Genomic DNA, 45,275 nt, shown 5'->3' with positions numbered 1-45,275 from the left:
AGCAAAAGCCTGCTGAAGAAGCAAAATCTTTAAGCGAGTTTGAACAACGTGTTGTTGAATTAACAAACGCTGAGCGTGCAAAACAAGGCTTACCAGCACTAAAAATCGATACTGAATTAAGCAAAGTAGCACGTATTAAGTCTGAAGATATGCAAAAAAACAACTACTTTGATCATAACAGCCCTACATACGGGTCTCCGTTTGACATGATGAAGAAATTTGGTATTTCTTATACATCTGCAGGTGAAAACATCGCTCAAGGTCAACGTACACCTGAAGAAGTAGTACAAGCTTGGATGAACAGCGCTGGACACCGTGCAAACATCTTAAATAACGGCTTCACTCACATCGGTGTTGGTTATGTAGAAAGCGGCAACTACTGGACACAACAATTTATTACGAAGTAAATAGATTAAAAGAGTCTTCTCATAATGAGAAGACTCTTTTTTAAGTTTCATAGCTTTCTATTATGTATGAATAGAAAATATATAGCATAAACAACATAGATCCACAGCTTATTACACTAAGCAATACATAAAATCCCCACTCTAAGTTCAAAAACAATGAAAACAATATGCCACATGCCATCACTTGAAAAATCCGTCTACTCACTAAACAAATTTTTTGTAATTTAATTGGATCTTTTTCTTTTTCTTTGCCTTTTATTTTCTTAAATTCTTTACTCAGCATAAAAAGAAACATACTAATCCCAATCGTTAATCCTGTTTGAAAGGATATCAAATCCCCAAAATTAATAAAGAGGATAAGCGTATGAATAAACAACATAAATAACGTAATTTTCTTTATAAATCCGCCTATAATACCATGCTCTCTTTCATTAAACTTAAATATATTATGTGAAATAATATACAAAAATCCATATGAAAAAATAATAAAACAGGGAATAAATGCTACAACGACTTGTTTACTCATAAACTCGTTTGGCTGACCATTTACATTCCAATGTACTGCCATACGATTTGGTAAATAGGGATAGAGAAATAGAGTAAGTAAAAGACAAGCGAAAAATATTCCCAGTACATACTTATATTTAATCAAGTGATTCTCACCTCTCTTTTCTCTTAACGGCTTCGCTTCTTTTAGAGAAATCCCTGCAAAAATCTACTTTTTTCAAGTTAAAACTTATACTTTACGCATTTTCTTTTTGAAATTCTTTTATTTTATTATTTAACTTTGTAGGAAACGGCACATCAACTTCAATCGCTTCTTTCGTAATTGGATGCAAGAAATTTATCTTCATCGCATGCAATGCCTGACTGGACATATATTTTGTTTGTCCACCATATAATACATCCCCAACTAATGGATTACCATTATGACTCATATGAACACGAATTTGATGTGTTCTACCCGTTTCTAATTGTAACGTTACGAAAGTCGTGTTTTGCTTCTTAAAATACTTTTCTACTTTATAATATGTGATAGCTTGGTCACCTTTTGGAGAAATACGACGCCTTGTAGCATGATGGCGATCCCTTCCGATAGCAGCATCAATCTTTCCTTTTTTCTTCTTTACTTTCCCTTCAACGAGCGCTGCGTACGTTCTTTTAATTTTTCTTTCCATTAATAAGCGATCCATAATTGAACCAGCAATTCTATGCTTAGCAAACACGACACCACCTGTCGTATCTTTATCTAAACGATGAATATGACGCACCTTCGTCTCTAAACCTTGCATTTGAAAATGAAAAGCAACAAGATTTGCAAGCGTCCCGGTTCCACCTTTTTCAGCAGGGTGCGTGTCCATTTGCTCTGGTTTATTTACGATAAGTACGTGATCATCTTCGTATACTACATGTAATTCACCATATTCTGGATCTACACCGTACTCTTCCTCAGCAAACATATGGACTTGTAACTTATCGTTCTCTTTTAAAAGCTCATTCCATCTTCTTTGTTCCCCGTTAACCGTAACACCTTTTTCCATACGAAGCTGATGTAATAGCTTTTTCGGTATTTCCCATTCTACTTTTAATACCGATTCAATACTTATACCATTCCATTTAGCTGGAACGGTAATTTCACACCATTCACCCTTTTTCTTTGTTTCCATACTGTTTATCACCTTATTTCTATTGATTCTCTCATTGTAACGGAAAACACACTTTGATGCACCGTCAAAAATAGAGGACAGTCTTATAATAGACTGCCCCTCAAGCTCTAAGTCTTTTCATTTCTAACAATACTTCTTCAGCTTTTTGTTCATACGATAAATCTTTAAAGAAATCCGCCAACCTTTTATAATCATTGTAAGCATCTAATAAATCGTCCATCTTTTCTATTTTCATCACTTGTTGTTTTTGTTTCATTTTTACTGGATAGCGATAACCTGATACTTCTTGTATTTTGTAATACTCATCCTCTACTTGAACGACCTTTACAAGTTCTTCCTCTTCTGCATCCATCGTATACCCGTCAAATTCTCTAAGTAGTTCATAAATGATATGAGTCCATTCATCTTTTGGATAAAACCCTTTTTCTAACCGATAACCGACAATGCGATACATATGCCCATCGTTCTCGGCAAACTGTACTGTATCATTTAACTTAAACTTAAAATAACGAAACATTGCCTTCACCTACTTATTATGTAATGTTCTTATCACATACTATTTGCAAAATGTAGGCTTTGCTATTCATAAAAAATGCTCATCATATTGATGAGCATTTTTTATGATGCTTTTTCTCTTTTTTTTCGAAATGGTAACCACCAGTTCCAGTCTCCAAATAACTTCATTAAGCTTGGTACGAGCATAAGACGAATAATTGTTGCATCAAGAAATATTGCTAATGCAACGCCAAGACCCATCTGCTTTACTGGTAAAATATCAGTAAATGCGAATGCACCAGTTACAACAATCATTATTAAAGCAGCTGATGTAATAATTCTACTTGTTGAAACGAGCCCTTCTAACGTTGCTTGATCGTTATCTCCTGTTTCTTCATAGAGCTCATGAATACGTGAAATAAGAAATACTTCATAATCCATACTAAGCCCAAATACGAGGCCAAAAATGAAGATTGGTAAGACAAACAGAACCGGACTTGCTTCTAAACCGAAATGACCACCTTCAAATAACCAAACAACAATTCCAATGGTTGCACTTAAACTAAGTATATTCATAACAATTGCCTTAATTGGAATGAGTATAGATCGGAATGCAAATAATAATATAACAAAGGTCGATCCAAATATAACAGACATACCAATTACAACTTTATCTTTAATTTCATCTTCTAATTCTTGTTGAAACGTCGTCATTCCGCCTAGATAATACGTAACATCCGTTTCTTTATAGTTCTTTTTAAAGTCACGTACCCACTGTTTTGCAGTCTCTGTACGTGGTTTTGTTTTCAAAAAGATTTCTATCGTCGTCTTATTCCCTTGCGTGTATGCTTCAAATACAGGAGTTAGTTTCGCTGATTCTGGCGACTGCAACATTCCAACAACTTGATCTGCTTTCATTCCAGTTAACCCGTCGTATAAACTTCTTACTTCATGTACTTTCTTATCATCTTTTAACTTTTGAACGACTTCTTCTATCTTTTGTAGACTTTCTTTTTCTTTCATATCTTTTTTCGTCTCTACAACTAATGTAACATCAGCGTGTGTTTTGACAGTTTCATTAAATGCTTCTTCATACTTTTCATATGCAATCCTTGTATCACTCTTTTCAGGTAAAGCTTCAACACCAGGGAACTGCAAATTAGCTGTACGTAACGGTAATAAGCAAATAACAATAAATGTTGTAACAACAATAATCATTGCAATTGGATGTTTCATCACAAATTGTGCAAATTTACGCCATGCTTTTGCCGGCGTATGTGCTACTTGATTCTTTTTTAATATTCTTTTACCGATTAACGATAATAGTGCTGGAAGAAGTGTGAGTGAGAATAAAATACTCATAATGACAACAATCATTCCGCTAATCGCGACAGATTGAATATAATCTATCTTAAAGAAAAACAAACCGGATAACCCAACAAATACGCATAATCCTGAAAATACAATCGCACGTCCTGCCGTTTGATATGTAATTGCTATCGCTTCTTTTACCGTTCGTTTAGCAACTTCCTCTCGAAAACGGTTCACAAATAATAGCGCAAAATCAATAGATAATGCAAGTCCAATCATCGGTGCAACATTTAACACGAAAATAGATAGTTCTTTATCAACACCGATGAAATACAATATACCCATCGTACTAATAACACTAAGCGCCCCATTCAAAATCGGTAAAATTGATGCCAAAAGACTACCAAACGAAAATAGTAATACAAGAAACGCAATTGGTAATCCAATCATCTCTGCTACTTTTAAATCATTTTGCGTTCTTTCATTAATCTCTTTATTAATTTTCGGAAACCCTGTAGGTGTTACTTTTAATGCTATATTACTTTCTTTCTCAATCTCATCAGCAAATTGTAATGTCTTTTCCATTCGTTCCTTATTTGTTTTCCCGGAAAATAAAATTGTCGCATAGCCGATGTCATCTTGTAGCATTTCTTTATTTTGGATTGGGTGATGGAAAGATTCATAGTTCTCTTTCTCTTGAACATTCTTTACAATTTCATTTATTCGCTTTTTAAATTCCTCATGCGAAGCATCTTTATTTTTCTCAAAAACGAGCAGCAGCGTATCTTGAGACTTCTTAAAATCTTTATCTAAAATTTCTTTCGTTTTTTGATAGTCGCCTTCCGTTTGGAAACCGTCACCACCTAATACTCCCGGTAGCTTTGGAGCAAAAATCCCAAGTGCGATTGCGAGCAACAGTAACGCTACAATTACTGTATAACGAAACTGATACAAAAAGGCTCCTAACTTCCCCCACTTATCAACTTTATGTACATTTGTCTTCACACATTTTCACCTACTTTACATAATTCAATTGTCACTTATACTGTATCACATCTTGATATAAACAAAAAACGTCTGGAAAAACTATAATAATAGTTTTTCCAGACGTTTTTCTATCTCTCTTTATTAAGCCCTAATCTCTCAGTAAGTAAACGATGGTAGTAAATCGCGATAATTAACAAAATACCACCTACGCAGTAACCAGCTAAAATATCAGTTGGGTAATGTACATTTAAAATGACTCTACTTAATCCAATCGATAGAATTACTATACCCATCAAAATCGTTGTGACACATTTCCCAGCTACGCTTTTCAAATTAGCAGCAATGATATAAGTAAGAAATCCAAATGTCATAATCGATAACATTGCATGTCCACTAGGAAAACTATACCCAAGTGCATCTAGCGCTTCATTTAATGACGGACGTTCTCTCTTTACAATCTCTTTTATCCCTTTATTCACAAGATGTGTTATTAAAATTCCCATTGGATATACAATCATCGCAGCATAATAACGCTTCTTCCAAAAAACAAGCAAACTTATAACGAGCGTAGCGACTATCCCAATTGCTGATCCCAATTTTGTAAAGTACGAGAAAAATGTAAGAGAACTTTCCGTTTGTAGCCCTCTTACTAATCCACGGACATATGTATCCATCACTGTAACGCCACCTGCATGTACGCGCCAAGCAACAATACCAAATACAGCAAATAACAAACCGATACACATTACCTCATACTGATGTAACTTCTTCTTCAAACGATTTCCTCCTACTATGAAAAAATGCGATTTCTACTTTAGAAACCGCATTTCCTTGCTTATTTACCTTTTGTTTTTAGCTCTGTCCAGTAACGATCATAGTCTTTTAACTTATCGTCTACATCAACAAGCCATTCTGTACGATCTAACTCTTCTTTCGTTAAGAAAATCATGTGATTATCACGGTATTCTTTACTATGAAGAGGATGAGCTTTTTCATTTGGGTTACTGTAACCAATTGACTCGTAGTTTTTCACACTTACTTTTTCATCTAGTAAGTAGTTCATAAATTTCTCAGCAAGCTCTTTATGTTTTGCACCTTTTGGAATTGCTAACGTATCAGCCCAAATTGTGCCGCCTTCTTTTGGTACAACATATTCTACATCTTTATTATCTTTTGCGATAAATGCTGCATCTCCAGACCAAACTGTTCCGATCCAAGCATCTTCTGTAATGAATTTTTGTTTAATGTTATCTGTATCAAATGCTAATAAGTTTGGAAGCAGCTTCTTTAAATCATCTGCTGCTGTCTTTAATTGTGCATCGTCTTTCGTACTGTTTGAGAACCCGTGCTTCTTAAGACCCACTCCTAATACTTCACGAGAATCGTTCAGTAACGTTACATGTCCTTTATATTTCTCATTCCATAAGTCCGCCCAGCTTGTAGGTGCTTCTTTCACATACTTTTTATTGTATGCAATCCCTGTTACACCCCAAGTGTACACTAAAGAATATTTATTCTCTGGATCAAACGCAGGTGTTTTAAAATTAGAAACCATATTTTCGATATTCGGGATATTCTTTTTATCTAACGGAGCTAATAAGTCCATTTTCGCCATTGTTTTAACCATGTAATCCGACGGCTGAATTAAGTCATACTTTGCGCCACCAGCTTGTAATTTCGCAAGCATTTCTTCATTACTTGCGTACTTGTCATAGTTAATTTTCACATTATACTTCTTTTCAAAATCTTTTAGCACTTGCTCATCAAAATTGTCAGCCCAACTATAAATATTTAATTCTTCTTTCTTTTCACCACAACCAGCAAGCACACCAGCAACAAGGCTAAAGATAATTGCTGCGCCAGCTATTCTTTTCATTAATTTCATCGGTTTATTACCCCCTTGTACTTTCTATATCGTTCGTATTATAAAGGAAGGTGTCCTCCAGAGTTTTCTTCACCATCTGCACCTTTGTTCCGGAAGATTTCAGATAGAACCATTAATCCTACGATAGCAACAATTAAAATTGTAGAAAGAGCATTAATTTCTGGTGATACTCCGCGCTTAACCATACTGTAAATGTATAGTGGCAATGTTGTTGATCCTGGTCCTGATACGAAGAAACTAATTACAAAATCATCAATTGATAATGTGAATGTTAATAATGCTGCCGAAATAACTCCCGGTGCAATTGCTGGGAACGTTACATAACGAAACGTTTGCCAAGGCGTTGCTCCTAGATCATTTGCAGCTTCTTCTAAGTCACGTCCCATACTTGAAAGACGCGCAGCTAAAATAACAACAACAAACGAAATGCTAAATGTAATATGTGCAATAATAATCGTTGTTTGTCCAAGTTCCATTCCTAACTGACTGAAAAGAATTAGTAAAGATAATCCCATTAAAATATCAGGAATTAAAATTGGTAAATATACAAGGCCATTAATAGCCCCTTCGAAACGATATTTATAACGATGTAAAGCAATTGCAAAGAATACACCAAGTACCGTTGTCACAATCGTTGTTATAACTGCAATCGTAATACTATTTACAAATGCATCAATAACATCTTGTTTTTGAAATAAATCTGTATACCAATGGAATGTAAAACCTTCCCACTCCGCATTAATGCGAGAGTCGTTGAAAGAATAGACCATTAAAACCATCATTGGAAAATACAAGAATAACAAAATTAACCAAGAATAAGAAACTAAAAACTTCTTCATCTTTGCCTATTCCCCTCCGTTCTCATTATATTTATATACTTTCGTTGCACGATAATATAAGTAAATTAACAGAACAGAGAATAGAACAACGATAATCGATAACGCAGATCCAAACGGCCAGTCACGTGCACCTAAGAATTGATTTTGAATAACGTTTCCGATTAATGCTACTTTCGATCCGCCCATCACGTCTGATACAACAAACATTCCGATAGAAGAAACGAATACTAAAATAGAACCAGTCGCAATTCCTGACATCGTCATCGGCACTGTTATATTCCAAAATGCCTTTATTGGTGTTGCTCCTAAATCATAAGCCGCTTCTAGCTTACGCTTATCCAGCTGCTCAATTGCTGCATACACTGGTAAAATCATAAATGGTAATAAAGAATAGACCATTCCGAGTATTACAGAAGGAGTATTATATAATAAATTTAACGGTTCACTAATAATGCCAAGCTTTAATAACAACGTATTCACAAGACCTTGTGAACGTAAAATAACAATCCATGCGTATGAACGAACAAGAAAGTTAATCCAAAACGGGATCGTTGCCAATAATAAAAGAATAGAGCGGTATTTGCGGTCAACAATTGTAATTGTATACGCAAACGGATAACCAATTAATAAACATATTACTGTTGTAATAACTGCGATCTTAACAGTTTCCCATAACGTTCCTAAGTACAATGGATCAAATACACGGGATATATTCTCCAGCGTAAATTGCATTTCTACTGTCCCGTAAGCTCCGCGCTGCATGAAGGCGAATCCTAATACGAATACGAGCGGGATTAGGAAGAAAATTAACAGCCACGCGACTGTAGGTAGTGCGAGTAATTTCCCTTTTTTCAATTTAAGGTCACCTCGTCCTCTTGCTCCCAGCCTACATATACATTATCTCCAATGCTCCACTGCGCTGCCTCTTCAGCAGTTTGATATGCCATTAGTAATTCTGATGTTTTCTCATCACGTACATAAAGCTTCTCCATATTTCCGACAAACTCAATATCTTCAATATGTCCAAGATGGTATTCTTTTAAAATTGGTTCTTCAACCGAACGTACTTTTACATTTTCAGGGCGAATTGCTACATAGCCTTCCCCGTTCTTCACAATATTATTTTCACCGATGAATGTCGCAACGAACAATGTTTTTGGCTTATTATAAATTTCTTTCGGCGTTCCGATTTGTTCGATATGTCCTTTATTCATAACGACAATACGATCGCTCATGCTCATTGCTTCTTCTTGATCGTGCGTTACGTATATGAACGTAATTCCTAAATTACGTTGTAAGTTTTTCAATTCACGTTGCAAGTCTTTTCGTAACTTAAAGTCAAGCGCTCCAAGTGGCTCATCTAATAGTAATACACGCGGATTATTTACAATCGCTCTTGCAATTGCAACACGCTGCTGTTGTCCACCAGAAAGCTTCGCAGGTTTACGATTACGGAACTCAAGTAACTGCGTTAAACGCATTGCCTCTTCAGCACGCTCTTTCTGCTCTGCTGCTGATACTTTCTGCATTTTCATACCAAAACAAATATTCTTCTCTACTGTCATATGTGGGAATAGTGCGTAATGTTGGAACACTAGGTTCATATGACGCTTATATGGCGGCAAATCGTTAATTCTTTCATCATCTAATAAAAGATTCCCTTTAGTTGGAGTTTCAAATCCTGCGATCATACGAAGTAAAGTCGTTTTCCCGCAGCCACTCGGCCCTAAAATTGTTAAAAACTCTCCCTCTTTAATATCTAAAGAAAGAGGTGGGATAATCACTTGATTTCCAAAATGTTTTTCAACTGCTTCAACTTTAATAATCTTTTTCATTTTCCCGTCCTATCTACCTTAAATTTTAAATTTTTATATTCATGAATAAATATTTATGTTCTATAGACTATTTTTTGTTTCGATCCAAACAAAAATGGTTATTTAACAAGCGTTCGTTTCTATTCTTTATGTAGTATGTTTGATTCATTTTCGCATGATACATAACGTCGAACAGAAAAACCCCTTCCATTGCGAAGGGGCTATTATCATACGGCTACGCCTACTGATAAACACCATCATCATTTTAACAACTTTCGTATGAATTTTAAAGCACTTTTTGTAGAAGAGTAACGAATTTTCATGTCGAATGCTGTAGATTGGGCTAAAATGCTTTTATAATGTGAAAAAGTCCGAAAACTTTCTTTCCCATGATAACCCCCTAATCCACTACTTCCAACACCCCCAAAAGGTAAATATGGCGTGGCAAGATGATAGACAACATCATTAATACAGCCTCCACCATATGAAATATTACTCGTCACTTTCTTTTGTACTTCTTTATCTTCAGAAAATACATATAACGCTAACGGCTTCGGATGTTGCTGGATTGTGCCAATTACATCTTCTATGTTGTCGTACTCTATGATTGGTAAAATCGGACCAAAAATTTCATCTTCCATAACAGTATCTTTCCATGTAATATCCGCTAGTACTGTCGGTTCAATATGTAATGTATCTTTCTTATAGTTTCCACCAATTACGACTTGACCATCTTGTAAAAATCCACATAATCGTTCGAAATGGCGCTCACTTACAATACGCACATAATTTTCATTTTGCAAAGGTTCTTTACTATACTGCTCTATAATTTCATGTCGCAGTGCCTCAATTAGCTTTTCTTTCACGGAAGAATGCACATACATATAATCAGGCGCTACACACGTCTGCCCCGCATTTAAAAACTTACCCCAAACAATTCTTCTTGCTGTCATCTCTATCTTTGCATCTTTATGTACAATACAAGGACTTTTCCCGCCAAGTTCTAAAGTGAGCGGCGTCAACTGCTTCGCTGCTGCTTCCATTACAACTTTTCCAACGCCAACACTACCAGTAAAGAAAATATAATCAAACGGTTCCCTCAGCAAAGATGTACTCTCTTCAACGCCACCTTCTACTACCGCTACAAGCTCTTCTGGGAATAATTCATCTAACATTCTCTTAAGCACTTTTGAAACGCTTGGTGTTAACTCTGACGGCTTTAAAACGATTGTATTTCCAGCTGCCAGTGCTCCTACAAGTGGTGCAATTGCTAATTGAAAAGGATAGTTCCACGGTGCAATAATAAGCGTCACACCATACGGTTCTGGCACTACTTTTCCTTTTGATCCAAAATGAGTAAGTGCTGTTCGAACTCGTTTCGGTTTACTCCACGATGAAATATGTTTCAATTGAAAGGAAATTTCTTTTAATACATATCCAACTTCCGTTGTAAACGACTCGTGAACTGACTTATTTAAATCTAATTTCAATGCCTGAAATATTTCTTCTTCAAAATGCTGAATGCCTTCATAAAGCTTCTTCAAATTATTCTTTCGCATTTCGATGCTTCTCGTATGCCCTTTTAAAAAATATTCCTTTTGCCTACTTACAATAGAGGAAATACTCATTCACTCACCTTCTCCCACTATTTTTATCCAATTCTTTCATTATTTATATAGACTTCATATATAACAAATTTCTATTCTTAAGGTTACATTATATATGACTTTTTCAGCTATATAAAATTCATTGCTCACAAAAAAACTACCGAAAGAAAATCTCTCGGTAGTTTTACAGTATTAACGATATAAACGAACAGCACCTGCAGAATTATCATCAGCTTGTCCTACTACTTCAAACTTCAGACCAAGCTTCGGTAAAATACGTCCTGCATCTGGAATCTGTTGATTAATATACGTTTTAGAATCATCAAACTTCGGTACACCTGCTAAACCATCATACGTATACGTTCCACGCGTTGGAGATACGACTTTCCAAGCTGGCGTTTTATCAAATGAGAACGCCGCATCTGCGATTTGGAATCGTGTACTACTTTCCACTGTCGGTTTACCATTTAAAGTTCCTACAATTGCTTCTGGATGAGAATCAACTACACCTAGGAAACCGTGTCCTGGATGTACACCAACCCAGTTATCTGTATAAGCTGAATCTGCATACCATACGACCATACCAGCGTTATATACTGGACCACGTGCAAATTTTAACGCGTTATCTGAACCAGCATAGTTTCTCCACTCAACATAGTAGTTATGGCTTTTCTTCTCTGTTCCGTTAGAAACAGCAAAACCATCTAATTTGAATTGTGGCGTACCTTCTGCGTCATCAGAGAATACTACTTTATCATCTACTGTTAATGAAGCATTATCAAGTAAGAAACCATTTAATGCTAAACCACCATCAGTAATGTAATCAAATGTTAATTTTACTTTCTTACCTTTGAACTGGCTTAAATCATATGATTTGTCAATCCATTTTCCATTTGTCGAATCTGCATTTCCACTATTTGCTTTCTCACCAAGTCTTTCAATTAACGTTTGTTGACCATCTTCCGTTACAGCGTGTACTTCAAGGAAATCATACTCTGCTTCAATTTCATATAATGATTTGAAGTCAAATTTTGCAGTCGTTGCATTTGTTAAATCGAACAGTGGTGTTTCCATCTTCGTATGAAGATCATCACCTTTTGTGCTGTAGTAATACTGTTTTCCGAATGCCGGTTCAATTGTTTTTATATCTTTGTCTGGTAAGTTAACACGAATCATACCTGGACGGTTAGATTTCGTAACACTTTGGTCTAAATATGTTGCTAGGCCGATACCTTTATTTAATTTCTCGTAATCTACTTCTACGATATTTGCCCAGTTACCACCGATTGTTTTTTGGAAAAACTCTTTATTTTGTGGTGATAAGCTCGTTGGTGTTGTACCTGCAATTTTACCAGCCCAGCTTCCGCCACTCATGATAGACCAAGCTTGAATTGGCTCACCAGCACCGCTATATTGTGTATCATACTCATCTGGTAAACCTAAATCATGACCATATTCATGTGCGAATACACCAACTGCTCCATCTTCTGGTTCAATTGTGTAGTCGAACGCTGCCATCTTTCCACCCCAATATGGAACTTTCGCTTGTGTACCTTCAATTGCGAATGGTTTTGGTCCAACTGTCCAGCGATGTGACCAAATTGCATCATCACCTAATTTACCCCCACCTGCTTCTTGTCCAACACCTGCATGAATAATCATTAAGTGATCAATTAAACCATCCGGTTGATTTTTATTTCCATCACCATTTACATCATATTGATCAAATTGATCAAACTCTGATAGATCAAGACCGCTATCTACAGCTGCTTTTAATGCATCTTTTACTAAATCACGTGGGCCTTTTGGTCCTTTATTATCATGACCGCCGCTAGCAGCATCTGCACCGTAATCAGCAGCTTTACCAGGAACTGTTAACCATTTTGTAACTGTTCCGTCCACTGTGTAACTACCACCAGATTGCTCTTCGTAATATTGTTTAAACGTTTCAATTTTACTTCCATCATCTAATGTAAACGGCTCGTTGCCAAATAACATTTTTTCATAATGTTCTTTATTAAAATCGTTAGAATACATATATCCAGGCTCTTTGTCGATATTATTATGTTTAAAGTCAGCGTACTCTACAAGTAAAACGAGTACTTTATCTTTACGAACTTCACCGTTATAGTCTTTTTGTTTCGCTGGAGAAGTTGGTACTTTACCATTTAGACCGCCTTTAACTGGGCCTGTCGCTGCAGGTGTTCCTGTTGCAGGGTTATCTAATTTTTCTTTCGTGTCTGCTTTCGCATCTTTCACTTTCTTTAAAAAATCAGATGCTTCTTTCGTAAGTTGATCCCCATTCGGTACTTCTTTCCCAGGATTTTCACCCTTTTTGTTCTCTACATACTTTTCGACAGCTTTCTTTGTTTCTTTCTCTGAAGCTGACGAATCAATTACCCCACGTTTTTTTAGCGCATCTGCTAAACGTTCTTCCGGAATTAAGTGATCATCAACTGGGCTCGTAGCCGTTTTATTCGCAGGCGTTTCAGCATATGCAGATTGAGTGCCAGCCCCGAATGAAAGGCCTAATACAGCTGTTAAAGCGATTGATGACAAAACTTTGAACGGTTTCTTGTTCATCCCTTATTTCCTCCCCTAATAAATAATATGTATTACAAATTGAATTTTATTAAAAATTCAATATTTTTTCAATATTTAGTCATATTATGTAATATTTTTAATATATTTGTAAAAATTTCATAGTTAGCATACGAATATATCACAATTCAACAATGTTTTCTGAAAATATTGAAAGTTTTTATCGAACAATTTATAATTTCCATAGAGGGAGTTTAATGGGGATTTTATCTTTGTTTCATCTACACAATATTTGATAATTCACTATATAAAACACAAAATCCAATTGCATTATCATGTATTCTGTAGCAGCAATTATGACCGATAATTAGGGAGGAATTACATTTGTACAAAGATAAGACAGACGCACTGGATCAAGAATGGATTGATTTAATACTTGAAGCTCTAGATGCCGGTATCGCCATGCAAGACATCGAGCAATTTTTCCAACGTATGAAGCCATCCAGTCAGGCTCAATAGGTTTGTTCTTTTTAACGAAGTTTATGTTATAATAATGACATCATAAGACAACTACATATTGATAGAAAGGTGCGCAAATATGATTGGAGAACGTATAAAACGCCTTCGTTTACAAAAAGGGATTTCATTAACTGAACTTGCCGAAAAAGCTGGCGTTGCTAAATCTTACATTAGTTCTATAGAACGAAATTTACAAAAAAACCCTTCCATTCAGTTTCTTGAAAAGATCGCAGCAGTTCTACAAATTCCAGTTGATACTTTACTTCATGATGAAACAACAAAGGAAACTAACCTAGACTCCGAATGGACACAACTCGTTAAAGATGCAATGAACTCTGGTGTCTCCAAAGAACAATTTCGTGAATTTCTTGAATTTACAAAGTGGAAGCAAAATAATAAATAGAAAGAAGTGCTTACAAGTAGCACTTCTTTTTCTTTATAAAAAAAGCGGGGGATACCCGCTTTTTTATTATTTTTCTTCCCCAGCTTCTTGGTTAGCATTGAATGTCCATTCTAAATTCAATGTATCACCTTGGAAGATATTTTGATCTTTTCCATTATCTACAAATTCAAATTGTACCCATAGATAATCCTCTGTACCAGCTGCTAATCCACCCTTTTCTCCCCACTCAGGAGCAAAGATGTCTTTAGCTAAAAGATCTGGATCAACTTTTTGTAAGTCTGCTAAAGTTGTTTCGTATACAGGCTCACTTTGTTTATCCCAGTTCCAAAGGAATTTTACTTTAACGTGCTTACCAAAGTCTTCACCAGCATTATCACCTTTTGCATCTTTAACAGTATACTTTGTTGCTAATTTAACATCTTTAATAGTTAACGAACCGCTGTTTTGTAATAAGAACTCTTTCTTAACAGAATCCCCTGGTTTTAAATCTTTAATATCTACAAGCGTCTTAGGGTTTAATGTAAGGTCTAACGTCCCAGCTGCAAATGTATTGTTTGATACTTCTTTATCGCTAAAGAATGCAAATGTTCCTCCACCAATTAAAGCTAACCCCAATGCTGCTGATGCAACTCCCATACCTAATTTCTTTTTCAGACTCACAATCAATTCCCCCTAGCTTTTTTTTATATTTTTATCACTTATTTTTCAATAAGAGATGTAAAGAAAACTATATTAGCTTAGCTAATATGTGTTCTTTTTTAAAAACCTTATGTTCATTATAACGAACAACCCTATATAAACACAACACATATTTATTAATATTTTCAGTTATTTTTATTTCTCAATATTATTTAGACTTTTCAGAAAAAAATGATGATAATTTATAACTTTTTTCACACTCAAATCATTTAATACTATAAGAAAAAAGAAAAACAAAGAGGTGAGGGCTAACGTTCCCTCACACTCGTATAAATATTACTAGTCTTGCTTATTCGTTCACTCTCTCTTACACCACATTCTTGTTTTCTAGCTGTTTCACTAAAGCAGTTCCTCCGCTTTCTTCTGCTCTTCTAGCTTTTTCTGTTCTTCCGCTTTCTTTTGCTCTTCTACTTTTTTCTGTTCTTCTACTTTTTTCTGTTCTTCTACTTTCTTCTGTTCTTCTACTTTCTTCTGTTCTTCTACTTTCTTCTGTTCTTCTACTTTCTTCTGTTCTTCGGCTTTCTTTTGTTCTTCTACTTTCTTTTGTTCTTCGGCTTTCTTTTGTTCTTCTACTTTCTTTTGTTCTTCGGCTTTCTTTTGTTCTTCTACTTTCTTTTGTCCTTCCGCTTCAATTGCAACGTTTAATTGTTGCTGAAGAGCCTGAATTTGCTCATCAATAGCTTTCAAGCTAATTTCTTTCTCAATATAGTCACGCTTCTCTTTGATACTGCGAAAGCCTTCATTTACATATATGGACACTTGCTGCATCGACTCATCTTTATTTACCTTTAATTCTTCTTGTATTTGATTGTAAGGAGCTTCTATTTCAGTATATACATTTTGCAGAGCTTCCTTCTCAGCAACAATTTTCTCACGCCCTTGTTGCCATACAGAAATCGCCTGTTTTATTTCTTCAATAGAAGTTGCTTTCGATTTCCCCTTCATCGTTCCATACTCACGCTCAATAAACTGTTTATGTTTCTCAGATTGCTCTTTTAACGTATTAACTGTTTTCGGAAATATAATTGCTGTAGAAAGCGTCGCTTCTACTTTCGTTTCATGAATGAACGCCGCTTCTGTATGCGTCATAATTTGAGATCCTAAATAAAACGTAATAGAACACATACACGGCAATATAAGCATCTTTTTAAAATTACGCGGTCTTTTCAGCATCTTAATCTCTCCCATCGAACATTACGTTCTTTATACAGAACATTATCTATATTATAGTAAAGAACTATTAAAATTGATAGACAAATACTAGAAAAATAGAAAAAGGGCTATCCATGTGATAGCCCTTTTTATTATTATCTTTCTTCACCTGCTGTTTGTTGTGCATCAAACGTCCAATTTAATTGTAACTTATCGCCTTGGAATTGATTTTGATCTTTTCCATTATCAACGAACTCAAATTTCACTTTGAATTTATCAGATTTACCTGCTGAAATACCTTTTTCATCCCAGAACCAAGCCGATAAATCATTATCTACAGCTGTAAGTGTGTCACCTTTTAATTTATCTAAAGTAGTTTGTTTCACAATTGTCTCATGCTTATCTACATTTTTTAAGAATGTTACTTTAATATGTTTACCAAAATCATCTTTATTATCTTTCTTTACATCTTCTACATTATAATCTGTTTTCAGTAGAACCTTTTTAATATCTAAAGAGCCTTTATTTTCTAGTTTAAATTCTTTTTCAATTGTATCCCCAGGCTTTAAATTCGATACGTTAACAACTGTTGATGGATTTAATGCTAAATCCAGTGTTCCAGCCGCAAATGTATTGTTTGACACTTCTTTATCACTGAAAAATGCAAATGTTCCTCCACCAACTAAAGCTGCTCCTAATACTGCTGATGTAATACCCATTCCTAATTTTTTCTTTAAAGTCATGTCCATATCCCCTTAATATATATTTGTTAACTTCCTAAACGGAAAGTATAACCAAACGAACTAGACGGATTGTTCTACTTTTTTATCTTTCTTTTCTCCGTCAATGCTACGAATAGCACCAAAAATAGAAATAGCGGAATAACCAAGCAAAAAGACTCCTGGAATAATAAGAAGTAATGCTGCTCCTGCTTTCGAATTCGCATAATTCAGTAAATAACCAACATATGGAACTGTAATATCTGCATACTTTCCAACTACATTTTCTGCAAGTACTGGCTCTAAATCTGGTCCGTTGTTGTTATCCCCTTTTGTTTCATACATTACTTTTCCATTTGTATCTTTCACACCGATAATACGGTGAGTGATAATTTTTTGATCTTTCTCTTTAAAGGTAATAACATCACCTTTTTGATATTTAGAACCATCTTTGTTTGGTTCTATTGCAATGATTGATCCTGTTAAAAACGTCGGCTCCATTGATCCTGAAAGAACGCTCTTAAATTGATATCCCATCACTGTCGGATCACCACCGCTTGCTTTTGAAGAAATAACTACAAAAGCTAAAAAAACCATCAATGCAAATAAAACAAATGAGATCGCGTTGCTAATTATCTTCCATATTAATTTCATCGTCTCTCTCCCTCTCCGTTGTTTTATATTATTTGAAGTATGCAATATCCATTGCGTTCTTTAACAAGAACACAAGTAAATGATATAACGAACTTTAAGTTATTGCAATAAGAAAATTTACAATTATTAGTTATTTAAGATATATAAAAAAGACTGTGCCAAAATTTTACACAGTCTTTTTATTAGTAATTTATTTACCTTCCGATTTCATTCCTTTTGTATTTCGGCGCAACACTACATATAAAATTGCTCCAAATAATACAATCGCACCTATCCCAACACTTATTACTTTCATATTTGAGTCTTTTACTTCAGGCATAGTTGTATCTTTTCTAGGCATCGCAAAAGTGACATCTTCTGTTGAAAGAACATTTACCGTCGCAATTGTTTGATTATTTTTCGTAATATCAACTGCACCAACTACCTCACCACGATGTATTCCTTTATGATATAAAGATTCTTTATCTAATGAAGCCGCCCGGAAAATAGTTTTCACATTTTTCCCTTCATCTTTCTTAAGCATAAGCTCTGCACTTTGTTCCAACTCAGAATTAACATCTTTATTTAAATATGTTGTTTTTTGATGCCAATTATGTTTATCAAGCACCATTTGCTTCGTAAATTGACCGAAAGAATAGTCCGCCATCTGCTTCAAATCTTCATAAATTTCAGGTCTTTGAGAAGCCATTACTACGCTTATAATACGATTTCCATCTTTCTCATTTAATAAAACAAGTGTATTACGCGCTTCATTCGTAAACCCTGTTTTACCGCCAATGCTATATGGATTTTCAAAAAAATTAGATTTATTAAAAATAGACACCGTCTGCCTAGACGTCGTAACTGTCGTTCTTTTCATATTCATCGCTTGTAAAATTTCAGGATACTTTTGCACACCCTTCGTAATCATAGCCATATCATACGGCGTCGTATAATGGTTCGGATCATGTAATCCATTCGGTGTTACAAAGTGGCTATCTTTCGCCCCTAATTGCTTCGCTTTCTCATTCATCATATTAGCGAAATTCTCAACACTCCCGCCAATCCGCTCCGCAATCGCATACGACACATCATTCGCACTCAGCACCATTAAAATCATAAGCGCAGTATTTCTATTAATTGTCTCTCCAGGTTGAAACTCAATTTGATAATTACTCTTCTCTTGATCTAATGCTAATTGTGAAAATGTAAATTGATCCTCTGGCTTTGTATGCTCCATGAGTAAAATCGCTGTTAACACCTTCGTCGTACTAGCAGGATATGCACGGTGATATGCGTTTTTGTCATACAAAACATCTCCTGTTTTTGCATCAATTGTCGTTGCAAACTGACTAAAAACATTCGGTCCTTCTGCAGGTGGTGGTGCAACTTGTTCTGGATTTACTCCAATATTCGTCTCAGCACGCAATGTCATAGGTGTCAACAAAAACAAACAAATAACTGTAATAAAAACCAAAATTTTCTTAAAATTTACCATATGACTCTCCCTTTTCCATTTACTCCTCTAACAAAATAATAAATCTACCAATCATATGTAATTTGTATTAAACTGGAAGAATTTTCACTATTTTTTACTATATCATATTTTTACGATAAAGAACATAAATATACAATAAAAATAAGAAGGAATTACTCTTTCTTATCCTTCTCATCAATCAACGAATCTATTAACTTTTGACTAGCTTCCTCGGGCGTAATCTCATCCGTTATCCCCATAAACGACCAACCTTTAGAATCGACCCACTCAACAAACTCTTGTAAAAATTCATCATGTGTAACATCTACATCAAGAATCGAACCATTAATCGAAATCGTTCTATTTTTAGACACGCGCATCTTGAACGTTTTTCTTACCATTACAACTTTTCTCCCTCTACTTCTGAATATTTATAAAGTGAAACTTTAATCAACCCTCACGAATCGGACTTTTACGGCCATCCCGACCCAACCTAACTTCTTTGCTTTTGCTGAATTTCGAGGTAAGGGATCTTACTGCCCGCAAATAGCGAGATAAAATAATCATGTATCTCTGTTATACATGATTTTCAGTAAATTGTAAAAAGGATATATTGGCCAATTTAAATAGCAAAAATGAAAATCTCTTACCTACGTAAACGTAATACGACATACAATTGCTCATAAATTATTAAATAAATCCATAAAAATATACACTTTAAAACATAATTGAGTAAGCCATTATAGTCTTTTGGAAGATATTATCTAAAATAGTATACTAAACGGATAAAGGATATTTGAATAAAGAAACTGAGGCTTTCTATTTAGCTGGACTCTTAAGTTGTAGACTTAGAGACTGATGCCGGAATTCATATTTAATTTCTATTTCTGTACATCATATCGTAAGAAAGAAGGTAGTACTGTGAAAACAACAGAAAATTTTACTGACAGGGCCGATATATATGCAAAATATCGCCCTAGTTATCCTAATGAATATATTGATTACTTGCTTTCAGCTAACCAACTGAAAGGGAATCGGATTGTGGCTGATATTGGTTCAGGTACGGGGATATTTAGCCACCAGCTGCTTGAAAGTGGTTTACATGTTATTGGAGTTGAACCAAATGATGATATGAGGAAGATCGCTGAGCAATCGTTAAAACTATATTCTCGTTTTCAATCCATAAAAGCAACTGCTGAACATACCACTTTAAAAGAAAATAGTGTAGATTTAGTAACTGTTGCCCAAGCATTTCATTGGTTTAATAAAGAGGCTTTCAAAATCGAATGCCAACGAATTTTAAAACAAAAAGCAAATGTTGCACTTGTTTGGAATAGTAGAGATTTAACTAGTCCACTTATTAAAGAGAATGCAGAAATTTGCCAGAAAACCTGTCCAAACTTTAAAGGCTTTAGCGGTGGAATAGATGAAACTCCAGAAGTATTTAAGAACTTTTTTAAAGATGGAAAGTATGATTTTAAAGAATATCAAAATGATTTACTTTTTGATTATGAAGGGTTTTTGGGAAGGAATTTATCAGCATCTTATGCTCCGAAAGAAAATGACGAACAGTATAAAAATTTTATTTTTCTCCTATCAGAGCTATTCGAAAAATACAGTAAAGATGAAAAAATTATTCTCCCGAATTTAACACGAAGCTATCTAGGCAATGTATAAACAGCCTGATACAAAGAGACTTTGAACGGAATTAAAACAAGCTTAACCCCTTCCTGAATGTAGAAAGAAGTTAGGCTTGTTTTGCATTTTACCACATCAAATTCAAATGACTTTCGTACAATAAAGTAGAATATATTAGAAAACACCTTAAACTGAGGAGGAACTCAATGGCGCGTTGTACGTATTTTAAAACGAAGTGGAAAGTAAAAGACGTATGGTCGATACTCTTGGCATTTGAAAAAGATTGTCCGTATTGTTTTGGGAGGCAATATCTATCAAAGAAAACAGTGAACGCTATGCCAGAACTTATAAGCTTACCTTTACACTTCTTGTTCCCTTTTCTTGTTGATTTGAGTGATGAAGGTCCTTTGGATTGGTATCGGAAATAATATAACCTCTACATCCAAAGACTACTTTCTACTAAATTCGCTTCTCATCATTATCCCTTCATACATTACTCTCATAATCGCTTATACTTTCCCTTTTAAAGATCCCATAGCTCAACAGGAAGAGCGTCCCCTGAACAAATTTTATCAATTATGACTAAAAAATCAGTGATATATGTATACTGTTAAACATAAAAAATTAGCATTGGGTTCCAATTAAATATTAATTGAAACCCAACACTACTTGTATTCTGTAATTCAGAATACAAGTAGTGTTTTTATTATGCATTTTTGCATACAGTATTGTTTTCTCTTGTAAATAGATAATAATGGTATATAATAAAATCAACGTTTTACCAATAAAAGGTAATAAAGAGTAGTGGGATAAGCAAATAACCAAAACGTATTAACAGATTTGTTCTATGTAAATCATGATACATATATGAAATCAAAACTATGAAATTTTATGTAGAGGTTAGATTACTACAAGATGAAAGATTCATAGCGAATACACTCGAGGAAAAAAGTGTTCGATTAGATTAATCTTATAAAACTATTTAATGTGACGCCTATCGAACGAATTGAGAATATACTTAGGGGGAATTTCAAGTGAAGGCATTTAGTAAAGTATTATTAACTGGCGCATTAGCTTTAGGCGGTTTAACGGTTATGAACATTGAAACACCAAAAGCACATGCTGACGCAGCAAGCGAGTTCTGTCGTTATATTTGTGGTCCTAGCGAAACGTTGAACGGTGTTACAGTTCAAGTACACGCTACAGAGTACAGCTACGGCCAAAATATGATTGCAAAAATCACAAATGATAGAGCTGAAGATGTGCGCTATCGTGTAACTATTGAAAAGAAATGGGCAAGTGGCTGGGGTTACTATGAAACTGACTTCAATTTCGGCTCCGAATTACCAGCTGGAACAAACGAAGAATTTTACAATACAACTGGTTGGGGTGGACAACTTTCAGAAAACGGGGAATATCGTTACAAAGTTGAAATTAAAAATGTTGACGGTTCTGTAGATACAATTTATACAGCTTCAATGACACTTACAGGAAGATAATTCATGAACAAGCTCCATTATTTATACTTGTATTTTTGATGATATCATTGATAATTGCGGTGATATTATTATTATTATTGAAATAAGCTCTTCGGGGCTTATTTTTTATATACAAATTAGAATGATAATATTCAGAAAATTACATCTTTACACTACTAAAGTTTGTTGCTATTATAGGAATACGTCAAACGTTACAATATTCAACAAATTATACAAATCCTCCGATTACACGAATGAAAACACATTGCTGGTCGTAATATTTATAGTTGGGATCCCGTAGCTCAGCAGGGAGAGCGCCACCTTGACAGGGTGGAGGTCGTGAGTTCGAGCCTCTCCGGGATCATACTAAAACTTCTTGATATACAAGGATATATAATAGTTAATCGCAACGAGTGAAACAGCACTTTTGAGGCAGAAGGTATTTTTTAATCTCCTTTCTCCATTCAGCACATCAATAAGATTTCATTTACGTCCTCTCATTTTCCGCTGATTTTTTTGAAGTGTATTTTTTATGACGCTATGTAACTCGTCTATAATTTCCCTCTGTAATATCTCTGTCACATCATTACTATTCAACTTTTTCGGTCCTCTAACCCCTTGGATTCTATGACCTTTTTCATTCAACTTAACAGCTACATTTGAAACATTGTTATCTAAAGCATACTCATATATTGCATCTGTCTCTAAAGAAGTTACCTCATAATTTGAAACTAATTCAATAAAACGACTCCACTTTTCAACTGAATCCTTCGCTTGTTGTAGGTTCATTTCCTTACTCTTTTCTCCTCTACTTTTAAATATAAATATACATTTATTATACCATTTCATTAAAATTACACATCGAAACGTCCCATCAATTATTCTCTAACTATCATATATATTAAAGGTTGGTATTTATCATTAATTATCTCTTCACGTACTACCTCGATAAGTTGCTTCTATAAATACCTTCTGTTCCATCTTCGAGTGTATAACTGCTAACTGCCCCAACCTCACCCCATATGTAAGGAAATTCAACCAAATCATTACATCACTATATAAATAAAATATAATATTTTGTTAGGTCTTTTATAAGTAATTACTTCACAAAAAATTCCCCGTCTAATACTACTTTAGGGTTATCCTCTTCCACTCATCAACAAACAACTTCCTCCTTTTTGGATCATCAGTTGTAACAATAGTAAAGTTCATACCTTGTATTTCTCTCAATTTTTCTCTGGATATGTTCAAATGTGCATGTAGTTCTTTTAATCTTTTATCTTTCATTCTTCCTCTTCTAAAGTGATCAAAGAAGGGATTTATAGATTTTCCATCTATCTTTCGGAATTTCTGTACACTGCTAAAGGAATTATCTTTTTCATAATTGCATCTAACATAATCTTCTTCCCAGATAACTCTCTCTATTTCTCCATATAACACAGTTAATTTATTACCTACCAAAATATCACGCAAAATGACGGGATTAATATCTTCTAAATATTTAGCATCAAATATATTATCAACAGTAGGATTAAAACCTTGAATATGATATGAACCATAATATTTTAAAATCAAAGTGAGAGCTGGCAATTGTTCATCATAACAATCAAAATATACATTAATATCTGTCTTAGAAAACTTAAATGAATACTTAATACACGCAGTTGGTCTCTTTAGTCTCGCAGTCTCATAATTTTGTATTAAATGTTCTAATAGAGTCATACCTTACTCCTCCTAACTTCTATATATTTTAAAAATATAAACCAAAAATACACATCACAGCCCCCACCCTAAATTTAAGCAGAGGCTATTATGCAAGTTGCTTTTCATTTATAAATTTTAATAAAAGATTTAATCTATTCTCATTTAACTTATTTTTTCCATGGCCCTAACTAAATCGTCTACAAAGGAATTTACACAATTCACCAAGAATGCATCTATCGCTTCAAGAAAGTGACTCTCCTTAATTTGCTCTTGATAATATTCAATTATATCGAGCCTATATCCACTCCCTTGCCCCCACCTATAATTGGTTTTCCGCCAGAATTGCTCATACTTTTCGAAGGAAAACACATTTTTTTCAAATGTATGATAAACCTTCCGATTTATTCTATTAACTCTTTCTTCATAAATCTCCCCTATATCTTCCATTAACATTCTAATAGCAACTTCCTGACCTGAACTTATATTCACAAAAGACTTAATACCTTCTAGTTTTAATAATACATTGTCCTTAATATCCTTTAATTGATATTTAACTAAATCTTCTATTCGAATCGCACCTTCTTGATATATATCGTGATGGTCGTATACTCCATGTCTTATGTTTATGGCTCTAATAGTACTAGGATACTTCCCCATAAAATAGTTATTATAAATTTTTAATACATCCTCTTTAGCCTTGATATTGTCTTGATAATAGCCTTCAACATCTTTAATAACCTTAATGATTTGGCTTTTAGCATATTGATCGTTTTCATGACTATATTTTAGTTTTTCTAAATTAATTCTAATCTCATTAATCTCTTCATCATATTTCTCAACTATATTTAAAACCGTTGCATTTACTTGTTTTAAAACATCCTGTCTCTCATATTGGATAATTTCATTCTTATATCTCAGAGCCTCTTCCTTACTGCCATAATCATCAAGATCATCCATTGTTACCTCTAATCGCTTTTCACTATCAAGAAACCTTAACGGATTATAGAAGATAATATTATTCTCGTTAAAAGGTATTCTGTTCTCTATAAATTTTCTTATTATTTGTTTCTTTCTAATCTCAATACCCTCAATTTCTTCTTCTACTGTACCGTCTACTCCAACTACTAGATTTGGTTCATTATTTCTAAAATTCACAAGAAAAATCATTCGATCTATTAAACTTAAATTCTCGTCATATGCATACGTATTAAGAAGGTTAATTAACGATAAAGACGGGGCAGCAAACTTGTCAATTAAAATAATAATATTATTTGGCTCTTCCCTAAATATCTTGTATAGATCTTTTCTATCACTATTAGCTAAGGAATCTAGTCCTCTGGTATCCACAATTTTATTGATATAAGGTAAATTATCAAAATTAAAAATTTCTTTACTCAAATGAATTTTGATAATTTTAGGAAGTGAAGATGTGTCAATTTTCCCAAGATTAAGATTTTTAAACGTATTCTTAATCCATAATAATTCATCTTCCATAGATAGATTATTATTGACTTCAAAAACTTCCTGAGAACGTTTTTCCAAATTAGCATATGAAATAACTGCATCTATGAATAGCCCCATCTCATCATTTGCAAATCTACTAGCTAATTCTATACCATGATCTATCCGATTCTCATATTCTTTTGTTTCCTTTAAATTTGTCATATTACGGCAAGCTCTTTCAATTTCCGGCGGTAATGGGATTCCCTCCTCAGATTCCCTAAATATCTCATTTGTTTTTTTGTGAGCTTTGGCAAAAATATATTCTGCAAAAGACCTTAAATAATCAAGTAAATCTTGTTCACTTACCGCCTCTATAGTTATAAATGTTTTACCAGTTTGACTAGGAGTAATTTCTATATCACAAATTGTAGTTGCTCCAGATCCAGTTTGTAGAATGTCCTCTATTACCTTAATACTCTTATTCTTTCGCCTCTTGGAAGCCTTATGTACTAAATTTAAAATCCTACATATATTCGTTGTTTTTCCTATTCCCTTTTCGCCAATAAAAACTAATGAAAAATCTAAAGTACTGTTATCTTTTATAAATTTAATTTTTTCTAGCATCCTACTGTATGTATTAAGAGAAAGTGTAGTTTGAACATTACTTTTTTCTAACTCATTTTTAATTTCGCTTTCTATGTTCTCAATATCCGTCAATAACGTTTTTAGACTCATGGGCAACCTCCAAAAATTTAATTCTTTTTTACCTTGCCATTAAGATAAATTATATCCCCCTTTAATCTTAAAACCTGTAATCTTTTGTAACAATTTGGACAAAGCGCTACAAAAGTAGTTTCACTGGAATTCACACCAGGTCCCTGAGGTTCAATTTCATGTATTTCCAGATAAGGCAATCCATCATTTCCAATAAAAGGCGCAAAATTATTACATAATTCACAGAAACCATTTGCACGATTCAAAACTTCCTTTTTCACATTCTCTCTTTCATTAATAAACTCGATGTCTACGTCTTCTATCAATTCCTGTAGGTTCTCCATTGCGTTTTGCTCATTATGTTCTTCGTTAGTGTAGAAGTCATTAACATTCAAATTAAACAATTTCGATAGTTTTATCGCTAAAGATAAATCAGGCCTCCTCACTCCTCTTTCGTACATTCCGATAGCAGAAGGGGATAGATTGACTAATTTAGCAAGCTCTTGAATTGTTAAACCATTTTCCCTACGCAATAACCTAATTTTATAACCTTCGAAATTTTCCATAAATTAATTTTACCATATAAAACCAAAAACACAAGTGTGTTTTTCTTCGTTCGTGCTATACAAATAGTACTAATTCATATAAATATTTCATTTATAATTATGTACTCCAAGTACAATTATAGATAATCTTTTTATTCATTATTATATAAAAACCTTCCAATAAAAAATGGGAGAAATAAAATTCACCTTAACTTCTAATTCTAATTAAATCCCCGCAAAATAGGAAATAATTCAACTAACAGAAAATTCACCATAAACTTGATAAAATTTAATCAAGTTTATGGTCAAGAAATTTTATTTTTCTATGTTATAAGATTTGTACAAGCAATGTACAGTCCTTTATAAACCCTTGAAACAAGTAACTTTTCGCTCCATATTCTCAAAACGTAAAATATATGTTTCTTATCTTAACAGGGGTGACCTTAGGTTCGACCATAAAAAGAGACACCATATCAACCTACTAGCTGATACAGTGTCTCTTTTCTATCCAAATCACTCCCAACCAAACATCTCCTTCAAAGATTCCACCTTCGTAAACAATACTGCTTTTAAGTTATCATTAGCAACGATTTTATAGTCACCATCTTTGTTTTTCATTAAGTTTAGTGTAACTTCGCGAGTTGCCATTGTTGTATCTTTATCTGATAAACGTATGATGATAGCGCTGTCATTGTTTTTCCGATTACTCTTTGTCTTCACTAAAGATACTAGGAAAAACCATTAGCACAACTTCTCCTATTGCTTTTATTACGCCCACAGGTACGAAGTTACTTTCTACATATGGAATCCCCTTTTCATCACAATACCTGCTTCGACATCGGCCTCACTACCCTATATTCATTACTATAAGCTTCCTTTATGATTAAAGGCGGATATTCACTTTTTTCTTCCTCAATCATTGTGAATACTTCTGTTTTCTCTTGTAATGTATTAGATTCTCTATTTTTAGTAGGTTTTTTACTTATTTTAATTTCCCTTGTTACTTCGCCAAGTTTTCGCCCAACTTCTTCTACTTTGGCAGGTTCATTCGTAACATGTATTCTTGTTCGTCCCATACTAACATAGGTGGCACTTGTTCTCGTTTGTTACATATTATATAAGTAGTACTAGCTACAAGTAGTAGACAAGTTAATAAATAGAAGATAGTTTTTTTATTCATATACTACACTCCTTATCTATCATTTCATTGGATTATATAATACAAGTTATTTATAGTAAATGGATTTAGTGGTAATTTTTAGGTTGAACAATAAAGAAAAAACCTTACCGAAGTAAGGTTCCGTTTTTACATTCTATAGTGACCGACTTATTAAAACAATCATTACAATAATCGCTATAAACATAACAACTAAACAGCCGATCATTTTATAAAATCCTCGTTTCGTTAACGTCCCGCCTTGAACGTCTTTACGAATAAATAAGAATACTGCTAAAAATAATACAAGCCCAATGCCAAAAGCATACATCATTTGCATATGTTAATCTTCCTTTCTCTCTTCCATCTTAATATCTTTTTGCCAAAACAACAAATGAGATAAAGACGGTACTCATCGTAAGTGCCATAAGTATATTCAATAATTCAGTAGCAGATAGTGTAAGTATTTTTAAGTTTAAGCCGATAGAGAAAAGAAGATAATATGCCGTTAATGCAAAAAAGGTTACAAACATTCCTTTATAACGAATAAGTTTCATTCGCTCGTCTTTTTCTTTAAATTGCGGATGCAAGTAGCTTAGACAGAAACACATAATCATCATCCCAAGCAATGGATACGTTATGGCTGGCGGTGCAGAATGCGTCATTATACCTGTTAATATCATAAATCCACTCATAAATAGAAAAATAATCCCCATAATTACAAAGTACTTTTGTGAATAATTCATCCCTATTCCCCCTCTTCTTTTCCTTTATAAATAAATACATGTTCTATTGTTGTCTGAAATGTTTTCGCTATTTCAAATGCTAGCGGAAGTGATGGATCGTATTTCCCTTTTTCAATTGAGATAATGGTTTGTCTGGAAACTCCAAGTTTCTCAGCCAACTTTTCTTGAGATAGTCCAAATTTTTTTCGGTATTCGACCATTTTATTTTCCAAGGAAATTTCTCCCTCCTTCCATATACCGAGTATATATGTAAAGGAAACTTTACGTCAAGTTCCCTTTACATATATTTTGATTATTATTCACGCTATTTATATAGAAGAAACTTTTTTTCAATTTCAGCACGTCTATTTTGAAGCGAAACACGGAACACTGTAAATAACTGTTACTATATCTCCTCACTTCTTTTTTTAAAATTTAATATCTCCATATTTGTTTTATCCTTTTAAAATATTTCATTTATTTCTTTATTTCACGAAATACGTTATTTGTTTTACGGTGTTTTTCGTCATATTTATAGAAACTAACTGTTTATGGAGCATTTTTTATGTTTAGCAACTTTTTTTGTAGAAATCCTTCACTTTCCTTTCAATATTTAACACTATCTAAATAAAGTTTACGATAAATTCATAATTTTTTATTTTTTATACTATATTCCGTTATATTGTTGTATAATATCTATGAAAGCGCTTATTATTTCAATATACATAATTCAAACTGATTTTATCGAAACATTCTAACTATTATACCTATATTTAAATGCAACAATTATAGCTATTAGTATAGGCATACCAAATATATCCACCCCATTTTTCTGTAAAATTACTTTATAACATGAAAGATTAACTTGGGTGATAAGTTATTGTGAATGTTTTTTTACAAAACAGATAAGTAATAGTGTTTGGTATTATGTAAATTATTGTAATAACATAAGAGTAAAGAAAACATTTACATTGATTATTGATTCATTACTTATTGAAAAAGAGCAAAATGCACCTTTGTATGGAAAAGGATTATATGCATTGGGAGGTTTAAACAAATGACGAGGAAGAATACAACGACAAACCCTTGGGCCAAGTTCCACGGTCCGAACCTTGGTTATGTTATTGAACAGTATGATCTTTACGTAACTGGAGCAGGTTCTGTTGATCCGGAATTACAAGAGCTTTTTGAAATTTTTGGAGCTCCTTCGTTTCAAGATGATGTCGTAACAGGGGACAACACAGCAACACATTTTTCTCCTCAAAACACAGGTAACATTGAAAAAATTCTTAAAGTCGTTCAACTAGTTGAGCAGATTCGTTCTTTCGGGCACACGTTGGCTCACATCAACCCGATGGAAGATGCTGCAAATGGACAATCTCTTCTTGAGAAAGCAATGAGCGAACTGAGCGACGCTGACTTGAAAGCGATTCCAGCGAAAACAGTATGGCAAGATGCACCAGAAGGTATTCACACTGCACTTGATGTAATTCATAGATTAAAAGACGTTTATACAAAATCTTTAGCTTATGAATTTTCTCATATACAAGATAGTGAAGAACGCGCGTGGTTGCATCAAATGGTGGAATCAAATTCATTGCGTCAACCACTATCAAACAAAAAACGAACTGCTCTTTTAAAACGTTTAACAGCTGTTGAAGGTTTCGAGCAATTCTTGCATAAAACATTCGTTGGGCAAAAACGTTTCTCTATCGAGGGCGTTGATATGCTTGTACCTGTTTTAGATGAAATTGTTCTAGAAGGTGCTAAAAACGGCGTTGAGGATGTCATGATTGGTATGGCTCACCGCGGTCGCCTAAGCGTACTTGCTCACGTATTAGAAAAACCATATAGCCACATGTTTGCTGAGTTCAAACATGCAAAAATAGAAGGCGCAGTGGCTAATTCTGGCTGGACTGGCGATGTGAAATACCACCTAGGTAGAGAACAAGTCGTTAGTAACGAAGAAGTTAGCACTCGCGTGACATTAGCAAATAACCCGAGTCATCTTGAGTTCGTGAATCCTGTAGTAGAAGGTTTCGCACGTGCTGCTCAAGAGAATCGTAAAAAATCTGGTCTTCCAGATCAAGATACTTCAAAATCATTCGTAATTTTAGTTCATGGTGATGCTGCATTCCCTGGTCAAGGTATTGTATCTGAGACACTCAACTTAAGCAGATTGAACGCGTATCAAACAGGCGGAACGATTCATGTTATCGCAAACAATGCAGTTGGTTTTACAACTGATAGCTATGATTCTCGTTCTACGAAATATTCTAGTGACCTTGCAAAAGGTTTCGATATTCCGATTGTTCACGTGAACGCTGATGATCCGGAAGCTTGTCTTGCAGCTGCTAACCTTGCAATTCAATATCGCATGTTGTTCAAAAAAGATTTCTTAATCGATTTAATTGGTTACCGCCGCTACGGTCATAACGAAATGGATGATCCAGCAGTTACGCAACCACAAGTGTACAAAAAAATTAAAAACCATCCAACTGTACGAGCAATTTATGCAGATCAATTACAAGCTGCTGGTGTTCTAAATGCAGATGAGGTTGAAACAATTACACAGTTTACACAAGAACAATTAAAATCCGACTATGCACAAGTACCACCAGCTGATACGAGCGATGCAACAATTCACGTTAAAGTGCCAGATGTTGTTGCAAAAGGTATTCAGTCAATTGATACTGGTGTTGAGATTGACTCACTTCGTGCAATTAATGAAGGTCTACTATCTTGGCCGGAAGGATTTAACGTATATCCGAAAGTGAAGAAAATTCTTGAGCGCCGTAAAGATGCTCTTGAAGAAAATGGTAAAATTGAATGGGCACTTGCTGAATCGTTAGCATTCGCTTCTATTTTACAAGAAGGTACGCCAATTCGTTTAACTGGTCAAGATTCACAGCGTGGTACATTCGCACACCGTCATATCGTATTACACGATACTGATACAAACGAAACATATTCACCATTGCATCGCTTACCAAACATTAATGCATCGTTCTCTGTTCATAACAGTCCGTTATCAGAGGCTGCTGTTGTTGGTTACGAATATGGTTATAACGTATTCGCTCCAGAAACTCTTGTTATGTGGGAAGCGCAATATGGTGACTTCTCAAATACTGCGCAAGCATTATTTGATCAATATGTTTCAGCTGGAAGAGCAAAATGGGGTCAAAAATCTGGCTTAGTTCTTCTATTACCACACGGTTATGAAGGTCAAGGACCAGAGCACTCTAGTGCACGTCCAGAGCGTTTCTTACAGTTAGCTGCTGAGAATAACTGGACAGTTGCAAACTTAACGAGCGCGGCTCAATACTTCCATATCCTGCGTCGTCAAGCATCTATCTTAGGAACAGAAGCTGTTCGACCATTAGTATTGATGACGCCGAAGAGTTTATTACGTCACCCACTTACGCTTTCAACTGCTAGTCAGTTAAGCGAAGGACGTTTCCAACCTGCTTTAGAACAAGAAAACCTTGGCATGAAACCAAATAAAGTAAAACGTCTTGTTTTAAGCACAGGTAAAATGGCGATTGACTTAGCAGCAGAAATCGAGTCTGGTAAACATGAGTACAACTTAGACGAAGTTCATGTCGTTCGTATTGAGCAATTATACCCATTCCCTGCTGAGAAAGTTCAATCTATTATTAAACGCTTTAAAAACCTAGAAGAAATCATTTGGGTTCAAGAAGAACCTCGTAATATGGGTGCATGGCATTACATGGCTCCAATTCTGTTCGAACTTGCTGGAGATAAAGTGAAAACGGGCTACATTGGACGTCCTGATCGCTCTAGTCCATCTGGCGGCGATCCATTCGCTCACAAAGCTGAGCAAGAACTAATTGTTGCACATGCTTTAGATGTAAAGTATAACTTCCGTCAAGATAAACAAGAAATTGAAGTTTACAGCAACTAAAAAGTAACAATGAAGGTTTCTAGCTTGTTCCTTGGGCAGATATTCTGCCCAAGGCCAGGCTAACAAATGGAGATTACCGAAGACAAAAGAAGAAAAAACACACCGTTAGGCAAATAAGGGGAGGACATTTAAAATGATCGAAATTAAAGTACCTGAGCTTGCAGAATCTATTACTGAAGGAACTATTTCACAATGGCTTATCAACGTAGGCGACAAAGTTGAGAAAGGTGGCAGCGTTGTTGAGCTTGAAACTGATAAAGTCAATGTAGAAATCATTGCAGAAGATTCAGGTATTGTATCGAAGTTACTAGGCGAACCTGGGGATACAGTTGAAGTTGGCGCAACTATCGCAATTTTAGATGCTAATGGAGCACCAGTTGCAGTAAGTACACCTGCACCGGCTGCTGAGCAACCAAAACAAGAAACAGCTGAAGCACCGAAAGCTGCGGCACCAAGTGCTGAGCAAACTGCAACACTACAAGGGTTACCAAATACAAACCGTCCTATCGCATCACCAGCTGCTAGAAAGATGGCTCGTGAATTAGGAATCGACTTAAACGACGTACGTAGTACAGATCCACTTGGACGCGTGAGACCACATGATGTACAAGCTCATGCTGCTGCAGCACCAAAAGAAGCACCAGCTGCTCCAAAGAGTCCAGCTCCTGCTCCAGTTGCAAAAACGGAATTCGAAAAACCAGTTGAGCGCGTGAAAATGTCCCGCCGCCGTCAAACAATTGCAAAACGTCTTGTAGAAGTTCAACAAACATCTGCAATGTTAACAACATTTAACGAAGTTGATATGAGTGCGATCATGGAATTGCGTAAAGAACGCAAAGATGCTTTCGAGAAAAAACATGATGTACGTCTTGGCTTCATGTCATTCTTCACAAAAGCAGTTGTTGCAGCATTAAAACAATTCCCATTATTAAATGCTGAAATTCAAGGTGACGAGCTTATCATTAAAAAATTCTATGATATCGGTATTGCAGTAGCAGCTCCAGATGGATTAGTTGTTCCAGTTGTACGCGATGCTAACCAATTAAACTTCGCTGAAATCGAAAGCGAAATTCGTGAATTAGGTAAAAAAGCACGCGATAACAAACTTTCATTAAAAGAACTACAAGGTGGTACATTTACAATTACAAACGGTGGTGTATTCGGTTCTCTAATGTCAACACCAATCCTAAATAGCCCTCAAGTTGGTATTTTAGGAATGCATAAAATCCAAGTACGCCCAGTTGCAATTGATAACGAGCGTATGGAAAACCGCCCAATGATGTACATTGCTTTATCTTACGATCACCGTATTGTTGATGGTAAAGAAGCAGTTAGCTTCCTTGTTGCTGTTAAAGATATGCTTGAAGATCCAAAGTCATTATTATTAGAAGGTTGATAGATTAAAAATCTATTAAAGGCTGTAGAATGAATCATTCTACAGCCTTTTTTTATTGTGTTCATACGGGACAAATTTCATGACATAAAGTAATAATGTATGCCTAAACGTAAGGAGGATTAAAATGAATAACCTTCCAATTCATGCAAAACTTAAAGTAAATAAGGATACTTTCTTCCTCCCCGATTCAAACGGGGGTGTCTATTTTCGAAATAACGCCAGTTCATTTCGCATGGACGGTGATGGAATTTATGACTGGATTGAAAAATTAATGCCAATGTTTAACGGAAATTATTCTTTAGCAGAAATAACCGATGGCCTCCCTCTCCCCTATCAAAATCGGGTATTTGAAATTGGAGAGATTTTATATGAAAATGGTTTCGTTCGCGATGCAAATCAAGATGCACCTCATGAATTAAACAGTACATTACTCGACAGATATGCTTCGCAAATTGAATTTTTAGAAGCCGATTCTCATTCAGGTGCTTTAAAATTCGAAACGTACCGCGGAGCAAATGTCCTTGTACTTGGTTCTGGGGATATGCTCACTTCCTTAGTTTCTTCTTTATTAGAATCTGGTTTACCTACATTTCATTACCTCGTTACAGATCGAGATGAAACAAACTATGACAGAATACATGAGCTAATAGAACGTGCATATGAAGTTGATAACAGTGTACTCCTTCAAGAAATCGATACTACAATTGACCGTCCCTTACATGAAGTATTCGAACCTTTTGATTGGATTTTATATGTTTCTCAAAATGGAGACATTGACGGTTTAAAAACAGTTCACACTATTTGTAGAGAAACGAAAAAGAATTTTATACCAGCTATTTGTTTATCAACACTCGGTATAGCTGGACCTGTCGTAATGGAAAATCGTGATGAATGCTGGGAATCCGCATGGCATCGGCTACATGAAACGACTTTGCAAAATGAAAATTCATCGGATTCCTTCTCACCAATTACATCTGCCATGTTAGCAAATGTAATCGTTTTTGAATTGTTTAAACATGTCGCGGATGATTCATATCGTGAAAAAGAATCGCAATTCTTTTTATTAAACTATGAAACACTTGAAGGAACGTGGCATCCTTTTATAAAACACCCTCTTGCAACTGATGAAAGTTTTACAATTGATACGATAGAAAATCTTTCTGAAAAACTTGAGCATCGGTCGAACCAACATACTTCAACTGATGTATTCCGCTTTTTCGACTCATTAACTTCTAAAGAAGCCGGTATATTCCATGTATGGGATGAACAAGATTCATATCAATTACCGTTATCACAGTGCTATATTCAAGTAGCCACTCCACTATCAGATGGCCCAGCTCCCCTTCTGCCTCTTATGACTTGCAGTGGATTGACTCATAATGAAGCACGCCGAGAAGCCGGTTTAACAGGAATTGAAACATATGTAGCAGAAATCATTCACCGCCTTATTCCTGAACATAACGATATCGGTATCGGTGCTGGAGAAACGATGACAGAAGGATTTTACCGGGCACTACAACAACATTTAAACAATAAACTGTATGAGCGGCAGTCACATATGCTAGAAGAACTTACAACGATTGATTTAACTGATATTCACGATAAACATTGTAGATTTTATTACGATGCTCTTGCTACAATTCATGAAACACCTAAAATTGCAATGAGTGAAGAGATTCTCAGTTTTCCAGTCATTTGGATTGGTATAAATGATAGATGGTACGGTGCATCTAATATTAATATGACGTTAGCGTTACGAAGCGCACTACAACTATCACTGCTCCACATTCAAAGTGAAGAGACTCCTTACAGAGCTAATATCTTGCCTGAATCATCTATTATTTTATATGACACGGATTCTTTTAGAGTGGAAATACAAGCGGAAGAAGAAATTCCAAGTGTGCAATCTTTACAGCTTGCCTTACAGCATTTAGAAGAACATAATTTTTATCCCTTCGTGTTTGATTTAGCAATCGAACCATTTTTGAAAGAAAACTTAGACGGTGTGTATGGGGTATTAATTGCAAAGGAGGACGGTTTATGATTCAAAATATATTGCTTATAGGAGATGGCCTTCTTGCAGACTATGTACATGATCAATTATGCAAACAATATTCCATCATTCGTCAGCAGACCCTTACAGAAGAACTTCCTGAAAATATTCATCTCGCTCTCGTATTACATGACGGATCTCCTTCTACTATTCATCATGATGCCGAACTTATTTTTCGCTCAAATCATATTCCGTGGCTTCGTGGTTTTACTTCATTTGGCGAAGGTATTATCGGTCCTTACATTCATCCTCTTACGCCTGGATGTTCCCATTGTTCTGATGGACGCCGTTTTATCGCTGGCTTTGATCAAAAAGAAATGTGGGAACTACAGCGGAAATATGCCTTTAAAGCAGATAATGTAACGAGACGTGACGTACGTGCCACCCAAAATGGAATGTTGCAAATGTGCTATCTTATTTGCGCAGAAACAGGAAAAATATTAACTCATAACCATTCTTCTTTAGAAAATGAACTTATTTTACTAAACTTACAAACATTACAATGTACGCGGCATTCTTTTCTTCCAGATCCTCTCTGTCCTGTATGTAGTAATTTACCTGATGATACTGCGGATGCGGCGGAAGTTTCTTTACAACCGAGTTTAAAAGTAAGCACCGAAACGTATCGCTGCCGTTCCATTCATGAGCTAAACACATTTTTAACGAGAGACTATTTAGATTATCGGGTCGGTATGTTGAACGGAAAAATGCAGCATTCATTATTACCATTCGCTGACGTCATTATAAACATGCCATTAATGTTCGGAAATGAAGGTGTTGCAGGCCGAACTCATTCATTTGCAGTGAGTGAAGCAACTGCTATTTTAGAAGGTTTAGAACGATATTGCGGTATGTCGCCTCGCGGGAAAAAGACAAATGTGCATGGTAGTTTTCATGATTTAGAGGAACATGCACTAAATCCCCTCACACTCGGTGTACATACAAATGAACATTACAATCGTGATAATTTTCCATTTAAGCCGTTTGATCCTGATTATGAGCAAAACTGGGTATGGGGATATTCTTTATCACAAAAGAGACCGCTTTTAGTTCCTGAATCAATTGCTTATTATAGCCTCGGTCATCGAGATGCTTTCGTGTATGAAACATCAAATGGATGTGCAATTGGCGGTAGTTTAGAAGAAGCGATTTTTCACGGTATTTTAGAAATTGTAGAGCGTGATGCGTTCTTACTCACTTGGTATGCAGAATTACCTCTTCCCCGCCTTGATCTGAGTTCAGCAAATGATACAGAATTACAATTAATGATCCAGCGGTTACGTACGATTACCGGGTATGAATTACACGCTTTTAATGCGACGATGGAACACGGCATCCCGAGCTTATGGGTAATTGCAAAAAATACGCGTGAAAATGGAATGAACGTTGTTTGTGCGGGAGGCGCTCATTTAGATCCTATTCGAGCCTTAAAAAGCGCCATTCAAGAAATAGCAGGCATGTTACTTATAACAGACGATGAGCTCGAGCACAAAAGAGAATACTACGAAAAGTGCTTACAAGATTCTTATTTCGTTAATAAAATGGAAGACCATAGTATGCTGTACGGATTGAAAGAAACGGAAGAACGTCTTCACTTCCTTTTACGAGAAGATGCACCGGTGCAAACGTTCCAAGAAATAAATGTATCACAATCATTTGATATGGATTTAACATCCGATCTCCACCAACTTTTAAATCGTTTGCATCAATCTGACCTTGAAGTAATCGTTGTAGATCAAACCGTTCCCCTTATAGAAAAGAACGGACTACACTGTGTAAAAGTTATTATTCCAGGTATGTTACCGATGACGTTCGGACACCATCTTACTCGGGTTACAGGACTGGACCGGGTATATACCGTACCGATGACACTTGGATATACAGACGAACCTTTAACAAATGAAAGATTAAATCCACATCCACATCCGTTTCCATAGTAAAGGAGGGATTTCATGCAGCTAGATACTTTTTTACATCATCTCCATTTCTCTATCGATGAAATTATGCCAAATCATGAGGTGGACTGGAAAGACGCACCGCTTCCTTATAAATTATATCGAAATGTACCTACCATCCCGCTCTCCTTAGAAATCCCGTTATCTTTATCGAACTCTTCTACTACACCTACTCTAAATGAGATTGGTCACTACCTTTGGTATTCATTTGGTGTAACACAATTATGTCAGCTAAATAGCGAGAGAAATGTATTACGTAGATCCATTCCTTCAGGCGGTGCCTTATACCCGAATGAATTGTATATCTATTTAAAGATTGACGATTATCCAGACGGCATTTACCATTATGACGCCGCGCATCACCGACTTATTTTACTTCGCGAAGGAAATTTCGATTCTTATTTAGCAGACGCACTCGGTAATCGCTGTAATATACATGATTGTTTCGGTGCCGCATTCGTATCCACTATGTTTTGGAAAAACTTCTTTAAATACAATAACTTTTCATATCGCCTTCAAGGATTAGATAGTGGTGTTCTCATCGGACAATTACTTGAATGTGCCAAACAATTCGGTTACACAAATGGCGTATACTTTCAGTTTCTAGACCGTGCACTGAACCATTTACTCGGATTGTCAGAAGGCGAAGAAAGTGTGTATGCCGTTATTCCTTTAAGTACAGAGCTAGAAACTAATTGGTTTCACAATGATTACCGTGAAAATAAAACAGTTACTTCTCATGAGTTGTTGCAACAAATTCCGCCACTCGCACATGAACATTTCGTTCGCTCAAAACATGTAAATGAATATCCGATGATAACAAAAATAAATGAAGCTTCTATGATCGAATCGACAGCACACTTCCAAACACTAGCTCATGAAGAGCACTATCAACATCATGAGTATGCTGTACAACTGCCGAAAGTAGAGCGTTTATCTTATGATTTCTTGCAACTTTGCAGAAAACGGTATTCCCCTGATGCTGACTTTACTTTAACGAAATGGGATGCAGCTGAGCTCGCTACTTTACTACAAGAAGCGAGTCTCTCCTTCCCCTATTACAACGACCTTGACGGTAAGTATACAAATGAAAATACACGCGTCTCCGTATACGGATGTTTTTATAACGTGAAAAATATTAAAAACGGGGCTTACGCTTATAACAGTAAAACACATTCCATACAACCAATTCGATATGGAGACCTTCGCTACCCACTTCAGTCTAGTATGACGATGGATAACGTAAACCTTTTTCAAGTACCACTTTGCCTACATGTAGTCGGAAAGAAAGATTATTATACAAATGCATTAGGCTATAGAGGGTACCGTATTCATCAAATGGAAGCAGGTATACTTGTTCATAAACTCGTTTTTGCAGCGACCGCGATGGGGATGGGCGGGCATCCTTTACTTAGTTTTGATACAAATTCATGTGATCAATTGTACGGAATAGATGCTGGGAATGAAACATCTCTTATTCAAGTTCCAGTTGGGGCATATCGAGCGCGGAATTGGTTAAAAGGGGCTTTGCATTGTTAGAAGCACGCCGTCTATCGGCGTGCTTTTTTACTAGATTAACTTAAAAATACTCTTAATTTGTCTAGCAAATAACCAATTTTTCGTACCGTAGTTATCATTTAAACTATCTAAATTGATAGATTGTCCGTTAGCAAACTTTAATTCTAACGTAGTATTTTTGTCATTTGTTTTTAAGTTACTATTTGTAATGGCATCATACTTTAATTTTTCAATCTCAACATATTCGTCTTTTTCTTGTCCAATCACGACATGGTCTTGGAAGAAGAAAAATACTTCTACTTTTTTACCGAAACAAAATACATTTTTCGTATAAATTAATGTCGCGTTATCAAGTCCGACACATACTTCTTTCATTTCTTCCACAACGTGTCCAAAGTCTTCTTCATGTCTTGCATTTGATTCAGCAATCCATTCTTCGATTGTTTTCATGTTAATTGCCATACTGCGCCCCCTGGTTCGTTCATTGCTTTGTTTAAAAAATAAATACTATATGACAATATAAGCGATACGTACTATGTTTTCAAGGGTGAACGGTATATTCAAAATAAAGTTAAATTTCAAAGTAATATACTAGGAGCACCAATCTCATTGTATTTTAAACGTTTGAACGAGGCATTCTTCATCATCGATTAACTGTATTTTCTCATCAAATTCGATGTTTAGCTCCCTATATACTTTCTTCCAAAAAGAAACAGCTGGTATATTTTTCACAAGCTCGATAACGAAATATTGCCCCCGTTTCTCTTTTAGTACATTCTCAATAACTTGTTTACCGATTCCTTTCCCCTTGTGTTGATTCAATATGAAAATGTCATTTATACCAAAGTCGTTTTCCTTCTTCAAAAAAGGACGTTCCAGTAGTAATAAAAATCCTACAATATCATTATCACTTTTAATAAAATACGGAGTGATTCCGTCATTTTCCCAAAACATGTGCAAATCTTCGTATTCAAAAAATCCATTTTCCCCAATCGTTATATTAGGAGTGAATGTAGAGAGGTCATGAAGATATAGTGCGTACAAATTACGTAATATTTCTTTTTCTGATTCTTGAACGGTTTGAAGTGTTACAAACATTTTTAATGATCCCTCTTCCCTATTTGTAATTATTTCCCCCTTTTTTATTCGGCAAAAAGGCTTATTCCCCTTTAACGAAAAAAATAGCACTTTAAAAAGTGCTATTCCGCTCTCCTTGCCGCTTGCTGAATTGGATCCCAAACGCTGTTATATGGTGGGGCATAACTTAAGTCGACATCTTCTAAATCGTGAATGCTCATTTTATTGAAGAGTGCCATTGCGATTACATCAATCCGTTTATCTACACCTTCTTCTCCAATTACTTGTCCGCCTAATAATTGTTTCGTGTCGGAACGGTATAGTAATTTCAAGTAAAGTGGTTTCGCATTTGGATAATAGCCCGCCATATTAGTCGAATCTACTTTGACTGTTTTATACGGGATGTGTAGCCCTTTCGCTTCTTTTTCATTTAATCCTGTTCTTGCAAGCGTCAAATCCATAAATTTAATAATGCCTGTACCTAACGTACCTTTAAATGCTCTTCGTTTATCAAGCATATTCAGTCCAGCAAGTCGGCCTTGTTTATTGGCAGTCGTTCCGAGCGGGATATGATCATGAATTTCCTTTATAACGTGGTAATGTGTTGCGCAATCACCAGCTGCATATACGTCTTGCACATTCGTTTGCATATATGCATTTACTTCAATTGCCCCTTTATGATTCTTACGTATATTTGTCCCTTCAAGAAAATCAGTATTTGGCTTCACTCCTACCGACACTAAAACAAGATCTGCTTTATACGTACCTTTATCCGTTTCAATTGCTTCTACTCGCTCATTCCCTTTAAACGCTTTTACATTTTCATTCGTTAAAATTTCAATATGATGCTTATCTGCTTCTTTATGTATGTACTCTGCCATATCTGCATCATAAATCGTACCGATATGATCATTTCGCTCAATCATTCTTACTTTCTTACCAAGTTCGACGAATGTTTCTGCCATCTCCAGTCCGATTGCGCCACCGCCAATAATCGTTACATCTTCAACTTTATTCGTTTCTAGCGTTTTTAATATGCGCTCAGCATCAGGAATTGTTTTTAAAAGATGAACGCCTTGTAATTCCCGTCCTTCCCATTCTGGCATAACAGGACGCACTCCAGTCGCAATTAATAATCGATCATACGGAAATTCAAAGACATCCTTCGTCTTCGTATGCTCTGCGTATACCATTTTCTTTTCCGTATCTACTTTCGTTACTTCATGTCGTACTTTCGCATCAATTCCGTATTTATCACGAAACGTCTTTACATTACGCGCGATTAACTTTTCCGTTGAAGCGATAGCACCACTAATGACATACGGTAACCCACACTGCGCGTACGAATAAATTTCACCTTTTTCTAGCGTCACAACATTTGCATTTTCATCGTTTCTAACAATTTGCATAGCTGCACTCATACCAGCTGCATCTCCGCCAATAATGACATAGTTCACTTTACCACTCCTTCTTTTTTACATACTCTTTACGTTTTCCATATTTTATAAAAATAACACCTACCTCCATTGTAAAGAAAGAGAATTTTATCTTCAAATTTGGTGCACAAACTTATGTATGAATAGGTAACTGTCGTGTCTTATAAACAACATGTTTAATATGCTATAAAAGCAAATATCGAAAGTAGGTGAAACATACATGTGCGCTGGTCTTCTCGCTCAGTTTCCAGAGGAACCGAAAGAACCGAAAGCCGCCCTCCCGCTTGAACAAGAATTTACCGTTAATGCAACATTATACAGTGCTCGCGCTTGGTTATCAGACAATGACACTTTCTCTCAAACTATTTGGAAAGCCAATCGCTTTGCTTCTGCATCACACGCTGGTAAGTCCATCTTCCCCGTTGGTACTGTTAAAGTTGTAAATGTTTCTGATGATACAATAACGGTTACGATATCATCAGAATCAGATGATGCACTCAAAATAGTCGTTCCTCCTCATTCTGAAGCTGCCTTAACGTCTAGTTCTTTATCTGATGTGCAAGCCAGTACATCCGGGGGAGCAAGTAAAGTCACATTTCTCTTTCATATCTTTTTCTCAAGGGATCCTGGTCCAGCTAAATAACGATAGAAAAGGTACAGCAATATACACTGTACCTTTTTCAAGTGCCTATTCTCTTGATTTGATTAGTTCAATATTATAAGTTTCAATATCTGTTAACGTTCCTTTAAAATAAGGATTTTCTCTATACCAAGACTGTTTTGCAAAATACGCTTGCATATCTTTCGTTTGAAAAATATGTCCATGCCTTGCATATATTTCATTTCTAGCAATTTTCAACTGCTCTTTCGATAAATATGTTAAATCTGCGCTCGTTAATTTTCGAATATCACTATCAGGAAAGATGAAACCATTATATACATACCCAGTCGCGGGCGTTGGAGTAACATTATAAACAACTGTTTTTTCTGTACTTTTCTTTTGGAATGGAAGATTATAAGACGAAAGTGTCGTTATCGTCTCTACTTGTGTCGTTTCTCGTCCGCTTTCTCCATTTCGTTCTAAATAAATCGTCGCACTTCCATCAGTCGCTACAGGCCCCCATGTAATTTCTTCTCCTGCTAGCGCTGTAACCGGTTTTTGATTTACGTACAATGTTGCACCAGGCGCGTTCGTTTGAACTGTAATATATTGACCTTGCAACGTTAAATCTATCGTTACGTTATTTTGGCTTTGTTTCATAAGTACAACCTTTTCCTCACGAGATAATTTTACATAGTCATTTTTATAATCTGATTGAAACACTTGATTTCCCGGAAGAAATGGCCCATATTGCTTCTCAAACTTTTTGTCATCTGTCTTATCAATTTCTTTTCCGTTCATTTTTAACGATACGCCTTTTTCATTTGTAAGCAAAGTTGTATAGTACGTCTTCGCTTTCAATTTATATCGATCAAATATAAAGAAATACTTTCCGTCTTTCGTTAATGAAAAATCAACTCTTTCTATTCCATCCCGTTGTTTTTCACCTTGTCTCAAATATCCTTTTAATTCATTTACGTAAGATGGATTTTCTTTTATATATGAAAATAGAGGCGTTAAACTCTCTCTCGTTATCATAACCGATGGATCATCTGCCGTAACGATCTCAGCTAATTTCTCTCCGTCCCTCTCTTGTAAAATCGTAATCATCCGGTCTACTTGTGCCACCTGCGTATAATACGATGCTCCGTACAAATACAATCCAATAATCGCTATAACAAATAGTGCTAACAGTGTAATGCCAACTTTTGTACCACCGCTCATGTTCTTCTTTACTACAGGACGTCCCCTCTTCGACCCGCAGTTTTGACAAAATTGCACACCATCTTCAAACTGAGATCCGCACTTTGTACATACATTCATTCAGTCAACCACCTTTTCATTAGAAGCCAGTTATTCCCTTTGTTAAGGCTTGAATTATCGTACTAATGTAAGACCAAAGTACAATGAACGTTGCAATTCCAATTAAAACATTTGCAATAATAAGTGTGTAAACGAGATCTAATCCGCCATTGTCTAGCTTTAATACGGCTACAGTTATACTAATCCCTATATAAGTTGCAGCTACGGATAATAATATAGGTAAGAAAAAGATTAATAAGAAACTAAAAAGAAAAGAAAGGACTAATATGACAATAGTCGGCGTCGCTATCGTTCCCCATATACCAAATACTTCAAGAAACGAAAAAGACGATTTCATCATCTTACCACTTACAAAAATAATAAATCCAACAAATAAAGTTAAAATTAATAAAAAGAAAAAGACCGTTATAGATTCTCCAAAAAACGTGGGAGTAGATATATCTGGTGCAAATGTTCTCGTAACTGCTGATGCTGCACTCATCATTCTATAAAAAATACATGCTCCTAAAAAACAAATAAGAACAAGACTTACAATTCCATTTCGCACTTCAATAGCGCCGCTTTTCATAATCGCTGTGGGTGCTTGTAATGCATGTTTAAAAAATTGAAAATAGCCGCTCGCGAACCGCTTCGCTTGCTCTACCGTTTCATTTGGCCGAGCTTCCTTTGCTTGTGCCGCACGTACTTGTTCCGGCCCTTCTTCTTGGCCACTACTTGCCACTACTTCTTCCGTTAACGAATGTCCACAATTCCCGCAAAACTTTGCCTCCGCTGCATTTTCTGTATGACATGACGGACATTTCATTCTCTTATCCCTCCTTAAGCATATACCTTATAGGGTGTTACAAGTTCAATATATGACTTTGGACATAAAACATGACTACAAGAAAAAGATTCTGAAATCCTTCTTCCGAAAGAAAATATATGTGCTAGTAATCTTGAAAAAAAATGCTATTATGAAACAGAATAAATAATATTTTTAACAGATTGGATGACTGGCAATGGAATTGGTAAACTCAATTTTTCAAATACTCCTTACAAGCGTAATCCAATTATTATCTTTAATTGGCGTTATCATTGTAATTGGATTTCTATTAGGCTATTTAGAATCTCTCACACGGATGTATTGGTCGAGAGCTTTCGGAAGAAAAGGATTCCTATTAACGGCTTGGATCGGTGTTCCGATTCACGAACTTGGACATGCCATTATGTGCGTACTGTTCCGTCATAAAATTGTGGCGACTCAGTTCTTCCCGACAGATACAAGCCAAGGCGCTTTAGGCTACGTACAACATCAATACAATCAAAAAAGTGTGTATCAACGGATTGGGAATTTCTTCATCGGCATTGGGCCTATTATTTCTGGTATTACTGCACTAATCCTTTTAATGCGCTATTTCGTACCAGAATCATATTTTTTATTTAATACAACT

42 protein-coding genes, 1 tRNA gene and 2 pseudogenes (1 of these 45 cut by a window edge) are annotated in these 45,275 nt (G+C 35.4%); 14 read left to right on the top strand and 31 right to left on the bottom strand.

Translation table 11 applies throughout. The features are described from left to right. Positions 1-407, top strand: a 407-nt coding sequence (locus DN404_RS10835) for a CAP domain-containing protein (RefSeq protein WP_240524290.1), incomplete at its 5' end; no start/stop codon positions are given. Between the two features lie 40 nt (positions 408-447). Here the strand turns inward: DN404_RS10835 and DN404_RS10830 are convergent. From DN404_RS10830 to inhA1, 11 genes are all read right to left on the bottom strand, one after another. Continuing rightward, complete coding sequence (locus tag DN404_RS10830; protein ID WP_006917704.1) at positions 448-1,059, bottom strand: DUF1648 domain-containing protein; 612 nt, start codon at positions 1,057-1,059, stop codon at positions 448-450. A 91-nt stretch (positions 1,060-1,150) separates the two neighbouring features. Beyond that, the gene (locus DN404_RS10825; RefSeq protein WP_000448349.1) at positions 1,151-2,074 is read right to left on the bottom strand and encodes an RluA family pseudouridine synthase; all 924 of its coding nucleotides are present in this window, start codon (positions 2,072-2,074) and stop codon (positions 1,151-1,153) included. Between the two features lie 100 nt (positions 2,075-2,174). Further along, entirely contained in the window at positions 2,175-2,591 is a 417-nt protein-coding gene (locus DN404_RS10820; RefSeq protein WP_000490301.1) for a hypothetical protein, read from the bottom strand. 101 nt (positions 2,592-2,692) lie between these two features. Beyond that, positions 2,693-4,885: an MMPL family transporter gene (locus DN404_RS10815; protein WP_000856409.1), complete on the bottom strand. Its 2,193-nt coding sequence runs from the start codon at positions 4,883-4,885 to the stop codon at positions 2,693-2,695. Positions 4,886-4,995: 110 nt separating this feature from the next. Then, positions 4,996-5,643 carry a phosphatase PAP2 family protein gene (locus DN404_RS10810; RefSeq protein ID WP_000727792.1) on the bottom strand — a complete coding sequence of 216 codons (648 nt, stop codon included), beginning with the start codon at positions 5,641-5,643 and terminating at the stop codon, positions 4,996-4,998. A 59-nt stretch (positions 5,644-5,702) separates the two neighbouring features. After that, the gene (gene potD, locus DN404_RS10805; protein WP_086389282.1) at positions 5,703-6,752 is read right to left on the bottom strand and encodes a spermidine/putrescine ABC transporter substrate-binding protein PotD; all 1,050 of its coding nucleotides are present in this window, start codon (positions 6,750-6,752) and stop codon (positions 5,703-5,705) included. A 38-nt stretch (positions 6,753-6,790) separates the two neighbouring features. After that, positions 6,791-7,591, bottom strand: coding sequence for a spermidine/putrescine ABC transporter permease PotC (potC, locus tag DN404_RS10800; RefSeq protein WP_000714192.1), 801 nt, complete (start codon positions 7,589-7,591; stop codon positions 6,791-6,793). Between the two features lie 6 nt (positions 7,592-7,597). Beyond that, positions 7,598-8,446, bottom strand: a complete 849-nt coding sequence (gene potB / locus DN404_RS10795) for a spermidine/putrescine ABC transporter permease PotB (RefSeq protein WP_000715500.1) — start codon at positions 8,444-8,446, stop codon at positions 7,598-7,600. Next, the gene (gene potA, locus DN404_RS10790; protein WP_000720333.1) at positions 8,443-9,426 is read right to left on the bottom strand and encodes a spermidine/putrescine ABC transporter ATP-binding protein PotA; all 984 of its coding nucleotides are present in this window, start codon (positions 9,424-9,426) and stop codon (positions 8,443-8,445) included. The genes potB and potA overlap by 4 nt, the downstream gene beginning before the upstream one ends. Before the next feature lie 239 nt (positions 9,427-9,665). After that, a complete protein-coding gene (locus DN404_RS10785) occupies positions 9,666-11,033 on the bottom strand; it encodes an aldehyde dehydrogenase (RefSeq protein WP_025709888.1) in 1,368 nt (455 codons plus the stop codon). A gap of 171 nt (positions 11,034-11,204) precedes the next feature. Further along, entirely contained in the window at positions 11,205-13,595 is a 2,391-nt protein-coding gene (gene inhA1 / locus DN404_RS10780) for a M6 family metalloprotease immune inhibitor InhA1 (RefSeq protein ID WP_001035937.1), read from the bottom strand. 342 nt (positions 13,596-13,937) lie between these two features. Between inhA1 and DN404_RS10775 the strand changes: the two genes are divergently transcribed. Together DN404_RS10775 and DN404_RS10770 are read left to right on the top strand one after the other, a co-directional pair. Next, a complete protein-coding gene (locus DN404_RS10775) occupies positions 13,938-14,072 on the top strand; it encodes an anti-repressor SinI family protein (protein ID WP_000276219.1) in 135 nt (44 codons plus the stop codon). A gap of 79 nt (positions 14,073-14,151) precedes the next feature. Continuing rightward, entirely contained in the window at positions 14,152-14,475 is a 324-nt protein-coding gene (locus DN404_RS10770; protein WP_000578884.1) for a helix-turn-helix domain-containing protein, read from the top strand. A 66-nt stretch (positions 14,476-14,541) separates the two neighbouring features. Here DN404_RS10770 and calY read toward each other — a convergent pair whose 3' ends face one another. The 6 genes from calY to DN404_RS10740 all read right to left on the bottom strand — a co-directional run bounded on the left by calY (position 14,542) and on the right by DN404_RS10740 (position 19,556). After that, positions 14,542-15,135 carry a biofilm matrix protein CalY gene (calY, locus tag DN404_RS10765; protein WP_000053714.1) on the bottom strand — a complete coding sequence of 198 codons (594 nt, stop codon included), beginning with the start codon at positions 15,133-15,135 and terminating at the stop codon, positions 14,542-14,544. A gap of 378 nt (positions 15,136-15,513) precedes the next feature. After that, positions 15,514-16,347: a DUF4047 domain-containing protein gene (locus DN404_RS10760; RefSeq protein ID WP_149215060.1), complete on the bottom strand. Its 834-nt coding sequence runs from the start codon at positions 16,345-16,347 to the stop codon at positions 15,514-15,516. Between the two features lie 134 nt (positions 16,348-16,481). Continuing rightward, complete coding sequence (locus DN404_RS10755; RefSeq protein ID WP_000172852.1) at positions 16,482-17,069, bottom strand: CalY family protein; 588 nt, start codon at positions 17,067-17,069, stop codon at positions 16,482-16,484. 60 nt (positions 17,070-17,129) lie between these two features. Next, positions 17,130-17,699, bottom strand: a complete 570-nt coding sequence (gene sipW, locus DN404_RS10750; RefSeq protein ID WP_000767792.1) for a signal peptidase I SipW — start codon at positions 17,697-17,699, stop codon at positions 17,130-17,132. 190 nt (positions 17,700-17,889) lie between these two features. Next, positions 17,890-19,176, bottom strand: coding sequence for a D-alanyl-D-alanine carboxypeptidase family protein (locus tag DN404_RS10745; RefSeq protein WP_149215059.1), 1,287 nt, complete (start codon positions 19,174-19,176; stop codon positions 17,890-17,892). A 152-nt stretch (positions 19,177-19,328) separates the two neighbouring features. Further along, positions 19,329-19,556 (bottom strand): hypothetical protein, encoded by a 228-nt coding sequence (locus tag DN404_RS10740; RefSeq protein ID WP_000251856.1) that lies wholly within the window; start codon positions 19,554-19,556, stop codon positions 19,329-19,331. A gap of 520 nt (positions 19,557-20,076) precedes the next feature. Between DN404_RS10740 and DN404_RS10735 the strand changes: the two genes are divergently transcribed. The 4 genes from DN404_RS10735 (at position 20,077) to DN404_RS10720 (ending at position 22,635) form a co-directional block, all read left to right on the top strand. Next, a complete protein-coding gene (locus DN404_RS10735; RefSeq protein WP_149215058.1) occupies positions 20,077-20,832 on the top strand; it encodes a class I SAM-dependent methyltransferase in 756 nt (251 codons plus the stop codon). 167 nt (positions 20,833-20,999) lie between these two features. Then, the gene (locus DN404_RS10730; protein ID WP_149215057.1) at positions 21,000-21,221 is read left to right on the top strand and encodes a hypothetical protein; all 222 of its coding nucleotides are present in this window, start codon (positions 21,000-21,002) and stop codon (positions 21,219-21,221) included. Between the two features lie 606 nt (positions 21,222-21,827). Further along, complete coding sequence (locus DN404_RS10725) at positions 21,828-22,292, top strand: hypothetical protein (RefSeq protein WP_071741054.1); 465 nt, start codon at positions 21,828-21,830, stop codon at positions 22,290-22,292. Positions 22,293-22,562: 270 nt separating this feature from the next. Then, a tRNA-Val gene (locus DN404_RS10720) sits at positions 22,563-22,635 on the top strand. 119 nt (positions 22,636-22,754) lie between these two features. Here the strand turns inward: DN404_RS10720 and DN404_RS10715 are convergent. The 9 genes and pseudogenes from DN404_RS10715 to DN404_RS10675 all read right to left on the bottom strand — a co-directional run bounded on the left by DN404_RS10715 (position 22,755) and on the right by DN404_RS10675 (position 28,791). Further along, the gene (locus DN404_RS10715) at positions 22,755-23,060 is read right to left on the bottom strand and encodes a hypothetical protein (protein ID WP_098963481.1); all 306 of its coding nucleotides are present in this window, start codon (positions 23,058-23,060) and stop codon (positions 22,755-22,757) included. 339 nt (positions 23,061-23,399) lie between these two features. Further along, positions 23,400-23,993 (bottom strand): hypothetical protein, encoded by a 594-nt coding sequence (locus DN404_RS10710; protein ID WP_149215056.1) that lies wholly within the window; start codon positions 23,991-23,993, stop codon positions 23,400-23,402. Between the two features lie 144 nt (positions 23,994-24,137). After that, on the bottom strand, positions 24,138-26,153 hold the full coding sequence (locus DN404_RS10705; protein ID WP_087875081.1) for a hypothetical protein: 2,016 nt from the start codon (positions 26,151-26,153) through the stop codon (positions 24,138-24,140). A 17-nt stretch (positions 26,154-26,170) separates the two neighbouring features. Further along, the gene (locus DN404_RS10700; protein ID WP_087875080.1) at positions 26,171-26,698 is read right to left on the bottom strand and encodes a helix-turn-helix domain-containing protein; all 528 of its coding nucleotides are present in this window, start codon (positions 26,696-26,698) and stop codon (positions 26,171-26,173) included. Positions 26,699-27,190: 492 nt separating this feature from the next. Then, a pseudogene (locus tag DN404_RS10695) lies at positions 27,191-27,476 on the bottom strand (hypothetical protein); the annotation flags it as partial. A gap of 19 nt (positions 27,477-27,495) precedes the next feature. Beyond that, positions 27,496-27,857, bottom strand: a pseudogene (locus DN404_RS10690) (hypothetical protein). Between the two features lie 133 nt (positions 27,858-27,990). Beyond that, positions 27,991-28,173, bottom strand: a complete 183-nt coding sequence (locus tag DN404_RS10685) for a DUF3976 domain-containing protein (protein ID WP_001178303.1) — start codon at positions 28,171-28,173, stop codon at positions 27,991-27,993. A 28-nt stretch (positions 28,174-28,201) separates the two neighbouring features. After that, positions 28,202-28,579, bottom strand: coding sequence for a hypothetical protein (locus DN404_RS10680; protein ID WP_001109895.1), 378 nt, complete (start codon positions 28,577-28,579; stop codon positions 28,202-28,204). A gap of 2 nt (positions 28,580-28,581) precedes the next feature. Beyond that, on the bottom strand, positions 28,582-28,791 hold the full coding sequence (locus tag DN404_RS10675; RefSeq protein ID WP_000428513.1) for a helix-turn-helix transcriptional regulator: 210 nt from the start codon (positions 28,789-28,791) through the stop codon (positions 28,582-28,584). 824 nt (positions 28,792-29,615) lie between these two features. Here DN404_RS10675 and odhA point away from each other — a divergent pair. The 5 genes from odhA (at position 29,616) to DN404_RS10650 (ending at position 39,426) form a co-directional block, all read left to right on the top strand. After that, entirely contained in the window at positions 29,616-32,483 is a 2,868-nt protein-coding gene (odhA, locus tag DN404_RS10670; protein ID WP_000197161.1) for a 2-oxoglutarate dehydrogenase E1 component, read from the top strand. A gap of 133 nt (positions 32,484-32,616) precedes the next feature. Beyond that, positions 32,617-33,879, top strand: a complete 1,263-nt coding sequence (gene odhB, locus DN404_RS10665; RefSeq protein WP_149215054.1) for a 2-oxoglutarate dehydrogenase complex dihydrolipoyllysine-residue succinyltransferase — start codon at positions 32,617-32,619, stop codon at positions 33,877-33,879. A gap of 124 nt (positions 33,880-34,003) precedes the next feature. Further along, complete coding sequence (locus DN404_RS10660) at positions 34,004-35,923, top strand: putative thiazole-containing bacteriocin maturation protein (protein WP_149215053.1); 1,920 nt, start codon at positions 34,004-34,006, stop codon at positions 35,921-35,923. After that, complete coding sequence (locus DN404_RS10655; RefSeq protein WP_149215052.1) at positions 35,920-37,869, top strand: TOMM precursor leader peptide-binding protein; 1,950 nt, start codon at positions 35,920-35,922, stop codon at positions 37,867-37,869. The genes DN404_RS10660 and DN404_RS10655 overlap by 4 nt, the downstream gene beginning before the upstream one ends. A 15-nt stretch (positions 37,870-37,884) precedes the next feature. After that, a complete protein-coding gene (locus tag DN404_RS10650; RefSeq protein ID WP_149215051.1) occupies positions 37,885-39,426 on the top strand; it encodes a SagB family peptide dehydrogenase in 1,542 nt (513 codons plus the stop codon). A gap of 30 nt (positions 39,427-39,456) precedes the next feature. Here the strand turns inward: DN404_RS10650 and DN404_RS10645 are convergent, their stop codons facing one another. The 3 genes from DN404_RS10645 to DN404_RS10635 form a co-directional block, all read right to left on the bottom strand. Then, complete coding sequence (locus DN404_RS10645; RefSeq protein WP_000996782.1) at positions 39,457-39,867, bottom strand: DUF3908 family protein; 411 nt, start codon at positions 39,865-39,867, stop codon at positions 39,457-39,459. A 144-nt stretch (positions 39,868-40,011) separates the two neighbouring features. Then, a complete protein-coding gene (locus DN404_RS10640) occupies positions 40,012-40,503 on the bottom strand; it encodes a GNAT family N-acetyltransferase (protein ID WP_012593175.1) in 492 nt (163 codons plus the stop codon). 101 nt (positions 40,504-40,604) lie between these two features. Then, positions 40,605-41,939, bottom strand: coding sequence for a CoA-disulfide reductase (locus DN404_RS10635; RefSeq protein WP_001110222.1), 1,335 nt, complete (start codon positions 41,937-41,939; stop codon positions 40,605-40,607). A 199-nt stretch (positions 41,940-42,138) separates the two neighbouring features. Between DN404_RS10635 and DN404_RS10630 the strand changes: the two genes are divergently transcribed. Then, entirely contained in the window at positions 42,139-42,561 is a 423-nt protein-coding gene (locus tag DN404_RS10630) for a hypothetical protein (RefSeq protein WP_149215050.1), read from the top strand. Between the two features lie 45 nt (positions 42,562-42,606). Here DN404_RS10630 and DN404_RS10625 read toward each other — a convergent pair whose 3' ends face one another. Then, positions 42,607-43,842, bottom strand: coding sequence for a TcaA 3rd/4th domain-containing protein (locus DN404_RS10625; RefSeq protein ID WP_149215049.1), 1,236 nt, complete (start codon positions 43,840-43,842; stop codon positions 42,607-42,609). Between the two features lie 19 nt (positions 43,843-43,861). After that, positions 43,862-44,647 (bottom strand): zinc ribbon domain-containing protein, encoded by a 786-nt coding sequence (locus tag DN404_RS10620; RefSeq protein ID WP_000650098.1) that lies wholly within the window; start codon positions 44,645-44,647, stop codon positions 43,862-43,864. Between the two features lie 196 nt (positions 44,648-44,843). On the opposite strand from DN404_RS10620, the gene DN404_RS10615 reads away from it, so the two are divergent. After that, on the top strand, positions 44,844-45,275 hold the 5' portion of the coding sequence (locus DN404_RS10615) for a hypothetical protein (protein ID WP_000424524.1). 402 nt of this gene lie beyond the right edge of the window; only the first 432 of its 834 coding nucleotides appear in the window; it begins with the start codon at positions 44,844-44,846; the stop codon falls past the right edge of the window.

Origin of the sequence: Bacillus sp. TE8-1 (genome assembly GCF_008368855.1) — a bacterium.
Lineage (GTDB): Bacteria > Bacillota > Bacilli > Bacillales > Bacillaceae_G > Bacillus_A > Bacillus_A cereus.
This window is presented reverse-complemented; position numbering and strand designations above follow the sequence as displayed.

What these genes read in the sequence shown, in the direction of transcription:
- DN404_RS10620 (WP_000650098.1), bottom strand. Translation starts at nt 44,647, where the DNA reads ATGAAATGTCCGTCATGTCATACAGAAAATGCAGCGGAGGCAAAGTTT.
- DN404_RS10660 (WP_149215053.1), top strand. Translation starts at nt 34,004, where the DNA reads ATGAATAACCTTCCAATTCATGCAAAACTTAAAGTAAATAAGGATACT.
- DN404_RS10655 (WP_149215052.1), top strand. Translation starts at nt 35,920, where the DNA reads ATGATTCAAAATATATTGCTTATAGGAGATGGCCTTCTTGCAGACTAT.
- DN404_RS10825 (WP_000448349.1), bottom strand. Translation starts at nt 2,074, where the DNA reads ATGGAAACAAAGAAAAAGGGTGAATGGTGTGAAATTACCGTTCCAGCT.
- DN404_RS10755 (WP_000172852.1), bottom strand. Translation starts at nt 17,069, where the DNA reads ATGACTTTAAAGAAAAAATTAGGAATGGGTATTACATCAGCAGTATTA.
- DN404_RS10715 (WP_098963481.1), bottom strand. Translation starts at nt 23,060, where the DNA reads ATGAACCTACAACAAGCGAAGGATTCAGTTGAAAAGTGGAGTCGTTTT.
- odhA (WP_000197161.1), top strand. Translation starts at nt 29,616, where the DNA reads ATGACGAGGAAGAATACAACGACAAACCCTTGGGCCAAGTTCCACGGT.
- DN404_RS10740 (WP_000251856.1), bottom strand. Translation starts at nt 19,556, where the DNA reads ATGGTAAGAAAAACGTTCAAGATGCGCGTGTCTAAAAATAGAACGATT.
- DN404_RS10645 (WP_000996782.1), bottom strand. Translation starts at nt 39,867, where the DNA reads ATGGCAATTAACATGAAAACAATCGAAGAATGGATTGCTGAATCAAAT.
- DN404_RS10785 (WP_025709888.1), bottom strand. Translation starts at nt 11,033, where the DNA reads ATGAGTATTTCCTCTATTGTAAGTAGGCAAAAGGAATATTTTTTAAAA.
- DN404_RS10640 (WP_012593175.1), bottom strand. Translation starts at nt 40,503, where the DNA reads ATGTTTGTAACACTTCAAACCGTTCAAGAATCAGAAAAAGAAATATTA.
- DN404_RS10705 (WP_087875081.1), bottom strand. Translation starts at nt 26,153, where the DNA reads ATGAGTCTAAAAACGTTATTGACGGATATTGAGAACATAGAAAGCGAA.
- DN404_RS10630 (WP_149215050.1), top strand. Translation starts at nt 42,139, where the DNA reads ATGTGCGCTGGTCTTCTCGCTCAGTTTCCAGAGGAACCGAAAGAACCG.
- DN404_RS10730 (WP_149215057.1), top strand. Translation starts at nt 21,000, where the DNA reads ATGGCGCGTTGTACGTATTTTAAAACGAAGTGGAAAGTAAAAGACGTA.
- DN404_RS10760 (WP_149215060.1), bottom strand. Translation starts at nt 16,347, where the DNA reads ATGCTGAAAAGACCGCGTAATTTTAAAAAGATGCTTATATTGCCGTGT.
- odhB (WP_149215054.1), top strand. Translation starts at nt 32,617, where the DNA reads ATGATCGAAATTAAAGTACCTGAGCTTGCAGAATCTATTACTGAAGGA.
- potD (WP_086389282.1), bottom strand. Translation starts at nt 6,752, where the DNA reads ATGAAATTAATGAAAAGAATAGCTGGCGCAGCAATTATCTTTAGCCTT.
- DN404_RS10650 (WP_149215051.1), top strand. Translation starts at nt 37,885, where the DNA reads ATGCAGCTAGATACTTTTTTACATCATCTCCATTTCTCTATCGATGAA.
- DN404_RS10685 (WP_001178303.1), bottom strand. Translation starts at nt 28,173, where the DNA reads ATGCAAATGATGTATGCTTTTGGCATTGGGCTTGTATTATTTTTAGCA.
- DN404_RS10745 (WP_149215059.1), bottom strand. Translation starts at nt 19,176, where the DNA reads ATGGTAAATTTTAAGAAAATTTTGGTTTTTATTACAGTTATTTGTTTG.
- inhA1 (WP_001035937.1), bottom strand. Translation starts at nt 13,595, where the DNA reads ATGAACAAGAAACCGTTCAAAGTTTTGTCATCAATCGCTTTAACAGCT.
- potC (WP_000714192.1), bottom strand. Translation starts at nt 7,591, where the DNA reads ATGAAGAAGTTTTTAGTTTCTTATTCTTGGTTAATTTTGTTATTCTTG.
- DN404_RS10680 (WP_001109895.1), bottom strand. Translation starts at nt 28,579, where the DNA reads ATGAATTATTCACAAAAGTACTTTGTAATTATGGGGATTATTTTTCTA.
- sipW (WP_000767792.1), bottom strand. Translation starts at nt 17,699, where the DNA reads ATGAAATTAATATGGAAGATAATTAGCAACGCGATCTCATTTGTTTTA.
- DN404_RS10770 (WP_000578884.1), top strand. Translation starts at nt 14,152, where the DNA reads ATGATTGGAGAACGTATAAAACGCCTTCGTTTACAAAAAGGGATTTCA.
- DN404_RS10625 (WP_149215049.1), bottom strand. Translation starts at nt 43,842, where the DNA reads ATGAATGTATGTACAAAGTGCGGATCTCAGTTTGAAGATGGTGTGCAA.
- DN404_RS10710 (WP_149215056.1), bottom strand. Translation starts at nt 23,993, where the DNA reads ATGACTCTATTAGAACATTTAATACAAAATTATGAGACTGCGAGACTA.
- DN404_RS10700 (WP_087875080.1), bottom strand. Translation starts at nt 26,698, where the DNA reads ATGGAAAATTTCGAAGGTTATAAAATTAGGTTATTGCGTAGGGAAAAT.
- DN404_RS10820 (WP_000490301.1), bottom strand. Translation starts at nt 2,591, where the DNA reads ATGTTTCGTTATTTTAAGTTTAAGTTAAATGATACAGTACAGTTTGCC.
- potA (WP_000720333.1), bottom strand. Translation starts at nt 9,426, where the DNA reads ATGAAAAAGATTATTAAAGTTGAAGCAGTTGAAAAACATTTTGGAAAT.